At 60.6% G+C, this 56,808-nt stretch carries 51 protein-coding genes (2 of these 51 running past the window's edge); 25 read left to right on the top strand and 26 right to left on the bottom strand.

Annotated features, from left to right (window positions below):
• The 3 genes from AC1DXO_RS16980 to AC1DXO_RS16970 form a co-directional block, all read right to left on the bottom strand.
• Positions 1-1,261: the 5' portion of a Ppx/GppA phosphatase family protein gene (locus AC1DXO_RS16980; protein ID WP_476979351.1), read on the bottom strand. Its footprint begins 221 nt before the window's first position; 1,261 of the gene's 1,482 nt are visible here — the first part of the coding sequence; its start codon is at positions 1,259-1,261; its stop codon lies off the left edge, out of view.
• 76 nt (positions 1,262-1,337) lie between these two features.
• Positions 1,338-3,617 carry an RNA degradosome polyphosphate kinase gene (locus tag AC1DXO_RS16975; protein ID WP_476979466.1) on the bottom strand — a complete coding sequence of 760 codons (2,280 nt, stop codon included), beginning with the start codon at positions 3,615-3,617 and terminating at the stop codon, positions 1,338-1,340.
• A 103-nt stretch (positions 3,618-3,720) separates the two neighbouring features.
• Positions 3,721-4,389: a P-loop NTPase family protein gene (locus tag AC1DXO_RS16970; RefSeq protein WP_476979350.1), complete on the bottom strand. Its 669-nt coding sequence runs from the start codon at positions 4,387-4,389 to the stop codon at positions 3,721-3,723.
• A gap of 147 nt (positions 4,390-4,536) precedes the next feature.
• Here AC1DXO_RS16970 and aspS point away from each other — a divergent pair, with 147 nt between their 5' ends.
• Entirely contained in the window at positions 4,537-6,342 is a 1,806-nt protein-coding gene (gene aspS / locus AC1DXO_RS16965) for an aspartate--tRNA ligase (protein WP_476979465.1), read from the top strand.
• Positions 6,343-6,476: 134 nt separating this feature from the next.
• Here the strand turns inward: aspS and AC1DXO_RS16960 are convergent, their stop codons facing one another.
• Together AC1DXO_RS16960 and AC1DXO_RS16955 are read right to left on the bottom strand one after the other, a co-directional pair.
• Positions 6,477-6,974 (bottom strand): pentapeptide repeat-containing protein, encoded by a 498-nt coding sequence (locus AC1DXO_RS16960; RefSeq protein ID WP_476979349.1) that lies wholly within the window; start codon positions 6,972-6,974, stop codon positions 6,477-6,479.
• An 80-nt stretch (positions 6,975-7,054) separates the two neighbouring features.
• The gene (locus AC1DXO_RS16955; RefSeq protein WP_476979348.1) at positions 7,055-9,841 is read right to left on the bottom strand and encodes a TSCPD domain-containing protein; all 2,787 of its coding nucleotides are present in this window, start codon (positions 9,839-9,841) and stop codon (positions 7,055-7,057) included.
• Positions 9,842-10,073: 232 nt separating this feature from the next.
• Between AC1DXO_RS16955 and AC1DXO_RS16950 the strand changes: the two genes are divergently transcribed.
• On the top strand, positions 10,074-10,490 hold the full coding sequence (locus AC1DXO_RS16950) for an NADH:ubiquinone oxidoreductase subunit NDUFA12 (RefSeq protein WP_476979347.1): 417 nt from the start codon (positions 10,074-10,076) through the stop codon (positions 10,488-10,490).
• A 25-nt stretch (positions 10,491-10,515) separates the two neighbouring features.
• Complete coding sequence (locus AC1DXO_RS16945; RefSeq protein WP_476979346.1) at positions 10,516-11,274, top strand: DUF2155 domain-containing protein; 759 nt, start codon at positions 10,516-10,518, stop codon at positions 11,272-11,274.
• On the opposite strand, the gene aat is transcribed toward AC1DXO_RS16945, so the two are convergent.
• From aat to aroQ, 5 genes are all read right to left on the bottom strand, one after another.
• Positions 11,271-11,915, bottom strand: coding sequence for a leucyl/phenylalanyl-tRNA--protein transferase (aat, locus tag AC1DXO_RS16940; RefSeq protein WP_476979345.1), 645 nt, complete (start codon positions 11,913-11,915; stop codon positions 11,271-11,273). The genes AC1DXO_RS16945 and aat overlap by 4 nt on opposite strands.
• Positions 11,916-12,089: 174 nt before the next feature.
• Entirely contained in the window at positions 12,090-12,557 is a 468-nt protein-coding gene (locus tag AC1DXO_RS16935; RefSeq protein ID WP_476979344.1) for a hypothetical protein, read from the bottom strand.
• Positions 12,558-12,714: 157 nt separating this feature from the next.
• Complete coding sequence (accC, locus tag AC1DXO_RS16930; RefSeq protein WP_476979343.1) at positions 12,715-14,073, bottom strand: acetyl-CoA carboxylase biotin carboxylase subunit; 1,359 nt, start codon at positions 14,071-14,073, stop codon at positions 12,715-12,717.
• 6 nt (positions 14,074-14,079) lie between these two features.
• Entirely contained in the window at positions 14,080-14,571 is a 492-nt protein-coding gene (gene accB / locus AC1DXO_RS16925; RefSeq protein WP_476979342.1) for an acetyl-CoA carboxylase biotin carboxyl carrier protein, read from the bottom strand.
• Positions 14,572-14,608: 37 nt separating this feature from the next.
• A complete protein-coding gene (gene aroQ / locus AC1DXO_RS16920; protein ID WP_476979341.1) occupies positions 14,609-15,049 on the bottom strand; it encodes a type II 3-dehydroquinate dehydratase in 441 nt (146 codons plus the stop codon).
• Between the two features lie 111 nt (positions 15,050-15,160).
• Here aroQ and thiS point away from each other — a divergent pair, with 111 nt between their 5' ends.
• From thiS to AC1DXO_RS16905, 3 genes are all read left to right on the top strand, one after another.
• Entirely contained in the window at positions 15,161-15,361 is a 201-nt protein-coding gene (gene thiS, locus AC1DXO_RS16915) for a sulfur carrier protein ThiS (RefSeq protein WP_476979464.1), read from the top strand.
• Between the two features lie 134 nt (positions 15,362-15,495).
• Positions 15,496-16,299, top strand: a complete 804-nt coding sequence (locus AC1DXO_RS16910; protein ID WP_476979340.1) for a thiazole synthase — start codon at positions 15,496-15,498, stop codon at positions 16,297-16,299.
• A 34-nt stretch (positions 16,300-16,333) separates the two neighbouring features.
• A complete protein-coding gene (locus tag AC1DXO_RS16905; protein ID WP_476979339.1) occupies positions 16,334-17,611 on the top strand; it encodes a DUF1796 family putative cysteine peptidase in 1,278 nt (425 codons plus the stop codon).
• Here the strand turns inward: AC1DXO_RS16905 and AC1DXO_RS16900 are convergent.
• The 3 genes from AC1DXO_RS16900 to AC1DXO_RS16890 form a co-directional block, all read right to left on the bottom strand.
• The gene (locus AC1DXO_RS16900; protein WP_476979338.1) at positions 17,608-18,384 is read right to left on the bottom strand and encodes a DsbA family protein; all 777 of its coding nucleotides are present in this window, start codon (positions 18,382-18,384) and stop codon (positions 17,608-17,610) included. The genes AC1DXO_RS16905 and AC1DXO_RS16900 overlap by 4 nt on opposite strands.
• A 27-nt stretch (positions 18,385-18,411) precedes the next feature.
• Positions 18,412-19,824, bottom strand: coding sequence for a M48 family metalloprotease (locus AC1DXO_RS16895; protein ID WP_476979337.1), 1,413 nt, complete (start codon positions 19,822-19,824; stop codon positions 18,412-18,414).
• Positions 19,825-19,983: 159 nt separating this feature from the next.
• Entirely contained in the window at positions 19,984-22,728 is a 2,745-nt protein-coding gene (locus AC1DXO_RS16890; RefSeq protein ID WP_476979336.1) for an Rne/Rng family ribonuclease, read from the bottom strand.
• Between the two features lie 731 nt (positions 22,729-23,459).
• Here AC1DXO_RS16890 and AC1DXO_RS16885 point away from each other — a divergent pair.
• The 3 genes from AC1DXO_RS16885 (at position 23,460) to prfB (ending at position 28,661) form a co-directional block, all read left to right on the top strand.
• Positions 23,460-24,716, top strand: a complete 1,257-nt coding sequence (locus AC1DXO_RS16885; protein ID WP_476979335.1) for an N-acetylmuramoyl-L-alanine amidase family protein — start codon at positions 23,460-23,462, stop codon at positions 24,714-24,716.
• A 214-nt stretch (positions 24,717-24,930) separates the two neighbouring features.
• The gene (locus AC1DXO_RS16880; protein WP_476979463.1) at positions 24,931-27,303 is read left to right on the top strand and encodes a penicillin-binding protein 1A; all 2,373 of its coding nucleotides are present in this window, start codon (positions 24,931-24,933) and stop codon (positions 27,301-27,303) included.
• Positions 27,304-27,538: 235 nt separating this feature from the next.
• Positions 27,539-28,661 (top strand): peptide chain release factor 2 gene (prfB, locus tag AC1DXO_RS16875; protein WP_476979334.1). Its coding sequence is split into 2 segments (ribosomal slippage): positions 27,539-27,607 and positions 27,609-28,661, totalling 1,122 coding nucleotides; the frame shifts between segments, so codons are not numbered across the junction.
• Here the strand turns inward: prfB and AC1DXO_RS16870 are convergent.
• Positions 28,658-29,659 (bottom strand): YihY/virulence factor BrkB family protein, encoded by a 1,002-nt coding sequence (locus AC1DXO_RS16870; RefSeq protein WP_476979333.1) that lies wholly within the window; start codon positions 29,657-29,659, stop codon positions 28,658-28,660. The two genes, prfB and AC1DXO_RS16870, sit on opposite strands and share 4 nt — an antisense overlap.
• Positions 29,660-29,709: 50 nt before the next feature.
• Here AC1DXO_RS16870 and AC1DXO_RS16865 point away from each other — a divergent pair, with 50 nt between their 5' ends.
• Positions 29,710-29,844: a hypothetical protein gene (locus AC1DXO_RS16865; protein ID WP_476979332.1), complete on the top strand. Its 135-nt coding sequence runs from the start codon at positions 29,710-29,712 to the stop codon at positions 29,842-29,844.
• 91 nt (positions 29,845-29,935) lie between these two features.
• On the opposite strand, the gene AC1DXO_RS16860 is transcribed toward AC1DXO_RS16865, so the two are convergent.
• The 3 genes from AC1DXO_RS16860 to AC1DXO_RS16850 all read right to left on the bottom strand — a co-directional run bounded on the left by AC1DXO_RS16860 (position 29,936) and on the right by AC1DXO_RS16850 (position 32,352).
• Positions 29,936-30,478, bottom strand: coding sequence for a bactofilin family protein (locus AC1DXO_RS16860; RefSeq protein ID WP_476979331.1), 543 nt, complete (start codon positions 30,476-30,478; stop codon positions 29,936-29,938).
• On the bottom strand, positions 30,462-31,601 hold the full coding sequence (locus AC1DXO_RS16855; RefSeq protein ID WP_476979330.1) for a M23 family metallopeptidase: 1,140 nt from the start codon (positions 31,599-31,601) through the stop codon (positions 30,462-30,464). Before AC1DXO_RS16855 ends, AC1DXO_RS16860 begins: the two co-directional genes overlap by 17 nt.
• A gap of 259 nt (positions 31,602-31,860) precedes the next feature.
• The gene (locus AC1DXO_RS16850) at positions 31,861-32,352 is read right to left on the bottom strand and encodes a peroxiredoxin (protein WP_476979329.1); all 492 of its coding nucleotides are present in this window, start codon (positions 32,350-32,352) and stop codon (positions 31,861-31,863) included.
• Positions 32,353-32,495: 143 nt separating this feature from the next.
• Between AC1DXO_RS16850 and AC1DXO_RS16845 the strand changes: the two genes are divergently transcribed.
• The gene (locus AC1DXO_RS16845; protein ID WP_476979328.1) at positions 32,496-36,719 is read left to right on the top strand and encodes a hypothetical protein; all 4,224 of its coding nucleotides are present in this window, start codon (positions 32,496-32,498) and stop codon (positions 36,717-36,719) included.
• A 35-nt stretch (positions 36,720-36,754) separates the two neighbouring features.
• Here AC1DXO_RS16845 and AC1DXO_RS16840 read toward each other — a convergent pair whose 3' ends face one another.
• The 3 genes from AC1DXO_RS16840 to tyrS all read right to left on the bottom strand — a co-directional run bounded on the left by AC1DXO_RS16840 (position 36,755) and on the right by tyrS (position 38,780).
• The gene (locus AC1DXO_RS16840; protein ID WP_476979327.1) at positions 36,755-37,186 is read right to left on the bottom strand and encodes a hypothetical protein; all 432 of its coding nucleotides are present in this window, start codon (positions 37,184-37,186) and stop codon (positions 36,755-36,757) included.
• Positions 37,183-37,437: a hypothetical protein gene (locus tag AC1DXO_RS16835; protein WP_476979326.1), complete on the bottom strand. Its 255-nt coding sequence runs from the start codon at positions 37,435-37,437 to the stop codon at positions 37,183-37,185. Before AC1DXO_RS16835 ends, AC1DXO_RS16840 begins: the two co-directional genes overlap by 4 nt.
• Positions 37,438-37,508: 71 nt before the next feature.
• Positions 37,509-38,780: a tyrosine--tRNA ligase gene (gene tyrS / locus AC1DXO_RS16830; protein ID WP_476979325.1), complete on the bottom strand. Its 1,272-nt coding sequence runs from the start codon at positions 38,778-38,780 to the stop codon at positions 37,509-37,511.
• A gap of 107 nt (positions 38,781-38,887) precedes the next feature.
• Between tyrS and AC1DXO_RS16825 the strand changes: the two genes are divergently transcribed.
• The 4 genes from AC1DXO_RS16825 to AC1DXO_RS16810 all read left to right on the top strand — a co-directional run bounded on the left by AC1DXO_RS16825 (position 38,888) and on the right by AC1DXO_RS16810 (position 42,471).
• Entirely contained in the window at positions 38,888-39,391 is a 504-nt protein-coding gene (locus tag AC1DXO_RS16825) for an N-acetyltransferase family protein (protein WP_476979324.1), read from the top strand.
• Between the two features lie 30 nt (positions 39,392-39,421).
• Positions 39,422-40,555 (top strand): anhydro-N-acetylmuramic acid kinase, encoded by a 1,134-nt coding sequence (locus AC1DXO_RS16820; RefSeq protein WP_476979323.1) that lies wholly within the window; start codon positions 39,422-39,424, stop codon positions 40,553-40,555.
• A 9-nt stretch (positions 40,556-40,564) separates the two neighbouring features.
• A complete protein-coding gene (locus AC1DXO_RS16815) occupies positions 40,565-40,996 on the top strand; it encodes a hypothetical protein (protein ID WP_476979322.1) in 432 nt (143 codons plus the stop codon).
• A 98-nt stretch (positions 40,997-41,094) separates the two neighbouring features.
• Entirely contained in the window at positions 41,095-42,471 is a 1,377-nt protein-coding gene (locus AC1DXO_RS16810; RefSeq protein ID WP_476979321.1) for a serine hydrolase domain-containing protein, read from the top strand.
• Here the strand turns inward: AC1DXO_RS16810 and AC1DXO_RS16805 are convergent.
• Together AC1DXO_RS16805 and AC1DXO_RS16800 are read right to left on the bottom strand one after the other, a co-directional pair.
• Positions 42,468-42,875 (bottom strand): GFA family protein, encoded by a 408-nt coding sequence (locus AC1DXO_RS16805; RefSeq protein ID WP_476979320.1) that lies wholly within the window; start codon positions 42,873-42,875, stop codon positions 42,468-42,470. The genes AC1DXO_RS16810 and AC1DXO_RS16805 overlap by 4 nt on opposite strands.
• Before the next feature lie 68 nt (positions 42,876-42,943).
• Positions 42,944-43,594 carry an alpha/beta hydrolase gene (locus tag AC1DXO_RS16800; RefSeq protein WP_476979319.1) on the bottom strand — a complete coding sequence of 217 codons (651 nt, stop codon included), beginning with the start codon at positions 43,592-43,594 and terminating at the stop codon, positions 42,944-42,946.
• Positions 43,595-43,762: 168 nt separating this feature from the next.
• On the opposite strand from AC1DXO_RS16800, the gene AC1DXO_RS16795 reads away from it, so the two are divergent.
• The 10 genes from AC1DXO_RS16795 to AC1DXO_RS16750 are packed head-to-tail and all read left to right on the top strand — an operon-like array spanning position 43,763 to position 51,454.
• The gene (locus AC1DXO_RS16795; protein WP_476979318.1) at positions 43,763-44,326 is read left to right on the top strand and encodes an Rrf2 family transcriptional regulator; all 564 of its coding nucleotides are present in this window, start codon (positions 43,763-43,765) and stop codon (positions 44,324-44,326) included.
• Entirely contained in the window at positions 44,323-45,423 is a 1,101-nt protein-coding gene (locus AC1DXO_RS16790) for a cysteine desulfurase family protein (RefSeq protein ID WP_476979317.1), read from the top strand. The genes AC1DXO_RS16795 and AC1DXO_RS16790 overlap by 4 nt, the downstream gene beginning before the upstream one ends.
• Positions 45,423-46,889 (top strand): Fe-S cluster assembly protein SufB, encoded by a 1,467-nt coding sequence (gene sufB / locus AC1DXO_RS16785; protein WP_476979316.1) that lies wholly within the window; start codon positions 45,423-45,425, stop codon positions 46,887-46,889. The genes AC1DXO_RS16790 and sufB overlap by 1 nt, the downstream gene beginning before the upstream one ends.
• On the top strand, positions 46,886-47,158 hold the full coding sequence (locus tag AC1DXO_RS16780) for a hypothetical protein (RefSeq protein ID WP_476979315.1): 273 nt from the start codon (positions 46,886-46,888) through the stop codon (positions 47,156-47,158). Before sufB ends, AC1DXO_RS16780 begins: the two co-directional genes overlap by 4 nt.
• A complete protein-coding gene (gene sufC, locus AC1DXO_RS16775; protein ID WP_476979314.1) occupies positions 47,151-47,900 on the top strand; it encodes a Fe-S cluster assembly ATPase SufC in 750 nt (249 codons plus the stop codon). Before AC1DXO_RS16780 ends, sufC begins: the two co-directional genes overlap by 8 nt.
• Positions 47,897-48,943, top strand: a complete 1,047-nt coding sequence (locus AC1DXO_RS16770) for a SufD family Fe-S cluster assembly protein (RefSeq protein ID WP_476979313.1) — start codon at positions 47,897-47,899, stop codon at positions 48,941-48,943. The genes sufC and AC1DXO_RS16770 overlap by 4 nt, the downstream gene beginning before the upstream one ends.
• Complete coding sequence (locus AC1DXO_RS16765) at positions 48,933-50,147, top strand: aminotransferase class V-fold PLP-dependent enzyme (RefSeq protein WP_476979312.1); 1,215 nt, start codon at positions 48,933-48,935, stop codon at positions 50,145-50,147. Before AC1DXO_RS16770 ends, AC1DXO_RS16765 begins: the two co-directional genes overlap by 11 nt.
• 51 nt (positions 50,148-50,198) lie before the next feature.
• Positions 50,199-50,561: an SUF system Fe-S cluster assembly protein gene (locus tag AC1DXO_RS16760; protein WP_476979462.1), complete on the top strand. Its 363-nt coding sequence runs from the start codon at positions 50,199-50,201 to the stop codon at positions 50,559-50,561.
• 2 nt (positions 50,562-50,563) lie between these two features.
• Positions 50,564-50,971: a HesB/IscA family protein gene (locus AC1DXO_RS16755; protein ID WP_476979311.1), complete on the top strand. Its 408-nt coding sequence runs from the start codon at positions 50,564-50,566 to the stop codon at positions 50,969-50,971.
• Positions 50,972-51,022: 51 nt separating this feature from the next.
• Complete coding sequence (locus AC1DXO_RS16750; protein WP_476979310.1) at positions 51,023-51,454, top strand: RidA family protein; 432 nt, start codon at positions 51,023-51,025, stop codon at positions 51,452-51,454.
• 14 nt (positions 51,455-51,468) lie between these two features.
• Here AC1DXO_RS16750 and AC1DXO_RS16745 read toward each other — a convergent pair whose 3' ends face one another.
• The 4 genes from AC1DXO_RS16745 to parE all read right to left on the bottom strand — a co-directional run.
• Positions 51,469-52,212 (bottom strand): lysophospholipid acyltransferase family protein, encoded by a 744-nt coding sequence (locus tag AC1DXO_RS16745; RefSeq protein ID WP_476979309.1) that lies wholly within the window; start codon positions 52,210-52,212, stop codon positions 51,469-51,471.
• A gap of 75 nt (positions 52,213-52,287) precedes the next feature.
• Complete coding sequence (locus AC1DXO_RS16740; RefSeq protein ID WP_476979308.1) at positions 52,288-53,343, bottom strand: GGDEF domain-containing protein; 1,056 nt, start codon at positions 53,341-53,343, stop codon at positions 52,288-52,290.
• Between the two features lie 101 nt (positions 53,344-53,444).
• Entirely contained in the window at positions 53,445-54,914 is a 1,470-nt protein-coding gene (locus tag AC1DXO_RS16735) for a DEAD/DEAH box helicase (RefSeq protein WP_476979307.1), read from the bottom strand.
• Between the two features lie 176 nt (positions 54,915-55,090).
• Positions 55,091-56,808, bottom strand: partial view of a DNA topoisomerase IV subunit B gene (gene parE, locus AC1DXO_RS16730; protein ID WP_476979306.1) — the 3' portion only. 367 nt of this gene lie beyond the right edge of the window; 1,718 of the gene's 2,085 nt are visible here — the last part of the coding sequence; its start codon lies beyond the right edge, outside the window; it ends in the stop codon at positions 55,091-55,093.

The raw sequence follows: 56,808 nt of genomic DNA, 5'->3' as shown, positions 1-56,808 counted from the left end.
TCAGTCCATCCTGTCCCAGGATACGGTCGATGAGGATGGGTTCCTTCAGATAGGCTTCGCCGGCATAGCGGGTAAACAGGGCGCAGGCCAGGAAAACGCGCTCGGCGTGGCTCTGGCCGGGGATAGGGGCACGCAGGACCTGATCACATACGAGGTCGGCTCGGTGATCCGGGTGAAGTGTGGCGCCGATATCGGCCAGTTTCGCCGCCGCCCGGATCAGGCGTGGATCGGGCCGTTCGATCAGGACATTGTCCGTCGTCTGGTAAAAGTCGCGCACCCACTGTGACAAAGCCGGGCCGATGTCGGTTGAGATGCCCAAACGTGCCCCCAGGGCGCCGCAGCCTTCGAGCAGCGGGTCGCGCGTCTTCAGTTCAGTGTCGAGACTGTCGAACAGCAGACCCTCGCGCAGGCCATTGGCCGAGAAGCAGATGGTGTCGAATTCGAAGGTCTCGATCAGGCATTGCAGGACCAGGGCGGCATAGGACAGGTTTTCCATACGCCGCTTTGTGACGCCGCGGATCTTTTCCAGCGAGCCTGTGGACTGGCTGGCGATCAGGCGGGCGATGTTGAGCGCCTCGCGGGCGGGTAGTTCGAATTGCTGAACGATTTGAAGCGGATAATTGGCTTTCTGCATCCAGATGACGGCCAGGTTGCGCCAGGCGCCGCCGACAGCATGAAAGGTCTTCAGGTGAAAGCGCTCGCGGTAGGGCATCAAGATATCAACAATGCGCTTGCGCGTATGTTCGAGCAGGATCGGGGCCGGCGCGCCGAGCGCAAAGGGGCCGAGTGGCAATGTGATGCCCTTGAAGGCGTCCTCGCCGTTCAGGTCGATCAGTTCGAGGCTGGAGCCGCCAAGGTCACCGACGACACCGGTAGCGTCAGCATGCCCACACAGCACGCCCAGAGCGGAAAAATGGGCCTCTTCGCCTCCGGTAAGAACGCGAACGTAAAACCCGGTCTGGTCGTGGATGGTCTCGGCAAAGGCCGCACCATCCTCCGCTTCGCGAATCGCGGCAGTGGCGACGGTGTGAATATGCTTGAGTTGATAGGAGTCGATAATCGCGCGAAACCGGCGCAGGGCAATCAGGGTTTCACGACAGCCGTCGGCATTGAGGCGACCGGTTCGGCCGAGGTCGCGACCAAGGCCGGCAAGCACCTTTTCGTTATAGACCGGCCAGATTGACCGGCCCTCGATGCGGTAGGTGACAAGACGGACGGAGTTGGACCCGATATCGATGACGGCCGTGTTGTAATTCGCCAAGATACGGTCTCCCGCGCGCGGTACTCATGGCTCGCGTATGGCGGTTTCGAAGCGAGGGCGCAATAGGAAAGTTCGCCTATTTACGAGCGCCGATGTGGTCGAAAGCCTGTGGCATGTCCTTGACGCCTCGACCGCGGCCGGACAGCGACGGGTAGGTCATGAAATAATCATGGACTGAGAAGGGCGCGTCGAGTTGGCTGACGTCGAGACGGGTATAGACGCCGTCACGGTTCAGTTGCCAGGTCTGGGCTTCGTCGTTCAGATTGGCCACCATGATCTGGTCAAGTACCTGACGATGGACCGTCGGGTTCTCAATCGGGATCAGGGTCTCGACGCGACGGTCAAGATTGCGATTCATCCAGTCGGCTGAAGAGATGAAGACGCGTGCCTGATCCGATGGCATGGGCTTGCCGTTAGCGAAACAGACGATGCGACTGTGTTCGAGAAAGCGACCGACGATCGACTTGACCCGAATATTGTCTGAGACGCCGGGCACGCCTGGGCGCAGGCAGCAGATACCACGGATGACCAGGTCGATCTGCACGCCGGCCTGGCTGGCGATGTACAGCTTCTTGATGATGACCGGGTCGACCAGGGCATTGAGCTTGGCCCAGATCTGCGCCGGCTTGCCGGCGCGCGCGTTGGAAATTTCCTGATCTATCAAATGGATCAGGCCTGGTTTTAACGTAACAGGTGAGAAGTAGAGTTTCTCCATCACGTCGGGACGGGCATAGCCGGTGATGAAGTTGAAGACGCGCATGGCGTCGCGGCCAAGCTCCGGATTGGTCGTGAACAGGGAGAGGTCGGTATAGACCTTGGCCGTAATCGGGTGGTAGTTGCCGGTTCCGAAGTGGCAATAGGTGCGCAGGGCTTCGCCTTCGCGGCGAACGACGACCGACAGCTTGGCGTGGGTCTTGTATTCGACGAAACCGTAGACAACGTGGACGCCGGCGCGTTCCATGGCGCGCGCCCAGCGCAGATTGGCCTCTTCATCGAACCGCGCCTTGATTTCTACCAGGGCGGTGACGTTCTTGCCCTGCTCGGCGGCTTCGATCAGGGCGGCGACAATCGGGGAGTCTTTCGATGTCCGGTACAGGGTCTGTTTGATGGCTATGACGTTCGGATCACGGGCTGCCTGACGCAGGAACTGGACCACGGCGTCAAAGGATTCGAACGGGTGGTGGACCAGGATGTCCTTTTCGCGGATGGCGGTGAACATGTCGCCGCCATTGTCGCGCACGCGTTCCGGAAAGCGCGGTTCGAACGGCTTGAACTTCAGCTCGTTTCGGTCCCTCGGGATCAGTTGCGACAGTTCGGCCATGCCGAGGATGCCGTTGATCAGGACGACGTCTTCGCTTTTGGCGTGAAGTTGCTCGATCAGGAAGGCGCGCAGGTCGTCGGGCATGGTCGAGTCGACCTCGACACGGACCACGCTGCCCAGGCGGCGCTGCTTGATCAGGGCCTCGAACTCGCGAACCAGGTCTTCGGCCTCTTCCTCGAGTTCAATGTCGGAATCGCGCAGGATGCGGAACAGGCCCTGGGATACCAGGTCGAAGCCGGGGAAGAGCTGGGGCAGGCAAACCGAGACAAAGGTCTCCAGGCTGGCAAACTTGCGCGCTACGGGGCCGGCAGGCGCGTCGCCGGGTTTGCGCGCCGGCGGCGTATCGATCTGCCAGAAGCGCTTGACCCCGGTCGGTACCGGCACCAGGGCGTACATGGTCTTGTTGTCCTTGCGGCGCAGCAGCTTGAGGACAATCGAGAAGCCGAGGTTCGGAATGAACGGGAAGGGATGGGCCGGGTCGATGGCCAGAGGAGTCAGGATGGGAAAAAGCTGGCTTTCAAATTGCTTTTCCAGCCAGGTACGGTCGGCGCGGTTCAACTCCTTGCCGCCGCACAGGATCAGTCCGTTGGCCTGAAGTTCGGCGCGCAGTTGCAACCATACGGCCTGCTGCTTGACCATCAATTGGCTGGCCAAAAGGTTGACCGAAGCGAGTTGTTCGGCGGGCGTATGGCCGTCTTCGGACAGAACCCGAACGGCTTCGCGCACCTGACCCTGCAGGCCGGCGACGCGAACCATATAGAATTCGTCGAGGTTATTGGCCGAGATCGACAGGAAGCGCAGGCGTTCCAGCAGGGGATGGCGAGGATTTTCGGCTTCTTCGATGACACGCTGGTTGAAGGCCAGCCAGGACAATTCGCGATTGATATAGAGGGCGCCGCCCAGGGGCTTATCGTGATCGAATTCGACGGCCGGTGCGACTTCGCGAACGGGTACCGCCGCCAGTACCGGCGCAGCCGCGACTGTGATCATCGGGCTGTCGGATACAGGCACGGCGGGCACTCCGTCATCGGTCATCAGGCCGTCATCGGTCATCAGGTGCGACTCACTTCTCGTTTCTCGGTTCTTTTTAAGTCATGATCCTACGACTAAAGATTTATTTTCATACCCCTATTGCGCGTCAGGACGCATCGGGATCGTCAAACAAGGTTTCAGTCTGTTCCAGGAAATCGCGGATCAGCGCTTTATTGAACGCGCGACCGTTGGCGTAATATTCCAGTTCTGTGACAATTTTTTGTGCTGCCGGGACAGAGCGCTCGATGCGGCGGGCGAGATAATCGAGCGTATCGTCGGTGGGGCTTATGGCGCGTTGGGCGAACAGCTTACGCAGGACGCCGGTGAGCAGGGCATCGTCGGGTTCGGGAAGCAACAGCAGGCGCATGGCGCGCAGGCGCGAGGTCAGGTCGGGCACTGCCGTCTGCCAGGTAATCGGCTGGGTTTTCGTTGTCAGAACAAGATATTGTCCCGCTTTCTGGACGTGGTTGCTGAGGTGGAAGAGGGCTTCTTCATCAGCCTGATCGGCGTCGTCGACGACGTAACTGCCATTCAGATCGGCGAGGTCGAGTTCATCGGTGGCCGTCAGAAAGCGTGCGCCGGTCGCGTCAGCGAAGATATGGGCGAGGTGAGTCTTGCCCGTACCAGTGGCGCCGAACAGAATCACGTGGGGACTGATCCAGGCCTGCGGGTGCGTCAGGATGTCGAGCACGGCCTGCAGTTCGGGGTTCACGACCAGCGAGTCGTGGCTGAAGCGGTCCGGAGTTTCAAGGTCGAGGGGAATTTGGCGCGACATGGTGTGAGTTTAGGAACTGCGGCGGTGAAATACAATGTCGGGCACCAATTGCCGGTGGATGGATTCGTGTATGGTCTGGGCAAAAACGCTTGACAATACAGGCGTGTCATGTGCCCTTCGCGCCCTGAATTTGACGCTGATACGGGCTTGTTTGCCATGCATATTTACCGCTCCCATACCTGTGGCGCCCTGCGCCAGACCGACGCCGGAAGCCAGGTTCGCCTGTCCGGATGGCTCCACCGCAAGCGCGACTTTGGCGGCCTGCTGTTCATCGACCTGCGCGACCACTATGGCATGACGCAACTGGTGTTCGACCCGGCGTCGCCCGGTTTTGCCAAGGTTGAGCGTCTGCGCGCCGAAAGCGTGATCTGCGTCGACGGCAAGGTTGTGGTCCGTGACGCGGAGACGATCAATCCGAACCTGGCGACGGGTGAGGTCGAGGTCCAGGTCGGCGAGGTCGAGGTGCTGAGCGAGGCGGCGGAATTGCCGTTGCCGGTATTTGGCGAGCCGGACTATCCTGAGGAAATCCGGTTGAAGAACCGCTTCCTCGACCTGCGCCGTGAAACGCTCCACAAGAACATCGTCCTGCGGTCGCAGGTGATCCAGTCTATCCGCAACCGAATGGTTGCTCAGGGCTTTCTGGAATATCAAACACCGATCCTGACGGCGTCGTCGCCGGAGGGCGCGCGTGACTTTCTCGTGCCGTCGCGTATGCATCCGGGCAAGTTCTATGCCCTGCCGCAGGCGCCGCAGCAGTTCAAGCAGTTGCTGATGGTGTCGGGTTTCGACCGTTATTTCCAGATCGCGCCGTGTTTCCGCGACGAGGATCTGCGCGCCGATCGTTCGCTCGAATTCTACCAGCTCGACGTCGAGATGAGCTTTGTGACGCAGGAAGACGTGTTCGCGGCGATAGAGCCGGTGATGCACGGGCTGTTCACCGAGTTCGGCGAAGGCAAGCGCGTGTCGAGCTATCCGTTCCAGCGCATTCCATACAAGGAGTCGATCCAGAAATACGGTTCGGACAAGCCGGACCTGCGCAACCCGATCGAGATGCAGGACGTGTCGGTCCATTTCGCCGGCTCGGGCTTCAAGGTCTTTGCCTCCATCCTGGAGGCCGAGGGGACGGCGGTATGGGCTATTCCGGCCAAGACCGGCGGCTCGCGCGCCTTTTGCGACAAGATGAATTCGTGGGCGCAGGGCGAAGGTCAAAAGGGTCTGGGCTATATCTTCTGGCGCACGCCGGAAGGCGCCTCGGAAGGTCTGGAAGCGGCCGGCCCGATCGCCAAGAATATTGGTGAGGAGCGCACGGAAGCGCTGCGGGCGCAACTGGGCCTGGGCAATGGCGATGCGGTCTTCTTTGCCGCCGGCAAGGTCGACGAGTTCGTCAAGTTTGCCGGCTTGGCGCGGACCAAGGTCGGGACCGATCTGGGCCTGGTCGATGAAGATCAGTTCCGTTTCTGCTGGATTGTCGATTTCCCGATGTTCGAGTGGAACGACGAAGAGAAGAAGATCGACTTTTCGCACAATCCGTTCTCTATGCCGCAGGGTGAGATGGATGCCTTGCTCAACAAGGATCCGCGCGAGATCCTGGCCTATCAGTATGATATCGTGTGTAACGGCTATGAGCTGTGTTCAGGAGCGATCCGGAACCACAAGCAGGAGATCATGCTGAAGGCGTTCGAGCTTGCCGGCTATGGCCAGGACGTGGTCGAGAGCCAGTTCGGCGGTATGCTGAATGCGTTCAAGTATGGCGCGCCGCCGCACGGCGGCCTGGCGCCGGGGATCGACCGGATTGTGATGCTACTGGCTGGTCAGGTAGCCATTCGGGAGGTGATTGCCTTCCCGCTGAACCAGCAAGGCCAGGACGTGATGATGAGCGCGCCGTCGGATGCGCTGGATAAGCAGTTGAAAGAATTGCATATCCGGACGAGTTTGCCGATCAAGGTGAACTGACCGGTTTGGGGTTTGGGGTCTTCGACCCCAAGGCCTTTCCTTCTCCAAGAAAAAAGGTCTCGCCTTTTGGGCGGGACCTTTTTTCTTGGAAAGTAGAGAAGAGCTGGGGCCGCAGGCCCCAGACCCCAAAACCATCAGTGCAGCGTGCACACCGGTATCCGCAGACCCGCCGGCAGTTCCGTCGCTTCGTCGCCGCAGGTTTCATCCAACTGGCGCTGCGTCAGGCCCACAGCCGACGACATTTCCGCACCCGAAAAGTTCACGCCCGTCAAAACCGCGCCGCGGAAATTGGCGTGCTCCAGATAGGCGCCGACGAAATTGGCATTGGTCAGATTGGCGCCAGCGAAGCTCACCCGGCCGAACAGCGCCGCCGAGGCATTGATGTCGCGCATATCGGCGCCCGAAAAATTCGTGCCGTTGAAGATACCAAGACCCAGGTCCGACTGGCGCAAACGCGCTCCGGCGAAGTTCTTGTTCTTCAGTTCACGGTTGTTGAAGTCCGCCTGGAACAGATTGCATTTAGGGCAGCTGGCGCCGTTTTGCGCCGCACCGACCTGGGAGGCGTTCTGCGCCGAGACGGAGCCGGCGGACAACGCGGCAATCGCCAGCAGAGTCAGGGTAATACGTTTCATAAGGGAACACCTTCGCTGATTGTCACCGTTGCCCAGCAAGGCCCGGGCCACGGCGGACGGCGCAATTTTCCCGCGCGGCCTTAGCTATCCTCTACATCATTTTGTGCAACGGATGCGTTAACGACCTCGCGTTTGCGGGCAAATGGCACCACAACCAGATTGTCCGTCGCCGTGCCGCGCGTGAAGCCCTTGGAGATGAGCTGAGACGCCGGAACCGCATCGTTCGGGGCATCTTCCGGCGCGCGCGGACGGTCGCCCGTTCCCAGGCCATCGGCGTTCAGCGCTTCCGGATCAGCATTGCTCAGGTCGTTGCGGTCGAGATAGGAAATGGCCAGTTCGCGGAAGATATAGTCGAGAATCGATGTCGCGGACCGCACGCGATCATTGCCGGTCACCGGACCGGCCGGCTCGAAGCGGGTAAAGACAAAGGCGTCGACAAACTCATCGAGCGGCACGCCATATTGCAGTCCGATCGAGATGGCGATGGCGAAATTGTTCATCAACGAGCGGAAGGCAGCGCCTTCCTTGTGCATGTCGATAAATATCTCACCCAGGGAACCGTCTTCGTATTCGCCGGTATGGATATAGACCTTGTGACCGCCGACCCCGGCTTTCTGGATATAGCCCTTGCGGCGATCCGGCAGTTTCTCACGCGCCCGATCGCGTTCGATGATCTTTTCGACCACACGCGTTGCGGTTTCTTTCGGCGCGGGCTCTGCCACGATGCGTTTGGGTATTTCATCGACCACGGGAATATCGAGCGCGTAATCGGGCGGGGCGTCAGCGCGCGTGACTGTGACCGAACGCAGGTCGAGATTGGCCACCATGGCGAACAGTTTCATCACCTCGGTCGGCGTCTGATCCCAGGCGACGATCAGCGGCGCCGTCGAGGGCGAGTCGACAAAAGCTTCGACCTTCTGGCGCAGGGCCAGTTGCGCCTTCAGGCCCGGCGGCGCGAGAAGGCGCCAGGCGGTTTCGTTCAAGGCTTTCAGCGAGTCGAGATCGCGATGACCGAAGATATGGGCCTCGGCAACAGACTGTTCGGCGGGCGTAAAGCCCATGACATCCAGCAGGTTAAGCGAGGGAGCTGACAGATCGCTTTCGTCGACGCCCCAGATGTCGCGGATATAGTCGGCGTCCAGGTAGCGGGTTGAAAAGACCTCGGCCAGGCTGCCCGCCGTTATCAGGGCTTCCTGCAGACGGTTGATTTCGAAATCGCTCAAACCCTTGGATTTCAAAGTGGTGGCATTGATATGCGGGGCGTCGTAAAGACTGCGATGACCGAGCAGGTGCCCTCGCACCTCATCCCAATCCGCCGAAAGGGCACGTAACCCCTTGATAACCGGCGCTTTCAATGTCGCGACGAAGATGCCGTCATCACTTTCAATCCAGGCGCGGACATCGCGTATCGCCTGATCCCCCAGGCCTGTGCCGAGGCGGAGGGCCAGGTCGTCGTCGGCAAACAGTGCGGTCGACTGGATATTGCGCAGACCCGTCGTCTTGGCCAGCTTCAGGGCCGACTGGATCAGTTCCAGGCTGCGCCCCTTCAGTTCACCATATTCCCTTAAGGAGGTGGGCCCTTTCAGGGCCGTGATGCCATAGAGTTTGCCGCTGAGGCGGTCGACAGCCTGGGCCTTATCGGCCTTGAAGCCGTCGTGGGCCGACAGTTTCTGCGCCAGAATGGCCGAGGCGTGAACAGCCGCGGCCTCGAGCAAGGCAAACAGGTGGCCGGCATAGTCACCCGCCGTGCTGTCCGATAATGACAGGCCCAGACCCATCATGGCGTCGGCCAATCCGGCCAGGGTCAAACCAATCGGGCGCTCCGTGGTGCGACGCAGGGCGTCGCCATGACTGGATGAATAGCCGACGGAGGCTTCGATATCGAGCGCGCTGGCCCACAGGGTGACCGTATCGATCAGCGCCTCGATATGCAGGGTACCATCTTCAGCAAAGAAACGCGCAATGTTGATGGCGGCACGCGGTGCCAGATTTTGCGCCTCGACAGCCTCGGCATCAAAGGGCTCGAACACCATGTTCAGGCCCGGCGCTTCGAGCATGGCCTCGGCCAGCAACACAGCGGATGGATCGCCGGCGCCGATAACCTCGCGCTGGGCGATGACGGCGCGCAGGCGGACGGGTGACGCGGGAACCGGCGTGGCTGTCCAACTGGACGGCGTCGAGGTCTGGCTCAACTGGATCTGACGCGCGATCAGCGCATCGCTGGCACCGAGCGTGCGAGCGCGGGCCGCTGCGCGCGCCAGGGCCGGGTTATGTTTCAAGCTGGCTGCGTGCTGACCCTCGCTGCGTGCAATGGCGTCGCCAATGTCTTCGAGCGCCGAAGCCAAACGGGTCTGGGCCATATCGCGCAGGCGTGCAGCGCGGGCGTCGACCAGCAGACGGCCCAGGGTTTGACGTCCGGCGTGGTCGTCGAGATAGAGCAGGGGCTCGTCCGTTACCTGGGGCAGGATGTCACCGGCCGTGGGGTGGATGCGGTGGCCGTGCGGTTGGAATGTTTGTGGCGCGGCCAGACCGGACAACAGGGTGGCTTCCAGCGCTTCGGCAAAATCGGCGGCTTCCGCCGGGCTGGCGAGATGGCCAAGACGCAGGCCCCACTGCGATAAGCGGTGGGCGTAGTCGGCAGTCGCGCCACCAAAGGCGTCGCTATCGGCGTCGCCCTGACGCATCCAGGTGCCGGAGGGCAAATCGCTATTGAGCGAATCAGCCCAGTCGAGCCAGGCTTCCACCTGAGCCGATGGCATGTCGCGCGGGCAAATGACCTCGATAAAGGTGCCGCACCGTTCGACAACGCGCGATTCGAGATCGCTGGGCGTGATCAGGTGGCGCAGGGCAGGAGACAAAAAGGCCATTGCTTGAGTCCAAAGTCGGCGAATTCTCGCGCCAGCTTATCGCGCAAGGCACGAGACATCAATAAATGTGGTAGAAAATACGACAACCATCCACAATATGTTGATGTGCCTGCGGTTATGGGTCGCCCTGAGATTTTTGCCGGCGTGGCTTTACCGCACCGCAAAGGGTCACTATAGTTGGCGCTGGCCATCCCTCAGCGGGGGCGTGCCTTTTGCCTCGAGGAAGATGTTCGTGTTCAAAGCCTTTTTTAACTGGCTCAGCCCTGGGATCCTTTGGTGGAACGGTGCGACGCTGGGTACCTTGTTTACCATCGGCAAACGTGGCCGTTTCATCGCGGCAGACGAGTTCGGCAACAAGTACTATGAGGACCGGACGGCGAAGAATAGCTATGACCCTGGCCGCAAGCGCCGTTGGGTGATCTACAAGGGCTATGCCGACGCCTCGAAAATCCCACCCGACTGGCATGGCTGGATGCACTACACCTATGATGAACCGCCTTCCGTGACACCGCTGCCGCGCAAGGCGTGGGAAAAGTCGCACCTGCCGAATCTCAGCGGCACGCCCTATGCCAGGTTCCCGGCAGGTTCGATGAACTCCGACGTCGAGCGTCAGAAGACGACCGGCGACTATGAAGCGTGGAAACCGTAGGACGAGCAAACCGTAAGGGTTGGTGATGGCACGGCGCATACATCTGAAAGTATCGTGGGCGGTTCTGGGTGCGGCCATGCTGTGCGCGGTTGTGTCCGCGTCGGCCCAGGTGCCGCCGTCACGCGACAGGGGCGGCGGCAAGGATGTGCCGCGTTATGTCGACAGTGCCGATTACGATCCGCAGCCCTATTATGTCGATGGCGTCGAATACAAACCCTATGTTCCGGACAAGAAGAAGGCCAAGCCGGCCGCCACGACCGCAGGCACTGCGCCGCAGCCCGTGACGCCGGCGCAGCCTGCGCCGGCACCTGAACTGCATCCCTATGTGCCGCCATCCAGCGTTGTCGCCAAGGCGGATCCCGTGCCAAAACCGGCTGCCCCGTCCGGCGCCGCGGCGTCTTCGGCGGCCAGCGCGACGGCCTATGTCCAGAAGAAGCGCCCGCGTTATGGCGCGGCTATTATCGAAGCGCTCGACAAGGTGACGGCGGAAAGCGTGCGTTTCGAAGCACCGATCGGTCAACCGGTGCGATACAAGGGCCTGATCTATCTGGTGAAGGCTTGCGAAACGACGGCGGATGACGAACCTCAGTCCGATGTTATCGCCTATATGCAGGTCCGGACATCGCCTGTAGCGGCGACCAATATGGCGCTGGGCAGCAAGTCCAAGGAAGTCTTTCACGGCTGGACCTTTGCCTCGACACCCAGCGTGAACCCGATGCAGCATCCGGTCTACGATGCCTGGGTCATCGGATGCCGCAAGCCGATGAGCGGTACGGCCAGCTAAGCCGTTAACAGGCGCATGATCTCGCGCCCGGACGTGGCGGACGGCAGGTCGTAGAAATCCGCTTTCAGATCGACCGCGGCCTGCAGTTGCAACAAATAATCCGCCTTGGGCGTTTCGATGACACCGAACTGACGCAGGTGGTCGGTCTGGAACTGGCAATCGAGCAGTCGAAAGCCGCCGGCCTTCAGGCGCGCCACCAGATGAACCAGGGCAATCTTGCTGGCGTTGGTAGCACGCGACACCATGCTTTCGCCAAAGAAGGCGCCACCGATGGCGACACCGTACAGGCCGCCGACCAAGGCGCCGTCGCGCCATACCTCGACACTGTGCGCCAGGCCGCGGGCGAACAAGGCCTGGTACAGGTCCTGGATGGAATGGCTGATCCAGGTCGAGGTGCGGTTGACGGCCTCTTCGGCGCACAGTTCGATAACCTGGGTAAAGGCTGTGTCGATGCGCACGGTGTAGTCATCCCGGCGCACCGTGCGCGCCAGACGGGCGGGGATGTGAAAACCGTCTAGGGGTAGGACGCCGCGTACAGGAGGATCGACCAGAAACAGGTATTCGTCGTCGCGCGCGTCCGACATGGGGAAGATGCCGGAGCGGTAACAATGGATCAGGTCGTCGAGGGTGAAGTGCGGCAAGGCAAGGGGAATCCGGCGAGTGGCGCATTCAATAGCGGGCGCCCGTCAGAATGCAATGAGGTTCGTGCGGTTGTCACCGTTCTTCGACCGGCGAGTCGGTGTAACAATTTGCATAATGCAACGTAATTATCGCTATTAATTTGCAAGTATTATTTTTTGTATTTCTTCAAATGGTTATAGGGATTTGCAAATGAAATTATCCATTATACGTTTGGCCTGCGCAGGGATGTTGGCGGCCCGATTATCCCAGTCGCTCGCGAAGCCCCAATGCCACGTCAAATCGCAGGATGAACCTATGGGCGGCATGGGCTGATCGCCGCCAAGCCAGGTGGTGTAGAGGACTTTTTCAGTCGAGAAGATATCACGAACGACAATTTTTCGGTAGGTGTGCAAATAGCCTGAACCCGGTGGCGCATTTCCGTAAGCCACTACGAGGACGCCTGGGAGGGGGCAGGGTTCGGGTAAGGACGCAACGTCGGAAATGAAGCCATCAGGGACTGAGGAGAGGTAGGTGTCGTCCGCCTCACAGCCCGAGTCCGCGCTGAGTTTTTCCGGTTCGACGAGCGCCGCCCCAGGCGTCGTTTGGGCTACCACGGGGGCGCTGAGCGTGGCAAAGGTCATGGCTAAGACGCGGATTTTCATGTGACGTTTCCCTTAGGCGTAATTTGGCCTGAGGTCAGGGGCGAAAATGAGGCTGGTTTTACGGATAAGCCCCGGACTCGGGTGAGTCCGGGGCTTATAGCGTTTCAGGCAATCCCTTCGACCTTGCGGCGTCGCCGTCGCGTTACGGGTGCAGGGGCTAAGCCCCTGCCTGGGCCTTGATCCAGTTTTCCAGCCAGTGGATATTGTAGTCGCCCGTCTGGATGTCCTTCTCGTTCAGCAGATCGAGGAACAGCGGGATAGTCGTGTCGATGCCAGAGACCACCGTTTCCTGGAGGGCGCGCTTGAGGCGGGCCAGGGCTTCGGGACGGTCGCGGCCATGGACGATCAGCTTGCCGACCAGGCTGTCGTAATAGGGCGGGATGGCATAGCCGTTATAGATGGCCGAATCCATGCGCACTCCCAGGCCGCCGGGGGCATGGAAATCGGTCACCGTGCCCGGCGACGGTACAAAGGTGCGGGCGTTTTCCGCGTTGATCCGGACCTCAATGGCGTGGCCCTTCAGGTCGATATCGTCCTGGGTGAAGGACAGCGGGTAACCTTCCGCAATGCGGATCTGTTCGCGGACCAGGTCGATGTCGGTGACATATTCGGTGACCGGGTGCTCGACCTGGAGACGGGTGTTCATTTCGATGAAGAAGAATTCGCCGTCTTCGTAGAGGAATTCGATCGTGCCGACGCCGAGATAGCCGATGGCTTTGATGGCGTTGACGACGACCATGCCGATCTTGTCGCGGGCAGCGCGGTCGATCACGGGTGAGGGCGCTTCTTCCAGCACCTTCTGGTGGCGGCGCTGCAGCGAGCAGTCGCGTTCACCGAGGTGGCAAACATTGCCATGGCTGTCGGCGATAACCTGGATTTCGATGTGGCGCGGGCGCTGGAGATAGCGCTCCATATAGACGGAGCCATCGCCGAAAGCGGCTGCCGCTTCGGACTGGGCCGACATGACGGCCTCGGCAAGCGACTCGCGGTCCTTGGCGACCTTCATGCCGCGTCCGCCACCGCCGGCCGCGGCCTTGATGATCAGGGGGAAGCCGATGGCTTCGGCTGCCTCCATGGCCTCCTCGACGGTTGCCACGCCGCCGTCCGAGCCCGGGACAACCGGTATGCCGGAATCGCGGGCCGCCTGCTTGGCCGTGATCTTGTCGCCCATCATGCGGATATGCTCCGCCTTGGGGCCGATAAAGGTCAGGCCGTGGGCGCTGACGATATCGGCGAACTTGGCGTTTTCCGACAAGAAGCCGTAACCCGGATGGATGGCCTGGGCGCCGGTGATTTCGGCGGCGGCGATGATCGACGGGATGTTGAGATAGGACTTGGACGCCTGAGGCGGCCCGATACAGACCGACTCATCAGCCAGATGGACGTGCATGGCGTTGCGGTCAGCTTCGGAATGGACAGCCACGGTGGCGATTCCCATTTCCTTGGCAGCGCGGATGACACGCAGGGCGATCTCGCCGCGATTGGCGATCAGGATCTTGTCGAATGTCTTGACCATCGAGGCTTACTCGAACACGACGAGCGGCGCGCCGAATTCGACCGGCTGGGCGTCGTTGACGAGGATCTGCGCTACCACGCCTTCGCGCGGCGACGGAATCGGATTCATGGTCTTCATGGCTTCGATGATCAGCAGGGTCTGACCCGCCTTGATCTTGTCGCCGACCTTTATGAAGACGGGGGCGCCGGGCTGGGCCGACAAATAGACCGTGCCGACCATGGGCGACTTGATGGCGTCCTTGAGCACCGGTACGGCTTCAGCCGCTGGGGGGGCAGGCAAGGCTGCCGCGGTCGGCGCCGGGGCAGCCGGCGCAGGCCCCGCGGCCGGGGCGACGGCGTAGTTCATCACCGGCGCTGCGGTCAATTGGCGCGCAACGCGAATCTTGAGATCGCCCTGTTCGACTTCGATCTCCGTCAGCTCGGTTTCCTTCAGGATGTCGGCGAGCTTGCGGACCAGCTTGGGGTCGATCGGGTCAACGGGAGGTTTTGCGGTCGTCATTGAGATACCTTGATGGGAGCCCTGTTTTGTCTGGGACTCAGGGCTTGAGCATGGCGAGAACGGCCTGGAGGGCCAGTTCATAGCCAACGGGACCAAATCCTGCAATAATCCCTTTTGCCACCAGCGACACATAAGAGTGATGGCGGAAGGGTTCGCGGGTCTGGGGGTTGGAAAGGTGGCATTCGATCACCGGAATGGCCAGGGCCTTCAAGGCGTCGAGTAGCGCCACCGAGGTGTGGCCGTATCCGGCTGGATTGATGACGAGGGCGCAAGCCTGCTCGCGTGCTTCATGAATCCAGTCGATCAACTCGCCTTCATGATTGCTCTGACGGAAGACAAGGGAAATCGCGGTATCGGCCAGAAGGGCACGGCAGCGCGATTCGATGTCGGCCAGGGTGTCGTATCCATAAATTTCCGGCTCACGTACCCCAAGGAGGTTGAGGTTGGGGCCGTTGAGGACATATATGGCTTTGGACATGAATCCTGCGGACGGTGTTTTACGAAGCGCGTCTTGTATCGCGTCGCAAGGTGCGGAACAAGCATAAGCCGCCCTGATCTGCCGCATTTGCACAAAAATGGCTTAAAAATGGTGAAAATTCTGTTGAACGGCGAGGTGCGAGAGGTTAACGCGGGCACCCTGACCGCCCTGATCGAGGAAATCGGACTGGACGGGCGCAAGGTCGCGGTCGAACGCAATCTCGAAATCGTGCCGCGTTCGCTGTACCTGGCGACGGATTTGTGCGACGGCGACCGGCTGGAAATTGTACATTTTGTTGGAGGCGGTTCTTGAAACTCGCAAAAAAGTTTGGCGCAGGCGCCAATACATTTTTTGCGGACAATATCGTCAAATCAAGGCTCGGGCTCGCCGCCTGCAGGACGGCCCTTCGCTCGCTTGTTATTATGAAATGATTTAAGGAAGACAACATGGCGGACACGGCTGTAACAAACGCTGAAGCAACGTCGGAAACTTGGACGGTCGCGGGGCGCACCTTCACGTCGCGACTGATCGTCGGCACCGGCAAGTACAAGGACTACGCCCAGAATGCCGCCGCCGCCGAAGCCTCGGGCGCTGAGATCGTCACGGTCGCCGTGCGCCGGGTCAATATCAGCGATCCGAAGCAACCCATGCTGATGGATTTCGTCAGGCCGGACCGCTTCACCTATCTGCCCAATACCGCCGGCTGCTACACGGGTGAAGACGCCGTGCGGACCTTGCGCCTGGCACGTGAGGCCGGCGGCTGGGACCTGGTCAAGCTGGAAGTCCTGTCCGACCCAAAGACCCTCTATCCCGACATGGAAGAAACGCTTCGGTCGTTGAAGCTTCTGGTCAAGGAGGGCTTCCAGGTCATGGTCTATTGCTCGGACGATCCGGTCTATGCCCGCAAGCTGGAAGAAGCCGGTGCGGTCGCCATCATGCCACTGGCAGCGCCCATCGGTTCGGGCCTGGGCGTGCAAAACCCGGTGACGCTGCGGATCATCATCGAGAACGCCAAGGTGCCCGTCCTGGTCGATGCCGGCGTCGGGACGGCCTCGGATGCTGCGGTCGCCATGGAACTGGGTTGCGACGCGGTGCTTATGAACACTGCCATTGCCGAAGCCAGGGACCCGATCCGCATGGCGCGCGCCATGAAATACGCCGTCATGGCTGGGCGAGACGCGTATCTGGCCGGGCGCATGCAGCGCAAGCTGTACGCCAATCCGTCGTCACCGCTGGCCGGACTTATCTAGCTTAGGCGGGCAAGGCGGGAGGCCACGACCGGACATGAACCAGACGGAGCGCAGACGCCTTATCAGCCTTGGCAGGCGTTGCGACATTGCCTTCCAGCTTCGCATGCATTCGGGCGACAATACCGCGCATGTCTTCGACTGGCTGTCGGTGCCGATCCCGGGCGTGATACGGATCATCGATCGCGATTTTGACGTATTCGCGCCGCAGGACCTGGTCTATTGCGGTCATTCCCTGCCGGGCTATGTGATGGACCGGCCGACAGGAACGCGGTTTCATCATCAGTTTCCCTTCAGGGACGGCCGCGTCGACAGCGATTTCCTGCGCGCCTACGATCCGTTTAGGGCCAAGTTCCGCCATTTGGCGCAGCGGTTTCGTGACTATCTGGCGACCGGTCCCGTGACCCTGGTCCGCAGCGACCTCAGCGAGGCCGAGGCCCTGCAGCTGGAAGACGTTGTTGTCGCGCGTTTTCCACAGGCCGATGTACGATTTCTGTACCTGGTGGCCGAAGGCGACCTGTTTCAGACGGGGCTTGGGCGGGCGCGGCGCCTGGCGGCGCATCGTTCTGTCGGCGATCCCCTGGCCTCGGCGGAGTTGTTCAGGGACGAAGGGCTGATCGAGGCGCCGTTCCGGCTGTCGACCCTCGACATATTTGGGCGGCTTGAGGAAGGCTACAATCTGTCGGTCGATAACCGCCTGACCGTCGCGGAGTTGGAGGCAGCACAGGCGATCAATCCGGGCAATCCGGGTTTTGCCTACGAACTGGCGCGCCTGCACCGCAACGAAGGACGTCTCGATGCCGCCCTGGCCAGCATCGTCAAGGCGTGCCAGGCCGCGCCCGGCAATGTCGTTATCGCAGCTGAGGATCTGCGCATTCGCTGGGCGCTGAAGCAGTTCGACGGCCGAGTCTATATTATGGGACTGGCCGCTCTGGTCGTAGAGGACGATCCCGCCGACATTGCGCGTGTGGCGGCCAACGGCTTGGTGGAACTGGGCGAATACGAAGAGGCGGCGCGATGCTATGCCGCCCATGTAAGACGGCACCCCGACGATGCGGCCGCCCTGTTGGCGAGGTCGCGCTGTCTGGCGAGGCTGCGACGATGGGACGAAGCCGTAGCGGACGCGCGAACGGCGTGGACTCTGACGCCCACGCCTGACCTCGCTTATAATCTTGCCGAATTGTATGAGCAGATGGGTGATATCGCCCGTGCTGTCGAAACCTATGAGGCCGTCGAGTCCTCCGCCGACGCGGCCGTCAACGGCAGGGCGCTCGAAAGGCTGGCCGTTCTGCGCTCGGCCGTCGGACCAAACTAAGCGCCCTTGCGCGCCTGTTCCACGGCGGCCTTGAGATCGTCCATGCGGGCGCCATTGATCGGCGTACCGCCGATAACGAAGGTCGGTGTCCCAGTCACATTGATATCTTCGCCCAGGGTCAGGACACGGTCGATATGCTGCTGAACCTCTTTTGACGCCGCCTTGGCCTTCAGCGCTTGCGGATCGAGCCCAAGGCCCGTCAGCACCTTTGTCAGTTCCTCTTCGCTGGCGATATGAGACGTCATCAAGGCGTAGTGGACGGCTTCGTATTTTCCGTCTGCCGCGGCTGCCAGGGCATAGGCCGCCAGCGGGCGGGAGTTGTTGCTGATGACCGGATATTCCTTGACGATGATGGCGACATCAGGATTTTCGCCGAGAAAGGCCTTGATCTGCGGTGTTGCCGCGCGGCAATAACCGCAATTGTAGTCGAGGAATTCGACAACCTTGATTTTCCCGTTGGGATTTCCGAGGATCGGGTCGGACTTGTCGTTGAACAACGAGTCTTGACGTGAGATCAGCGCCTCCCGGGTCTTGGCCAGTTCGGCCTGTTCCTGCTGGGCCTGCAGCTTGGCGCTGGCCGCCTGCAACATGGCCGGCTGAGCCATCAGGCCATTACGCACCTGCCAGGCTTGAACCTGCGGCACGACATAGGGCGCAGCGGCCAGCACAACGGCAAACACCGCCAGGCCTGTCGTGATATTGGCCTGGGAGAAGATCTCACCGAAAATATTGCCGCGGGCGGATTCCGGCGAGGGCGTTTCAGGTTCGGACACGTGGGGACTTTCGGTTAGGATAACGGGTTAGTGACGGCGGCGCTTGGTTTCGCCTTCGACGGGGTCGATCCCCATTTCCGACGACGTCGCCATGACGATATCGCGGGCGCGGCGATATTCCGGCGAGGCCGCATCGAGATATTTCTGCGACCAGACCGCCGAGGTGCGCGCGCTTTGATAGTCACCGTCATAGAACTGCGCTTCCGCCGTGGCAAGCCTGGCATTGCCGGGCTCCTTCAGGGAGTCGTAGGCCTGGGCCAGTTGCATCCAGGCGAAGCTGTTGTCTTCCTCGTACTTGATCGACTCGTTGAGGTGGACGATGGCCGCATGCAGGCTGTCCGCGTCGCCCATAGCGATCAAGGTCTGGCCCAGGTTCAGTTGCAGCAGCGGCGCGTCGGGCATCAGGGCGACCGATTTTTCGTGCGCGGGCTTGGCGAGACCGGGCCGGCCGGTTTCGAAATAGATCTGGCCTTTCAACTCCCACAGATAGGGGTTGTCGGGCTGTTCGGTCAGCAGACCGTCGAGCTGGGCCAGGGCTGCGTCCCAACTGCCCATCTTGTAGGTGGCGATGACGCGGGCATAACGCGCTGGAAACGAGGTGTCGCTGGCCGGATATTGGTTGAACGTCTTGATCGGATCATTGAGGAACCCCGCCAGCTTGGCCTTGATGACCTCGAATTCGCCGACGACCTCGGGCGTATCGACGACGGCGTAGTGCGGCTGACGGGCGGCCATGCCTTGCAGGGATTGAATCCGTTCACGCGACAGGGGGTGGGTGCGGAAGAATTCATAACGTTCCGCATTAGAAAAAACCTCGGAGTTACGGAATTTATAGAAAAAATCGACCAGGCCCTTGCCCGACATGCCAGCCTTTTCCATGGCCTTGATGCCGGCGGCGTCGGCGGCGGCTTCCTCGGTCTGCATGTAGCGCAGGGCGCCCATCTGACCGAAGGTCGTCGATGACGCCATAAGCCCGGCGCCCGCGTCGCCGGCTCCGGCCAGGGCCGCGATGATGCCGAGGCCCAGCGAGACCGCCATCGGCACGCGGGCAGCGCGCTCGATTTCGTCGGTCCGCATCATGTGGCCGCCGGAAAGGTGGCCGCTTTCGTGGGCTATGACGCCGAAAAGCTGGTTCGGCGTATCGGCCTCCATGATCAGGCCGGTGTTGAGACCAATCCGCAACCGAAAGGTTGCAAAGGCATTGAGATCATCGCTGGCGATCAGCAGGAACTGAACCTTGTCCGGATCGAGGCCGGCCGCTGTCAGGACCGGCTTGGTGTTCTTCTTCAGGAACATTTCGACTTCAGTGTCGCGGATAACGCTTTGCGAGTCTTGCGCCTGGGCAACCGAGGCCGCCGACAGCAAGCTGAGTGTCGCGACTACGGGCGCCACGGCGCGCATCATGCCGGACAGGGAAAAGCGAGGTAGCTGGATGTGCATCCGTATGGGCCCTGAGTGATCGGATACTGAAGGATCAGATACTTAGATAGGAAGCAAGCGTGACGAATCTAAGGCGCGCAACTGAAACTGTCGTTTATGCGGTTTGAAGACCCGTCGCAAAAAAAGCCTCCCGGCGTGACCACCGGGAGGCTTGTGGGCTTAACGACGCCACCAGCCGCGCTTGGGCTTTTCGGGTGGAGCGCTGATTTCGTTGGGATCGGGCTCGGCCGGCGCAGCCGCTACCGTCTCCAGAACCTTGGTGGGCTCTGGGGCGGTTTCTGGAGCCGGCTCCGCAGCAGGCGCGGACTCTTCCGCAACCGGCGTCAGGGGCTCAAGCGCCGTTTCCTGCGCATCCGCTACCGGAGCAGCCTTCTTGCGCGAACGGGTCTTCTTGACCGGTGCTACGACTTCGGGCTCGGCTTCAGCTTCAGCAATAAGGCTGATGGAAGGCGCCGATTCCGGTTCCAGGTCAGGCGCCACACCACTGTCGACGTCGGTCGAGGTCGGCATGGGCGCGGTCGTCAGCGATTCCGAATGGTCCGGCGTGACCGGATCGGCCTCGTCGACACCGCCCTTGCGGCGGCGCGGCGGCCGTTGACGCTTGGGCGCCGGCTGGTTGCGCAGGTCTTCGGGCACCAGCGATGTCGGCGCCGTGCTTTCCGCACCCAAGGCCGAAACCACGGAGTCGGGCAGGGCTGCGATCGGGGCTGTCGCCGCGGCGGTCAAGGCGACGTCGCGGTTGCGGTCACCGTGTTCGAAACGCTTTTGCTGTTCATCGAACGGATCGATCCACACATAGGGTGCTTCCAGCGACGGTGTGCGGGCGCGGACCCAGCTATAGGCTTCACGCGGACGGTTCTCGAAGCCGGCGCGGCGACCACCGCGACGGCCACGGCGGCGGCGGTTCTTGCCACCACCACGTGCGTCGCCGTCATCACCCTCTTCGTCGTCGCCCTGAGCGTCGTCTTCACCTTCGGCGACCTCAACCGGCGCTGCTGCGGCGGCTCGGTCGTCGCCTTCGAAGCGCTGACCATCACGGCCGCCTTCCTTGCCGCCACGGCGGCGGCGGCGGCGCTTGTTGCGGCCATTACGGTCGTCGCGGCTTTCGCGATCGCCGCCACGGCTTTCGGTCTTTTCGCCAGCGTCTTCCTCGTCGCCGTCTTCGCGTTCGGTAACAACGTCTTCGTCCTCTTCACCGGCCGCTTCGTCCTCGGCGATTTCCTCTGGCGTCGGATCGAAGGCAATCGGTTCCGGACGCACGGGCGGGATGAAGTCGACTTCATCGGCGTGGACGGTGCGAACGATCTGGACTTCGGTATGGCCCATATCGTTGTCGATCTCGACATTGACCTTCAGGCCCCATTCCATGCGCAGCTTGGCGAGGTGGACCTGTTTTTCGTTGAGGATATAGAGGGCGACGACCATCGGCAGCTTGACCGTGATGGCGCCTGCGCCGTTCTGCATGGCTTCCATGTCGATCAGGCGCATGGCCGAAAGTGCGGCAGAGTCGATAGACCTGATACGGCCGGTGCCTTCGCAGTGCGGGCAGGAAACCGTCGTGCCTTCCAGGAAGCCGGTACGACGGCGTTGGCGGCTGATTTCCATCAGGCCGAAGCCCGAAATCTTACCCATCTGGATGCGGGCGCGGTCTTCGGCCAGGGAGTCTTTCAGCTTCTTTTCGACCGAGCGATTGTTCTTGGCCTCATCCATGTCGATGAAGTCGATAACCACCAGGCCGGCCAGGTCGCGCAGTCTCATTTGGCGGGCAGCTTCTTCCGCCGCTTCCATATTGGTCTTGAGGGCGGTCGCCTCGATATTGCGTTCCTTGGTCGACTTGCCGGAGTTGACGTCGATGGCGACCAGGGCCTCGGTCTGGTTGATAACCAGATAGCCGCCCGATTTCAGCGGCACGACCGGAGAATAGATTTTGGAGATCAGGTCTTCGACGCCATAGCGGGCGAACAGAGGCGCATTGGCCTTGTAAAGCTGGATCTTCTTGGCCTGGGACGGCATGATCATGCGCATGAAGTCCTTGGCGGACTTGTAGCCTTCATCGCCTTCGACCAAGACGCCGTCGAAGTCCTTGTCGAACAGGTCGCGGATGGCGCGCTTGACCAGGTCTTCTTCTTCATAGATCAGCGCCGGCGCATTGGAGCGCAGGGTGGTTTCGCGAATATTTTCCCAGACGCGCAACAGGTAGTCGTAGTCGCGCTTGATTTCCTGCTTGGTGCGCTTGGCGCCGGCCGTGCGGATGATCAGGCCCATGCCGTGCGGCACATCGAGCGACTGCGCCATGGCCTTCAGGCGCTTGCGGTCGGGCGCATTGGTGATCTTGCGCGAAATGCCGCCACCGCGCGCTGTATTGGGCATCAGGACGCAATAGCGGCCGGCCAGCGACATGTAGGTGGTGAGCGCCGCGCCCTTGTTTCCACGCTCTTCCTTGACGACCTGGACGAGCAGGATCTGGCGGCGCTTGATGACTTCCTGGATCTTGTAGCGGCGGATCAGGTGCTGACGCAGGCGGCGCTCTTCGTCGGGCAGGTCGTCGCCGTCGTCCTCATGGTCGTCATCGTCTTCGTCATCAGCGTGGCTGCTGCCGTGGTTATTGGCCTGGGCTTGGGCGGCCAGTTCAGCCATCAGCTTTTCGCGATCGGCGATCGGGATCTGATAGTAGTCGGGATGGATTTCGTTGAAAGCGAGGAAGCCGTGGCGGTTGCCGCCGTATTCGACGAAGGCAGCCTGCAGGCTGGGCTCTACGCGCGTAACCTTGGCGAGATATATATTGCCGCGAAGCTGTTTCCTGGCGTGGCTTTCGAAATCAAATTCTTCAACTCGTGAATTGTTGAGCACGACGACACGGGTCTCTTCCGTGTGGGTCGCGTCGATTAACATTGTCTTGGGCATTAAGGCTGTCTCCGGAGCGCTCGAACACAGGTGGCCGCTTCGGGCGGTGCCCGGCGACAGAGGTGTGGCGCTGATAGGTGGGATGAGGGCGCGCGACCGTCGCGGCGTAACGGACGCCATCGATGTCTGAATTTCCTGTGCGGAGGCTCAAGGCGCGGCCCATGGGATTCGGTGTCTACTCGGTTTGCGCACACAACAATGTACGCGGCTGGTCTTGGCGTGGTCCCGGGCCCGGGTGAAACGTGCGTCTTCACGGCCGGTCAGAAACCGGTAACCTGAAGACGAGATAAGAACTCGACCCCGTCGTCACAAGGTTCGCATTTGAGCGAGTCCTGCGCCCAAGCACTTCCCGATAAAGTGGACGCCACTTTTCGGATAGAAGTGCGACAAGGTAAAAAGCCGGGGCATTTAAACGATCAGCTTGATCTGAAAGGCTCCGGCCACGCGGACTCGAAAAGAGGCGATACCAATTTGTCACATGTCGCCAAATTGTGTTTCGCGTCAAGTGTTTTTAATTGTGGGCCCGTGCCAGACCCGCAACCGTGACGGGCGCCTGGTCGGTTGTGCTTTTTTACCGGGACGACAATATTTTCTTAACCTGTTGGAAACCACATAGATTAAAAAGGGGGAAACCGTACCCCTTAATCGTATGTCCATGCGTGTCTGCCATAGTGATCCACACAAAAGGTCTTGCGATAAAGACATAGAACATGTGGTGTGTGGAGTAGTGAATGTTCCGACGGTATAATGCCTTCGTCGGCGCGGTCCGGTTGTGGCGCGTAATTGCCGCTGTCGGTCTGGGCGCAGCTGCCAGCTCAGTATTGGGCGTAGCGGTCTCTCCGGCCATGGCCGCGACAACCGCAAGTCGCGCTGTCAAGGGCGATGTGGTCAGGGTCAGATTAGGTGGAGACGCCACCCAGACCCGTATCGTCATCGAACTCAATCGCGCCGTCGATGGCAAGGTTGTAACGCGCGACAGCGACGTTGCCCAGCAGGTCATTGCTCTGCCGGACGTCAATCTGGCGTCGAACCTGTCGGGTCAGGGCCAGGGTCTGGTCGCCGACTGGAAGGTCGAGAACATTGCCGGCAGCGTCCGCCTGAAAATCAATTTCAAGGGGAAGGGCAAGATCTATCGTCGCTTCCTGCTGCCGCCCGCCGATGGCATCAGCGTCTACCGCTACGTCGTAGACGTGGTGCCGGGTAATGCCGACACCTCCGTCGACAAGCCGGCGCCGGTGCCCGTCATCGCCACGCCGGTCGCGTCCGGGCGCACCCAACTGGCCTCCGACGATAGCCATGGCAAGAAGATCATCATCATCGATGCCGGACATGGCGGCAAGGACCCCGGTGCGCTGGGCGAAAGCAGCTATGAAAAGGACGTCAATCTGGCCGCGGCCCGCGCCCTGCGAGACGCCCTCGAAAAAACCGGCCGCTACAAGGTCATCATGACCCGCGACACCGACACCTTCGTCGACCTGCCGGCGCGCGTCCGTATCGCCCGCACCGCTGATGCCGACCTGTTCATCTCGCTGCATTCCGACGCCGGCGGCAGCGGGACAACCAGCGGCGCTTCCATCTATACCCTGTCGGATTCGGGCACGGAACGCGCCGCGAAAAAGGCTCTGGTCAAGGGCGACTGGTCCCTGGCCGATCCACCGGCGGACGCAATCGTCAACCGTATCCTGATCGACCTGACGCAGCGCGCCACCAAGAACCGTTCCGCTACCTTCGCCCAGCTGGTCATGGATCACATCAGCGCTTCGACGCCGTTGTTGAAGACCAATCTGCGCCAGGCCGGTCTGTTCGTCCTGCTGGCGCCCGACGTTCCGGCCGTTCTGCTGGAGATGGGGTTCGTCAACAATGACAGCGATGAGGCCATGCTGAACGATTCGCGTCACCGCGAGATCATGATGGGACAGGTCGCCCGGGCCATCGATCAGTATTTCACCAACGAGGTGCGCTATGCCTCCTTTGCCGGCCTGCCGTAGGATACAGTCGTAACACATTGATTTGCATGGGACCTTGCCGGATATGGCAAGGTCCTTTTGCTATTTGGTGATAACGGACGAAATTTCTGCGAATAGCTTTGCCTATTCCCCGGGGTTTGGTAAACGTGTGGGGATATGCCCGCGTCCGAACTGAAGCGGGAGATCGGTCGAGTCCGGAGGTTGTTTGCTTAAGTCGTCTGAGCGTTGGTTCCAAATGGCGGGCGTCGCCCTGATGACGGTCGTCGCCATTGCGGGCTTCGCTGTGGCCATCTATGCGGCCTGGTTGTTTCGTGACATGCCCGACGGGTCTGAACTGGCGGATTTCCGGCCGGTCAATTCGGCGCGCGTCTTCGCCTGGGACGGCACATTGATCGGTGAATACGGCCAGGAACGCCGTATCAACGTCCCCTATGACCGCATTCCTCCGCGTCTGGCCCAGGCCTTCCTGGCCGCCGAAGACCGCAGCTTCTTCCAGCATTCCGGCGTCGACGTCGCGGGCGTCAGCCGCGCGATGATCAAGAACGTCTATAACTTTGTCACCGGCCGACGGTTTGAAGGTGGTTCCACCATCACCCAGCAGGTGGCCAAGAATCTGTTGCTGAACAACGAACGGACGATCGGGCGCAAGCTCAAGGAAGTGATCATGGCACGGCGCCTGGAGGCGTCGCTATCCAAACAACAGATCCTTGAGCTGTATCTCAATGACATCTATCTCGGCTACCGTTCCTATGGGATCGGTGCGGCTGCGTTCAACTATTTCGGCAAATCGGTCGATCAATTGACCCTGGCCGAGATGGCGTTTCTGGGCGCCCTGCCCAAGGGGCCGGAAAACTATCGCCCGTCGACCCACAAGGACGCGGCCATAGCGCGGCGCAACTGGGTGCTGGGCGAAATGGCCAAGGCCGGTTGGGTGACCAAGGACGAAGCCGCGGCGGCGATGAAGGAAGACCTGGTCATCCAGTCCAAACCGCAACGCGCCCTGTATCACGACGCAGACTACTTCGTCGGCGAGGTTGAACTGCGCGCCAAGCTGCTCTTCCCCGACGATGCCAACGCCATTTATACCAAGGGCTACTATATCAAGACGACCCTGGACCCGCGTTTGCAGACCATGGCCCGCCAGGCCCTGATGGACGGTCTTGAACTCTATGACCGGCGCCATGGCTGGCGCGGCGGCTGGGAACACGCCAGCCCGACCTCGAACTGGCAGACCTTGGCGGAGGATCACGATCCGCCGTCCGAACGTCCGAACTGGATTCAGGCTATTATCACAACGGCGGGCAAGGGCGCGGTCGCGATCGAGACGATCAAGGGCGCCAAGGGTAATCTCGTCGGATCGGATGTCGCTTGGGCCAATGGCGGCCGCGGGCTGAAGGTCGGCGATCTGATCTTCGTCGAACTGGTCGAAGGTGGCGGCTATCGCTTGCGTCAGGTGCCGAATGTCAACGGCGCCCTGGTCGCCATGGACCCCTATACCGGTCGCACACTCGCCATGGTCGGCGGCTATTCATATTCGGTGTCCAAGTTCAACCGCGCCACCCAGGCCGAGCGCCAGCCCGGTTCGTCGATCAAGCCATTCGTCTATGCTGTAGCGCTGGAACGTGACTTCACGCCGGCGTCGATTGTCGACGATGCGCCGATCTCCATGATGGGCGGCGACGGCAAGATGTGGTCGCCGGAAAATTACGAGCACGATTTCTTGGGGCCGCAACCCTTGCGCCGCGGTATCGAACTGTCGCGTAACCTGATGACCGTGCGCCTGGCGCAAAAGGTCGGGATAAAGCCGATTACGCAGAAGATCGTCGATTTCGGTGTGACTGACTCCATGCCGGCGGAAATGTCGATGGTTCTGGGGGCAGGGGAAGTGACGCCGTTCCGCCTGACCGGCGCCTATTCGATCTTCGTCAACGGCGGGCGCAAGGTTCGGCCGCACCTGATCGACCAGGTGCTCGATCGCGACGGCAAGGTGGTTTACAAGGCCGATGATCGCGCCTGCGTTACCTGTAACGATCCGTTCAACGGCACGGAAAGCCCACGCCTGCTGCCGGCTGGCCAGCCGGTTCTGGATCCGATTGCATCCTACCAGATCAACAGCTTCCTGCAGGGCGTCGTCCAGCGCGGGACCGCGCGCGCCGCCAGTTCGCTCGATATTCCGATGGGCGGCAAGACGGGTACGACCAATGACTACCGCTCGGCCTGGTTCGTCGGCTTTACCGCCGACATGGTGGTGGGTGTATTCGTTGGCTTCGACGATAACCACAGCCTTGGCGAACACGAAACCGGCGCTGTCGCGGCATTGCCGATCTGGATGGACTTCATGAAGTCCGCCAATGCCGGCAAGCCCAAAAAGCCGTTCCCCAAGCCACGCGATGCGGTCTTTGTGTCGGTTCGCGGCATTGAGGAAGCCTTCCGTCCGGGCACCGAGCCCAAATATGACGCGACGGCACCGCAGGAGGACGGCCCCAAGCCCTATCTCGATACGTGGCAAGACACGGATATCGATGAAAGCGCGCCGGTCACATCCCCCGTCGAGCAAGCACCTCAACCCAAGAAGAAGACTTTGGAAGACGCCACCGCCCTCTACTAGGCGAAGCCACCGGGATGGCCTGCAAAGTGTCATCCCCCATCAATGCGCCTTCGCATTGTTTTCACAATGCTGGGGATACGATGCCCACGTACCGAAGTACGCTCCGCTTCGTTTCTCGCGAGCTAACACTTTTCGGCTCATCCGGGCGGCTTAGCTCGACGGTGCAAGAAAGAAGGGTTGCGTGGCGGCGCGGCTAGAGATAAACCCGCACCTCTTTTAGATTTGGAATATCACCATGCGTTTGGATATCGAGACCTCTGCGTCCGAGATCGAGCAGTCCATAGGTCTGCTCAGGAGGCGTCTTTGACTGGGATGTCGCACTTCGCCGTCTCGATGAACTGAACGCCCGCGTCGAAGATCCGACGCTGTGGGACAAGCCGGAACAGGCCCAGGCCGTGACGCGTGAACGCTCCAAGCTGGCGGCGTCCGTCGAGGCCGTCCGTTCGCTCGAAAAGGTCCTGAAAGACGCCATCGAATTCGCCGAACTGGGCGATATGGAAGGCGATGAGACCCTGATCGAGGAGTCGCGCGCCATGCTGAAGGGCCTGAAAGCCCAGGCCGGCCGCGCCGAACTGGAAGCCCTGCTGTCCGGTGAAGCTGATGGCAATGACGCCTATGTCGAGATCAATTCCGGGGCCGGCGGCACCGAATCCTGCGACTGGGCCGGTATCCTGCTGCGCATGTATACGCGCTGGGCCACGGCCCACGGCATGACTGTCGAGATCGAGGAAGAAACGCCCGGCGAACAGGCGGGCATCAAGTCCGCAACGCTGTTGATCAAGGGCGAAAACGCCTATGGCTGGCTGAAAACCGAGGCTGGGGTTCACCGCCTGGTCCGTATTTCGCCGTTCGATTCCAACGCTCGCCGGCACACGTCGTTTGCCTCTGTCTGGGTTTTCCCCGTCGTCGACGACACCATCGTCATCGACATCAATCCGGCCGACGTGCGCACCGATACCTATCGCGCTTCGGGCGCCGGCGGACAGCACATCAACAAGACCGACTCCGCTGTGCGCCTGACGCACATCCCGACCGGTATCGCCGTCGCCTGCCAGGCCGGCCGGTCGCAGCACGCCAACCGTGACGAAGCGTGGAAGATGCTGCGAGCGCGTCTGTACGAGCAGGAACTGCAGAAACGTGAAGCCGCGCAACAGGCGCTGGAAGACCAGAAGACCGATATCGGCTGGGGCCACCAGATACGCTCGTACGTCCTGCAGCCATATCAGATGGTCAAGGACCTGCGCACCAATGTCGAGACTTCGGACAGCCAGGGTGTGCTGGACGGTGATCTGGATGAGTTCATGGGCGCATCGCTGGCGCAGCGCGTCGGCGTCACGCGTGACGCAGCGGACGCTTAAAGTTCGGGTTTCCCAACCTGGGCGCCGTCGGCAGTCTTGGCCATATTGACGACCTCAGCGGCCTTGGCCATGTCGGTGGCCGATCCGGCGTTGATTGGCGCCTTGCGGCGGCCCTTTTTCAGGATAATCTGCGATCCCATGTATCGCGTGTAAACCTGAGTGAATTCAGCGCCCAGGAAGAATATCTGCGTGGAATAGTAGATCCAGACCAGGACGACGATCAGCGATCCGGCGGCGCCGTAGGTCGAGCTGAAGGCGCTCTGGCCTAAATAGAGGCCGATCAAAAGCTTGCCGAAGGTGAAGAGCAGGGCGGTGATGGCGGCGCCGATCCACACATCACTCCATTTGATATGAACGTCCGGCAAGACCTTGTAAATCATGGCGAAAAGCAAGGTTATGACGGTGAATGAAATCAGTTCATTGATGAGATGAAGGACGAAGGTGATCGGGATCAGGCCGCCGAAAAAGGTGCTGATCGCCGAAAGGGCCGCCGAAATGACGAGGGCCATGAGCAGCAAGAAACCGACCCCCAGGATAATCACGAACGACAGCAGACGCTTCTTGATAAACCACGTCCAATGGCCGCTTTCGCGTTCTTCCACATTCCAGATCACATTCAACGCGTCCTGAAGCTGGGCGAAAAAGCTGGTTGCCGAGACGATCAGGGTCACCAGGCCGATCAGGGTGGCGACATAGTTGGCCTTTGGGTTGCTGGAATTGGCGAGGATGGTTTGGATGGCGGCGGCGCCTGCGTCGCCTATGAGGCCGCGAATTTCAGCGAAAATGTAGTGGCTTACAGCATCGCGACCAAAGGCCAGGCCGGCCATGGCGATAACGATCAGCAACAGCGGGCCGATCGACAACATGCTGTAGAAGGCCAGGGCGGCGCCCAGGCGCGGCACCTTGTCATCGTTCCATTCGCGTATGGTTTCGCGGAAAATGAACCAAAAGGCCGCCAGGGTAAGCGGCGGTCGCGTCTTGGGCTTGGGAACCGACATGAGGTGATCGCCGTGAAAAAGGCAGGTTAAGGCGGGTTTAGGGCGATTTTATGAGCGAGTTCGTCAGATTTCCAAGCACGATGACGATACTCGTCGTGCTTGGCAAGGGCGACTGCCCGCCGCCGCTTTATGCGGCGAGCCACGCGGCGTTTGAGCTGAAAAAACTAATACCAACCTGCACCTAATCTGTCAGCATCTGTGCAGGTTGGTATTTATGAAAAAAGCCGGAGGAGAGCAAGTCTCTTCCGGCTTTCGCAGACTATGTTCGCAACGTGATTACTTGAGGTCGCCCAGGGCGCTCATGTCATAGGTGCCCAGGCTGGGCGTGCCGTAGTCGGTCGTCGCGGCAGGCGCGCTGACGGAAGGCGAGGTGCTGGCCGGCACGTCGCCCGCGCGGCGCGATTGCAGGCAGCGGCCCTGGAAATAGGCCCCGACGTCGATCGCAAGGGCTTCATGGGTGATGTCGCCTTCGACATAGGCCGTGGCCTGAAGCTTGACCTGCTTGCCACTGATGGCGCCGACGATGCGACCGCGGACCTCGATGGTTTCAGCCTCGACCTTGCCTTCGATGCTGCCGGATTCACCGACGGTCAGGTGCGCGACCTTGACGTCGCCGCGAACTGTGCCTTCGAGAAGCAGATCACCCGAACCGGTGATATTGCCATCGATGACCAGGCCGGAACCGAAGCTGGACATTTTGCCGGAGGGCGCACTGGCCGGCCGGGCGCGGGCCAGATTGACCTGCGGCGTTTCGATGGGCGGCGGGGTCACGGGGCGCGACGGCGCGGGTTGAGCGGGTTTGCTAGTTTTGTTGAACATAATCTCCTGCCTTCAAAAAGCGTGCGGGGTTTTGAGCACGACCGCTCTGCCAGACTTCGTAGTGAAGATGGACACCGGTCGAACGTCCTGTGGAGCCCATGGAAGCGATACGCTGGTCGACCGCGACGCGCTGCCCGACATGGACGGCGAAGGAGGCCAGGTGAGCGTAACGCGTCTTGAAGCCGTTACCGTGGTCGATTTCAACGCAATTGCCGTAGCCAGTGCGGACGCCGACATAGGAAACGATTCCCGGGGCGGTGGAATAGATGGGGGTCAGATAGGCGCCGGCAAAATCCTGGCCGCTGTGAAAACGCGGCGCATGATTAAATGGATCGAGGCGAACACCGTAGCCAGAGGTTTCGCGGGTGCCGACGGTCGGGCGGCCGAACGGCATATGTATCGAGCTGTCCTGGAGGCCACGCATGTCCGACAGGTCATTGGCGGCGTTGGAGATGCGGCGAGCGAAGTCTTCATCGACATTCAGCACAGCCGCCAGGGTCTTGGCGTCATTACCGGCGAGCGGTCCACCCTGGCCGGTGCCAGCGAAGGCCGCGGGATTGAGGCCGGCGATGCGGAAGGCCAGGCGGAGGCGTTCGGCGCGGGTCTTGGCGAAGGTTTCGGCCTGGCTGACCATGCGTTCCTGTTCGGCGCGGACCGAATAGATGCGTTCCATGGGGGGCAGGCTGTCATCGATCGGGGCCGGGCTGAGGGCCAGGGCGGCGCCGGGTACGCCTTTGAAATCCTTCAGAAGGCTGACCAGGCCGGCATGGCGGTTTTCAACGGCCTTGGCCAGTTCGTCGAGTGAACCGGAATTGGCGGTCGCTTGTTGGGTTGCCATGTCGAGCCGGGCCTGACGATCGGCAATCCAGCGTTCCGACTGCGCCTTAAGCATACGCATCTGGTTTTCGGAGCCGGCACCGTGCGCCGCGGCGAAAAAAATCGTGATGCCGGTCGCAATGGCCAGCCATGTCATCAAAGCCGAGGCCAGGAATATGAACAGGAACTGCTTGCCCGAGGTCAGGACATAGCCCTTGGTTTCGCCGCCCGTGCGTATGTAAAATTGGCGTTCCGGAAGGATTGACTCCATCCAGTCGCCCAAGCTTTCAGAGCTGTTCTTACGCATCACCGCCACACCTAAACCGTTTATTAATTATGCCTTTGTGATTCGGACAGCGCAAGTTTTATATCGTGTCAACAGGCAGACTGACGCCAGGAGATTCAAAAGGACGAGATAAAACATAGGGTTCTGATATGATGTCACGGTTCATGTCCCATTATGAATGTCTTACCGCCGTGACCTTCAAGATTGATGCCGTTTCGCCCGTGGGGGGAAGCCGGCACACCTAGATAGTGGTGTGCGCCCCGGACGCAACGTCTGTAGCTCAAACCTGTAAAGATTTGACCACGGCCAGTACATCGGCGACGTGGTTCTTCACGCGTATCGCACGCCAGACATGGCGGACCATGACCAGAGGATCGACGACAAAAGTCGAACGATCTGTCCCGATATAGGCACGGCCATACAGAGTCTTTTCAATCCACGATCCAAAGGCGTCGATGACCTGCGTCGACTCGTCTGAAAGAAGGGGCATCTTCAAACCATATTTCACAATGAATTTATCGTGCGATTTCAAGCTGTCCTTCGAAACGCCTAACAGCGTGACGCCCATTCGGGTGAATTCCGGCAGGGCGGCGGAGAAATCGCAGGCCTCCTGAGTACAGGTCGGGGTGTTGTCGGTGGGGTAGAAAAACAGCACAGTCCAGTGTCCGCGCAGGCTGGCCGCGCTCACCACTGTGCCATCGCTGGACGGCAGTTCGAAATCAGGTACCGGATAGGGGGTGAAAGAAGTTTCCGGTTGAGACGATTTCGCCATGACATAGCCTCGCTTAAGTGTCTAAAGAGACATTTGGTTTACTAGAAGAGTCGCGCCCGTTCCAGTTTGTCTTTGGCCATGTTGTCTTTGGCCTGCTTCGGGACGGCGCGTCCAGACGAAACAAAACCTCCCCGGACACAGACTTGCTGCCAGACCGTGTAAAGAAGCTGTTCGACATAATCCGAAAGCGCCTGCGGCTGTTTGTCTTCGGCTGGCTGCTGCTGATGGTGGCTGTCCTGTCCTGGCGGTTGGCGGCCGGGCCTATACGGATCGACGGCATCAAGCCGATCATCGTGTCCCGCCTGGAAAGTACCTTGCCCGGGACTCATGCCAGTATCCGCCATCTCGACCTTGTCTGGTTCGGTGACGCGCGCGCGGTCGGCTTTCGCTTTGAGGAGCTGATGATCCGCGACAGCAGGAACCGTATCATCGCGAGCGCTGGCCGTATGGAAACCGCCCTGGCGGCCGACAGTCTCGTCCTGATGCATTTCGCGCCGGCACGCTTGACGGCGCAGGACTTCTATATGGTCGCTTCAGTATCGAAGGAAGGGCGTTATGACCTGGGCTTCGAAGCGCACGGCACCCCAGGCAAGGGCGAGGAGGGCCTCGATCGCTTTCTCTACGACCTGACAGGGCGCGAGAAGCTGGGACAGCCGGTCAGCTTCACGCGCCAGATCAGCCTGAAAGACGGGGAATTGCGCCTGATCCAGGAGGGCGGTGCGCTCGACTGGACGGCCCGTGTCGCCACAATCGATTTTTCCAAGCTGCACAACAAGCTGGAAAGTCATATAGATCTGACGATTGCAGGGTCTTCCTCACAGGCAGGTTCGAATGTCGCCAGCTTGAAGGTACAGGCCAATGGCGTTGTCGGTTTGAAGCAGGCGGCGATTTCGGCCAATCTGCATGGTCTTGTGCCGGCCGACATTTTTCCGTCCGTTGGCATCACGCGAAAAATCGCCGTGATCGATGCGCCGGTCGATGGCCTGGCGCGGATAGATTACAGCATCGACAAGGGGTTCCAGGGCGCCTGGCTGGATATAGACGCCGGCGCCGGTCATGTCACCTTCGGGGGCACGCAGCAGGATTTTGACGGTGCGCGGATAAAGGCGACCTATCGTTCGGCCGATCACACGGCACAGTTCGAAACCTTTCAACTACGCTCCAACCTGCTCGATACCGACCTGTCGGGCAAGGTGACCATTACGCCGCAGGACCGGGCGAAAAAACGCGACCTGCGCATCGCTTTCGACTTTTCAGGACCGCGGCTTACCGGACGTCTGGCCGACGATTTCGCGCGACAGACCCTGACCAATGCCCATTTCAAGGGCGCCTATACGCCCCAGCAGCGCCGGCTCGACATCGAGACCGGCACCGGACTGCTCAATGGCGCACCTTTCGATAGCCAGGGCGCCGTATTCAGCGACGAAAAGGGCCAGCTGGGGACGGACCTGACGGCGCATATCCGCGGCCGCTTTTCAAAGGATGAGGTCTTCGCCTTCTGGCCCGAAGACCTGTCACCCATCCTGCGCGGCGACCTGATCAGGCGGATCAAGGGTGGCGATTTCGCCAATGCCGATTTCGTCATGAAGGCGCCGGTCGGGCATTTCGAGCCTTTCCAGATGAAGGACGAAGACCTGCGCCTCGATTTCGATTTCAGCCATATGAGCCTTGGGATCGAAAAACGCATGCATGACGCCGGCAACCTGGCAGGCCACGGTATCCTGAAGGGCAACAGCTTCGCCATGGACGTGACCGGCGGGCAGTTGGACGATGTCGTGCTGACAAAGGGGGCGCTGATGGTGCCCAGTTTCCAGGACCACAGTACATCGACCCATATCTGGCTGGAAAGCACGAGCACCGCAGTTGCTGTCATCGAGGCTGTGGATCCATTGACGGGCGGGGAACTGGGGACGCACGGCTTGAACGCCGATCGCCTGGCCGGCGACGCCCAGGTCCATGTCGATATTACGTTTCCAACTTTCAAGCCCATCAACAACAGCACCTTCGGCGTTACCTTCAAGGGCCAGATCGTGCAGGCGGGACTGAAGCAGGCGGCGCTAGGCTGGGATCTGAGCGAAGGCAGCCTGACCATCACCGGTGATCTGCTGGCCGATCGTCTGGTTGTCACGGGGCCGGCACGGCTCGGGCCCTACACAGGCGATGTAAGCTACCGTACGCAGTTTATGCCGAAGACCCAACTGGTCGATTTCAAAGGCAGTTTCAACGCCGCGCAGTTCGGCGGTTCTCCGCGCGTGCCGGTGGCGATCACCGGCCAGTTCACCATGGCCGACGGCAAGGGTGAGGGGACGGTCGATTCCGATATCTTCCGCGGCAATGTCACATGGTCGGGTGACCCGGCCGTCGATCAGGGACGCCCGACCCAGGTAGTTATCGAGGGCGTGACGCTGGGGCTGGGCATGGAGGCCCAGGGCCTGCCGATCTTCGAGCGCTTGAAACGCGAATTGCCGACGCGGATATCCCTGCTGCGGTCGGGGGAAATATGGGCCGGCGAGGTGGATGCCGAGTCGCTGTCGGGGGATCTGGCCTATATCCAGGGCCAGCGGCCTCGTATGGTCTACAAGTCTATTATCACGCCCGATGAAGCCAGCGAACTGGGCTTTGGCGGATTGCCGGTGTTCAACCAACCGCGTCACCTGACGGTCAATGTCGCCCTGGACAGCGAGTCCAAGGAGGCTCTGGTCAAGCTCGACGATCTCAATGCCGTACTGGGTTGGTCCGAGGTTGCCGGCAGTGATGAGTTGCTGCGCCGTATGAAGATGACCGTGCGCCCGGAGGACTGGGTGACTCTGGGCCTGCCCGTGGCCTTTTTCAAACCCGTCGGTCCGACGGAGGTCACCGCCCTGTGGCAGCAGGCTTCCGGGCACCTGCTCGGCAAGGTGAGTTTATTGGGTCAAGTTGTTGATTTTGATATGCCTTCCCGGGAATCGGTTGCGGCGAACGCTGATGACCCCTATGGCTTGCGTATCCACGGTCATGTAACCGATCAGGTTCTGGCGGCTCTGGGCTACAACCATGATCCGGTCGAGATTGCCGGCGATGTGGCGTTTGCGTTCAGCCTTTATGACGCGCCAGGCCATCCCGCCGGCGTGGTCAATATCGATGCCGGCCAGGCGGCGCTGGGTGTCAAGGCAACAGATTGGCATAAACCGGTCGGCGAGGTGGCGCAGTTCGCGGTGTCGCTGGACAATCCGGCACCAGACGGCGCGGACCGGGCGGGGGTAAACCTGTCGCGGATCTATGGCACCGGGGACCGCATCCGGATTGACGGGCGGGCGGCTTTTGACGCTGATAGCGCGCTAGAATTTGCCGATTTTTCAGATATTTATCTGAGAGACTTCATGGATGTGTCATACAAATATTACGCCATCAAGGACGGGGATAGCGATGTGGTGGCGATTTCCGGCAAGCAACTGGACCTGCGGCCGTGGTTGAAGGGTTCCGATGACGTACCAGCGGCCAAACCTGCTGCGGGCGACAGGGCCGCGACCCCGGACGTAACCAAGGCGGGGGCGACGCGTACGGCAAATGCGCGACCTGTGCACCTGGTTGTTGATCTCGAGCAATTGCGCTTGTCGGCTGACGGCGCCTTTACGCGTCTGGCGCTCGATGTGAATTGGGACGGCCGTAATGGTATCGACGGCCAGGGTTCGGCCATGACGGCCGACGCCAAGCCCCTGGCTGTGACCTTCAAATCGCAGGGCGGATACAGCCTGTTCAGTCTCACTACGAACGATCTGGGCAGTGTCGTGCGCACGGCTTCGGGCCAGCGTAATCTGTGGGGCGGCGAGGCGGTGATCGAAGGCGCCTATATGGACGGCCAGGTCGACGCGTCACTGAAGGGCGAGCATATTCGCGTCAAGCAGATCCCCGTCCTGGCGCAACTGCTAACCGTGGCGTCGCTGGAAGGCGCCGCGGACACGCTAACAGGCGAAGGGATCGCCTTCAGCGATTTCGAGTTCCCCGTCCGCTATCGCGACCACCGACTTTTTATCAATGACGGCTGGGCGAAGGGCGGCGCGCTGGGGATTAGCGTGCGGGGAACAACCGATTTCGACGCCAAGACTGTAGATTTCAGCGGCACCTTGATTCCGGCCTACCGCGTCAACGCGATGTTCGGTGACCTGGGGTCGAACGGCCTGGGGCTGCTGGGGCTGAAATATGGCCTGAAGGGCGGCTACAAGGCGCCGGTCGTCGCGGTCGATCCCCTGTCTTTGATCATGCCGGGATTTATCAAGGTTTGGGAACGCGATCAGGGCAAGCCTCCGATCGAAGCGCTGAACCTGCCGTCGGTCAAGGACAGGCTGGCGCAGATCCGCGAAGAGAATGAGGCCAGGCTGAAGAATTAGGGCGTAACAATGCTGGCATAGATGCGTTAGACGGTTTAATCTCGGCGTTGAATGCGAACAGATTTTCTGGCTTGCCGTGCCACAATGCCCTGGCGCAACGCTTCATACAGTGGTTGCGGCAGCATGCCATAGTCGTATTTGGCAGTCCCCGGTATTTGCCTAAGGTCATAGCCCGGCCAGATGAAGCTGTTGAGTTCCTCCAGCCTGAGCCAGTGGCGGTCCCTGTCGAGACCAAGGGCTCGGCAGGTTGCCGTCGGCATCTCGATCGAATCTGCCGAATTGTCAGGTGGCGCGTGCGTAATCGGCGCCACAATGACGGTAATATCGCCGTTTGCCTGTCGAGACGTCGCGACCACTATAGCGCAAGGTCGATCTTTTGCTGCCTCGTCGGCGCCACTATCTTGTTCGTGGCTCCACAAAAAGCCGTAACGAATAACGAGGCCCGGCTTCGGGGCAGGAAACGTCACAGGGGGGCGACGCCGTATTCGGCCGCCTGAATATCGGCGAGGACGTCGTCACTCAGTTCGCCAACCTTGAGAACTTGACGTTCGCGAGCCTTGAGTCTTTCGTAATGCGCAAGCTCTTCGGCAGAGAGATAGCCCCCAATCACACGGTCATGGCTGGTAACGACAATGATCTTAGCGCGGATAGCCTCATCCTGATAGCGAGCGAAGTTACGTGCGAAAGTCGTCGCGGCGACGGTGGCTGACTGAGTCATGGTATACTCCTTGAATGTGTAAATTACACAATTTACACATTCTGTCAAGGTGGCCTACCGAGGCGTTGCCATCAGACCGGCTTGACCAACAGGATTTTCTTCTTGCCCTGCGAGACCTTGATGACGCCATCGGCCGTCAGGTCGGCGGCGGTGACCAACTGGTTGCCGTCCGTAATGGCGACATCGTTGACCCGCAAGCCGCCGCCCTGGGCCAGGCGGCGGGCTTCGCCGTTCGACGCCGTCAGGCCGATCTTCGTCGCCAGAGCCGCCAGCATGATGCCATCGTCGATCAACTGCCGTTCGACCTCGACGGTGGGCATGTCGGCCGACATGACGCCCTGTTCAAAGGCCTTCTGGGCGGTGTCACGGGCGGTCGCGGCGGCATCGTGGCCGTGCAGCAGGCGGGTGGCTTCATCGGCCAGGACCTTCTTGGCGTCGTTGATTTCGGCTCCACCCAGCGCTTCCAGGCGGGCGATTTCGTCGAGCGGCAGTTCGGTGAACAGGCGCAGGAAGCGGCCGACGTCCTTGTCTTCCGCGTTGCGCCAGTATTGCCAGTAGTCGTAGGGGCTGAGCAGGTCGGCATTTAGCCATACAGCGCCCGATGCCGTCTTGCCCATCTTGGCGCCCGACGATGTTGTCAGAAGCGGCGTGGTCAAGCCGAATGCCGTCGTGCCGTCACGGCCTTCACCCATACGGCGGGTCAGTTCGACGCCGTTGATGATATTGCCCCACTGGTCCGAGCCGCCCATCTGCAGGATGCAGTTCTGGCGCAGGTTCAATTCGCGGAAATCGACAGCCTGCATCAGCATGTAGTTGAATTCGAGGAAGGTCAGGGGCTGTTCGCGTTCCAGCCGCAGCTTGACCGAATCGAAGGTCATCATGCGGTTGATGGTGAAGTGGGTGCCGAACAGGCGCAGGAATTCGATATAGCCGTAGCCCGAAAGCCAATCGTCATTATTGACCATGATGGCGTCGTTACCGGTGTCACCGAAGGTGAGAAATTTGGTGAATACCTGTTTGATGCCGTTCAGGTTTTCGGCAATCTTGGCGTCGTCGAGCAACTGCCGCTGGGTATCCTTGCCCGAGGGATCGCCGACCTTGGTCGTGCCGCCGCCCATCAGGACGATCGGCTTATGACCTGTCTTCTGCAACCAGCGCAGCATCATGATCTGAACCAGCGAACCAGCGTGCAATGACGACGCCGTGGCATCGAAACCGATATAGGCCGTGATCATCCCCGAATTGGCCAGGGCGTCGAGCGCTTCGGCGTCGGTGCACTGGTGGATAAAGCCACGCTGTTGCAGCGTGTTCAGGAAATCGGATTTGAAGCTGGACTCGGTCATGGCTATGGTCGTTATCTTGGGCGTTGTCTGGGGGCAGATGCGCGTCGCGGTCGTCTGTGGCCCGAACCATGGCCCGCCGTCAAGAAATTCGTTGTAAAGAAAGCGCGATGGAGCTCAGGAGAATTTCGGTGGAAGCGGCGGAAGACCTGGCCGCGCTGTCGGTCGAGACCTTTCGACTGGCCTATGGCGATCTGCACAGCCCTGAAAATATCGCGGCCTATTGCGCGGCCGTCTATACGTCGGCGAAGATGCGCGCCTTGCTGAGCGATCCGTTGATTCATTGCGAAATGGCATGGCTGGGCGGCGCGCCAGCGGGCTATGTCATGGTGTCGCATCATAAGGCGCCGACGGCGTTGGCCGAGCTCTCATCAGAGCTGAAGCGCCTCTATATCCTGCCGGACGGCTATGGCACCGGGTTGGGGCAAGCCCTGTATGCGCGCGCCGTTGCGGTCGCTCAGGGGCGCCTTTGGTTGAGCGTTGCTGATATTAACCTGCGGGCGCGGCGGTTTTACGACAAGCTCGGCTTCGCGGCCGTTGGCGCCGGACCGGTCTTTAGGGTCGGGACGGATCGGGTAACGTCAACGCTTATGGCGCAAACGTCGGGAGTCTGATTTAATGGCCGGGACGCGGAGGACAGAGATATGAAGGTTTTGGGATTTATGACCGGTACGTCGCTGGACGGGATCGACCAGGCGATTATCGATACCGACGGCGAAGCGCAACTGGACCTGGGGCCCTGGTCTGAAACGCCTATGCCAGCGCAGGTTCGCTCTGTCCTGGAGCAGGCCGTCAAGGCGGCTTTGGCATGGCCGCGCGGTGCTGCCGAGCCAGCGATCTTTACTGAGGCGCGCCGTGTACTGGTCGACTATCATCTTCAGTCAGCAGATCAATTTTTGCAGTCTAACGGTTTGATATTCAAGGATATTGACCTGATGGGCGTCCATGGCCAGACGGTCCTGCATGAACGGCCCCAACATGGACTTAGGGGACGGACAGTGCAGTTGTTCGATGGTCAGGCCTTTGCCGATGCGACCGGCGTGACCGTGGTCAGCGATTTCCGCCAGGCAGATGTGGCGGCGGGGGGCGAGGGCGCGCCCTTGGCCCCCGTCTATCACCGTGCTCTTGTGCAGAAGGCCGGGCTGGAATTGCCGGTCGTGGTGGTCAACCTGGGCGGCGTCGCCAATATTACCCTGATCGACGAAGATACGAAACTGATGGCGCTGGACACCGGCCCGGCCAATGGCCTGATGGATCAGTGGATGCGCCGGCACGATCGTGGCGATTACGACCATGAGGGCCAGATCGCAGCGTCCGGCCGGGTCGATGAGGACGTCGTGGCGGCCTATATGGGCCATCCCTATTTCGCGGCATCCGCGCCCAAGTCGCTGGATCGGTATGATTTTACGCTCGAGCGGGTGCAAGGCCTGGATCTGGCGGACGGCATGGCAACTTTGAGCGCCTTTACCCTGCGCAGCCTTCTGGCGGGCATCGAGGCGGTCGGGGCACGGCCGAAAACGGTTGTTCTGGCCGGCGGCGGGAGGCATAATCGGCATCTGGTCAGCCAGATCGCCGCGGCCCTGGCGCCGGCGCAGGTCATTCCGGCGGAGACGCTTGGCTGGCGCGGCGGCGCGCTTGAGGCCGAAGCTTTTGCCTATATGGCGGCCCGGACCTTGCGCGGACTGCCGATCTCCTTCCCGGGCACGACGGCGGTGCCGGAGCCGATGACCGGCGGCGTGATCAGTTCGCCGCGCGGACATGCGCAATCCGTCGCTTGAGGAGTTGACATGAAGCGTCTGGTTTTATTGTCGATTCTGGCCTTGGCGGCCTGTTCGCCCAAGACCGATAAGGTTGAGCCGTCATCAAGCGCGGAGGTTGCCTCTTCGGTTACGCCGCCGCCCGCGCCAGCGTCCGCTAACCCTGTGGTTCAAACGGAGATTCCGGCGGCCTTTGTCGGTACCTGGGACGCCACCCCGGAGGCTTGCAAGGACACCAGCGTGATGAAGCTGACCGTGACAGCCAAGGCGCTCGATTTCTGGGAAAGCACGGCCTACGCGACCAAGGTCACGGTGACATCGACCACCGATATAACGGTCGATGCCGACAGCTCGGGCGAAGGCGAAGAATGGAAGGACACTCTGCACATGGTGCTGAGCGACGACGGCAAGACCCTGACCATCAATGACGGCAAGACCGGCGTGCGGGTGCGCTGTTCTTAAGAGCCGAACCTGAAAGATTTGTAATCCGTCCGGACGTTGGCGAAGGCGGGCCCGCATGATAGTTCCATAGGCAACCAGTATTTTCGTGAGGTTGGCAGATGGCGGGTAGGGTTATTTTCGGTTTTGCGGCGGCGCTTGCCTTGATGACGGCACCGGGGTTCGGCTGGGCCCAGAGCGCCGGTGATATCGATACGGCCATCCAGGCGGCGATGTCGGCCAGCCAGACACCGTCGGCTTCGGTCGCCGTGGTCAAGGATGGCAAGGTCATCTACGCCCGCGCCTTTGGTGACGCCGTAGTGTCGCCCGAAGTGGCAGCCACGCCGGCGACGCGTTACCAAATCGCCTCCGTATCCAAGGAATTTACCGCCGCGGCCGTTCTGTTGTTGCAGGAGGACGGCAAGCTGTCGCTGGACGACACGGTGGCCAAGTGGTTCCCCGACCTGACCTCGGCCGACAAGATCACGGTGCGGCAGTTGTTGAGCCACACATCTGGCTATTCCGACTACTGGCCGCAGGACTACGTCATGACGATGGTGACCCTGCCCACGACTCCGCAAGCCGTCATGGACACCTATGCCAAGGCGCCGTTGGATTACCAGCCGGGCGACGACTGGCAATATTCGAACACCGGCTATGTCGTGGCCGGGCAGATCGTGGAGAAGGCGTCGGGACAGCCGTTGTTCCAGTTTTTGCAGGAACGGATTTTGAAGCCGGTTGGCATCAACGACGCCTTCGATATTACCGACGGCAATCTGACGGCGCCCGACGCGACGGGCTACCAGCGTCAGGGGCTGGGACCCAATCGGCCGGCGCCGCTGGCCGGACGTGGCTGGACCTATGCGGCATGGCCCCTGGCGCTTACAGCGGAAGATGTCGCCAAGTGGGACGCCAGCATCCTGAAGCGGTCGCTGCTGAAGCCTTCCAGCTATGACACGCAGGTGCAGACGATCAAGCTGAACAACGGCAAGGACAGCGGCTATGCCATGGGATTGTTCGTGCGCAAGGACAACGGCCATACCCTCTACCAGCACGGCGGCGAGGGTGCGGGCTTCCTGTCGGACAATCGCATCTATCCCGATGACAACCTGGCCATCGTGGTCTTGACCAATACCATGTCGGGCTCGGCACATACGGACATTGGCGACCGGATTTCGTTCATGTACCTGCCTTTGCAAGGACCGGACGCCCTGGTGTTGAACCTGTTCGAAGGCCTGCAGGCTGGCAAGGTCGATCGCGCGGGCTTTACCGCGAACTTCAACGCCTACCTGACACAGACAGCCCTGGACGATTTTCAGGCGAACCTCGGTGCACTGGGCAAGCCTGTGACCTTCAAGCTGGTCGGCAGCAATCTTCGTGGCGGCATGGAGCAGCGGAGCTACCGCGTGCGCACGCAAGGCGGTAAGCTGGTCAGTGTCAATGTCTATCTGACGAAGGACGGCAAGGTCGAGCAGTTCCTGGTTTCGCTACCGGTTTAAAGGTAACGGGTCTCACTGGGTTCGTGCCACCAGTCATTGTCGCGGCCATTGAAATATTTGACCGGCGCCTCGACCAGTTCGGCTTCGCTGATGTCGTCGAGCGCCGCGATCTTGACCGAGACATAGTCGCCGCCGATTTCGGGCACATGGCCGTGGCCGTGAGTCGCGACACCGCAGGTCTTGCAGAAGCAGTGATAGCCACTTTTCGTCCCGAACTGGTAGCCACCGAGATTATCTTCTCCCGAAAGCAGCTTGAAATCCGCCGGCGAGGCCAGGCCGATGGCCCAACTGCGCTGCTTCCAACAGATGGAGCAGTTGCATTTACCCGTGCCCTGGCTGAGGTCGATTTCGGCCTGGAACGTGACGGTTTTGCAGTGGCAACTGCCGTGATAGGTCTTTTTCATGTGGCGCCTCGCAGGATGAGTGTGAGACGAGACTATCGCACCAACTGTCAAAACTTGGCAGTGGGCGGCTAGCCCGCTGTGGCCGACAGGCGGCGGTCGAGATAGGTGCCGACGTGCGTCTTGACGTCGTCTAGGTGGTCGACCCAGAAATGGTTGGCGTCGGGTACGACTTCGTGGTCGATGGTGATGCCCTTTTGCGTGCGCAGCTTGGCAACGACGCGATCGACCTCGGCCGTCGGCACGATGCTGTCATTGCCGCCGTGCAGGAACATACCGGACGCAGGGCAGGGGGCCAGGAAGCTGAAATCATAGGCATTGGTCGGCGGTGAAACCGAGATAAAGCCGTCGGTTTCGGGACGGCGCATCAGCAACTGCATGCCGATATAGGCGCCGAAGTCGTAGCCGGCGACCCAGAACTGCGAGGCGGTCGGATTCTTGGCCTGCAGCCAGTCGAGCGCGGTGGCGGCATCGGCCAGTTCGCCGATCCCGGAATCGAATTCGCCCTGGGACTTGCGGACGCCGCGGAAATTGAAACGCAGGACCGAGAAGCCGCGCGTCATGAACAGGTGGAACAGTTGCACCGTGACCGGATGGTCCATATGACCGCCGGCCTTGGGGTGCGGATGCAGAATCAAGGCGATGGGCGCGTTTTCGGTTTTGCCGGCGCTGTAGCGGGCTTCGATACGACCAGCGGCGCCCGCCAGGATGACTTCAGGCATTCATTCACCTTATGAATCAAAAAATTCCGCAGTGCACACCATAATTCTTGACTGTTTTAGTAGGAATTACTAAACTTCAATCCAGCCTCAGGTGCGACCGATCGCGCCTATTAGCACAAAGAATTGTCTTTGCGCAGGTTTTTGCAACAATTCCGCAAGGTGCTTTCCATGCGCTTATCCACCAAGGGACGTTACGCGGTTATGGCCATGACCGATCTGGCCTTGAACGGTCAGGTGGCGACGTCTTCCGGCGCGTCGGGCAACCGGCCGATCTCGCTGTCGGAGATTTCCGAACGCCAGCAGATATCGCTGAGCTATCTCGAACAGCTGTTCGCGCGCCTGCGCAAGGCTGGTCTGGTCAAGAGCGCGCGCGGGCCGGGCGGCGGTTATTCACTGGCGCGCGGAGCGGACCGGTTGTTTGTTTCCGAAATCGTGCTGGCGGTCGATGAGCCGATCAAGGCGACGCGTTGTGAACTGACGTCGAACAAGCTGGGCGCTAACAAGCGCCTGGGCAAGGATGAGGCCGCGCGCGAAATTGGCTGCATGCCAGGTGGCCAGCGCTGCCTGACGCATAATCTGTGGGAAGATTTGGGTAGTGCTATTCATGACTATCTCAGCCAGGTGTCGTTGGAAGACGTGATCCGCAAGCGGACGCGCAAGAAGGTGCAGATCACGGCGCCGGATGTGCGCGCTGATTCGGGACGGCATGTCCTGGTGGAGGCGCAGGCTTGACGCTTTATCTCGACCACGCTGCGACCTCGCCATTGCGCCCCCAGGCGCGCGATGCGTTTCTGCGTGCGTCGGAGCTGGGCGGCAATGCGTCGTCGGTCCACAGCGTCGGACGCAAGGCCAAGGTGGCGCTGGAAGACGCGCGAGCGGCGATATTGGGCGCAGTTGGCGGGATTGGTGGCGGCCTGGTCTTTACGTCGGGCGGAACCGAGGCCAATGCCCTGGCGCTGCATCAGGCGGTTGGTTTCGACCGTGTGGTGATGTCCGCAGGCGAACACGACAGCCTTTACGGTGCTGTCCTGGGCGCGACGATCGCGCCGCTGACGCGCCTGGGCCAGATCGATATCGCCGCGCTGGAAGGCTTGCTGGCACAGGACGGGCGAGCCTTTGTTTGCGTCATGCTGGCCAATAACGAAACCGGCGTGATCAACGACGTGGCGCGTGCGGCGGAAGTTGTCCGTGCGCACGGTGGCTGGCTGCACGTCGACGCGGTTCAGGCGCTGGGCAAGATAGAGATAGATTTTGCCGCACTGGGCGCTGATTCGATGAGTCTGAGCGCACACAAGATCGGTGGCGGGCAGGGCGTCGGCGCCCTCATCTATGATCGCGATCGAGTCTTGAAGGCGCGGACAATCGGCGGCGGCCAGGAACTGGGTTTGCGCGCCGGTACGGAGAACTGTCCGGGGATCGCGGCCTTTGCAGCTGCGGTTACGGCCTGTCAGCCGGCGGACGCGACGGTGTTACGGGCCCAGGCTGAGGTCGAGTTGGGGTTGAAGGCCCTGGGCGTTGAGATAATCGGTGCGGAAGCGCCGCGCGTGCCGGGTGTCCTGTGCCTGGCCCAGCCGCACTGGACGTCGTCCCTGCAGTTGATTCACATGGACTTGGCGGGTATCTGCGTCAGCTCCGGTTCGGCCTGTTCGTCGGGCAAGGTCAAGGCCAGCCGGATCGTCACTGCGATGGGACGGCCCGAACTGGCCGAAAAGGTATTGCGGGTGTCGGCCGGGTGGACCACAACACCCGACTATTGGCAGCGTTTTTATGACGTTTGGTCAAAAGGTTATGAAGTGTATTTGAAGCGTCACGCGAAGGAAATGGCGTAATGGCCGCGGTCAAGGAAACCATCGACACGGTCGCCAAGCTCGAAACCTATGAGCACGGCTTTGTCACCGATATCGAGATGGACTTCGCCCCCAAGGGGTTGAATGCCGACATCGTGCGCTTCATCTCGGCCAAGAAGAACGAGCCGGAATGGATGCTGGAACTGCGTCTGGCGGCTTTTGAACGTTGGCTGAGCATGGAAGAGCCCGACTGGGCCAAGGTCCATTACAAGCGCGTCGATTACCAGGACCTGTACTATTACGCCGCGCCGAAGAAGAAGGAAGGGCCGAAGTCGCTCGACGAGATCGACCCGGAAATCCTGGCGACTTATGCCAAGCTGGGTATCCCGTTGCGCGAGCAGGAGGTTCTGGCCGGCGTCGTCGGCGCGCCGAAATACGCCGTCGATGCGGTGTTCGATTCGGTTTCGGTGATCACGACCTTCAAGGACGAGTTGAAAAAATTCGGCGTCATTTTTTGTTCTATTTCAGAAGCCTTACGGGAACATCCTGAACTGGTGCGTCAGTATCTGGGATCGGTCGTGCCGGTGTCGGACAACTATTTCGCGGCCTTGAATGCGGCGGTGTTCTCCGACGGTTCATTCGTCTATGTGCCGCCGGGCGTGCGTTGCCCGATGGAGCTGTCGACCTATTTCCGCATCAATGCCGAAAATACCGGCCAGTTCGAGCGGACGCTGATCATCGCCGACGCCGGCGCCTATGTCTCCTATCTTGAAGGCTGCACGGCGCCGCAACGCGACGAAAACCAACTGCATGCCGCCGTGGTCGAACTGGTTGCGCTCGACGACGCCGAGATCAAATATTCGACCGTGCAGAACTGGTATCCGGGCGATGCCGAGGGCAAGGGCGGGATCTACAACTTCGTTACCAAACGCGCCGACTGCCGCGGCGCGCGCTCGAAGGTGTCGTGGACCCAGGTCGAGACCGGATCGGCTGTAACCTGGAAATATCCGTCGTGCATCCTGCGCGGCGACGGCAGCGTCGGTGAATTCTATTCGATCGCCGTGACCAATGGCGCCCAACAGGCCGATACCGGCACCAAGATGATCCACCTGGGCAAGAACACGCGGTCGCGTATCATTTCCAAGGGCGTGTCGGCGGGGCGGTCGTCCAACACCTATCGCGGCCTGGTCTCGGCCCATGCCAAGGCGAGTGGCGCGCGGAATTTCACCCAATGCGACAGCCTGCTGATCGGCAAGAGCTGCGCCGCCCACACCGTGCCCTATGTCGAAAGCGATACTGCCCAGGCGCAGTTCGAGCACGAAGCCACGACGACGCGGCTATCGGAAGACCAACTCTTCTACGCCATGCAGCGCGGGTTATCGCAAGAAGAGGCCGTGGCGCTGCTGGTCAATGGCTTTGTCCGTGACGTGTTGCAGGAACTGCCAATGGAGTTTGCCGTCGAGGCGCAAAAGCTGGTGGCGATCAGCCTTGAAGGCAGTGTCGGATGACACTGGACCCTGAGCAAGCGCAATACGTGAAAGATCTGGCATTTCAGGCGGCTTATGGAGCTTGGGCCAACGACCCTGAAATCCGTAATTCCAGTGTGGCCTATCTTGAGCACGGTATGCCGGCGAAAGAGGAAAGCTTGTTGGTCCGGAAACTTGTCACACTGGCTGCACTGGACGCTGACCATGCATGGGAAGCGCCGGTCCTGACTGGAAAACCTGCGGCTTTTGCCTGTGCAATCTTGGAACAATTGAATAAAGACAATGCTTAATATAGAAAATTTGACCGTTTCCGTCGACAAAAAGACCATCCTGAAAGGCTTATCGCTGAGCGTGCCCGCGGGTGAAGTCCATGCCGTCATGGGGCCCAACGGCGCCGGCAAGTCGACCCTGGGCTATGCCCTGGCCGGGCGGCCGAACTATACGGTGAGCGGCGGGACCGCGACCTTCAACGGTGAGGATCTGCTGGACAAGGCCGTCCATGAACGCGCTGCCGCCGGATTATATTTGTCATTCCAGTACCCGCTCGAAATTCCCGGCGTTCCGGCCTTAACATTTTTACGCACGGCATTGAATTCGCAGAAAAAACTACGTAGCGAAGCCGAGGTGACGGCGCCGGAGTTCCTGAAAAAGGTACGCGAGATCGCCAAGCGTCTACGCATCGATATGGACATGCTGAAACGCCCTTTGAACGTCGGTTTTTCCGGCGGTGAGAAGAAGCGCATGGAGGTCCTGCAGATGGCCATGCTGGAACCGAAGTTCCTGATTCTCGACGAAACCGATTCCGGCCTCGATATCGATGCCCTGAAGGTGGTATCGGACGGCGTCAATGCCTTGCGCGCGCCCGATCGTGGCATGCTGGTCATTACGCACTATCAGCGCCTACTCGATCATATCAAACCCGATGCCGTCCACGTCCTGGTCGCCGGCCGGATCGTCCGTTCAGGCGGACCGGAGCTGGCGCTGGAACTGGAAGCCAATGGCTATGACGCCTATGTCGGAGAAGCGGCGTGAACGCATTTCAACCGCTCGATCTGTTCGATTCTTCGTCCTATCCGACGCGCCGGGTCGAGGATTGGAAATACAGTGACCTGAGCCGTGCCTTGCGGGAAATTCCCCAGAAACAGGCTATAGTCAATATTGATTTACCATCGCGTTTTTCGGCTGAGGGATTCACCGTATTTCGTGTCGAAAATGGCGATTATAGCGGTCTGGATAATGCTATTTCCCGTGCAAACGGCAAGCTGTGGCTGCAACATATGTCGGCGGGTGCGGAGGCGGTAACTGTCGGTCATCAGGGGCGCGGCGAGCTAAAGGTTTCAGATAATCAAAGCCTTACCATCTTCGAAACCTATGAAGGCGAGGGCGCCTACGCTGCCAGCACCGAACTGTGGATAAGCGTTGGACAAAACAGTGAATTAACGCGAATTGTCGTGTTGAATGAAGCGGTTAATGCGGTTGTCGTGCGCCGATCCATCATTGAGAATAAACCGGGTTCCAGAGTCCATCAGGCGACTTTTTCAACCGGTGCCCGGTTTTCGCGCTTCGAGACGCATCTTAACCATGCCGGACACGGCGCGCAGGTCACTTTGGACGGCGCCTACCTGCTGAAAGACAAGGCGCATTTCGACCTGACGACGCGCGTCGAGCACGGCGAAATTGACGGCGTCACGACCCAGACCATTCGCGGCCTGGTCCGCGACCAGGCGACCGCCGTCTTCCAGGGGCGAATCCTGGTCAGGCGCGGGGCTGACGGCACCGACGCCCGAATGCGCCATCAGGCGCTGATTCTCAATGACGGCGCCCATATCCGCGCCAAGCCGGAACTCGAGATCTATGCCGATGATGTGCAGTGCGCGCACGGCAATACGATCGGCGCGCTGGATGAAGAGGCCCTATTCTTCTGCCAGACGCGCGGGATGGACGAGGCGACGGCGCGTGGCCTGTTGACCCATGCCTTTGTCGTGCCCGTGGCGGATGCGATTCCAGATGACGTATTGCGCGCAACTGTGTTGAATTTCCTCGAAGAAAGTTCGGAGTCTTTCCATGCCGTTTGACATCGAACAGGTCCGCGCCGACTTTCCTATCCTGTCGCGAGAGATCAATGGCAAACCGTTGGTCTATCTCGACAGCGGCGCCAGCGCCCAAAAGCCCAATGCGGTGATCGACGCCATGTCGACCGCCATGCGTCATTCCTATGCCAATGTGCACCGCGGGCTGCATCGGTTGGCCAATGAGACGACCGATGCCTATGAAGCCGGACGCGAGACTGTGGCGCGGTTTATCGGCGCCGGCGTCAACGAGATCGTCTTTACCAAGTCGGCGACGGAGGCGGTCAATCTGGTCGCCAATAGCTGGGGTGATCGGCTGGTTGAAGGCGACGAAATCCTGACCACCGAGATGGAGCATCACGCCAACATCGTGCCGTGGTACATGTTGGCGCAACGCCGGGGCGCGGTGCTGCGCTATGTGCCGATCCTCGATGATGGCAGTCTGGATATGGCGGCGTTCGACGCCATGCTGACCGATAAGGTCCGGATCGTGGCCGTCACCCATATGTCGAATGTCCTGGGCACGATCAATCCGGTCGCCGACATCGTTGCCAAGGCCCACGCGGTGGGCGCCAAGGTTGTGGTCGACGGCGCCCAGGGCGTGGTTCACCTGCCGGTCGACGTAAAGGCGCTGGACGCTGATTTTTATGTCTTCTCGGCGCATAAGCTGTACGGCCCAACAGGTCTGGGCGTACTTTATGCCAAGGCCGAGTTGCTGGAAGCCATGCCGCCGTGGCAGGGCGGCGGCGAGATGATCGCGCGGGTGACCAAGGACAAGATTACCTGGAACGACCCACCGCATCGCTTCGAGGCGGGGACGCCGGCTATTCTGGAAGTGATCGGGCTGAAGGCGGCCATCGACTGGCTGTCGCAATACGATCGTGAAGATGTCCTGGCCCACGAGCACGCGCTGTATCAACGGGCGCATGACCAACTGAAGAGCATCAACAGCTTGCGGATCTATGGCGAGGCGCCAGGCAAGGGTTCGATCCTGACCTTCTCGCTGGGCCAGGCCCATGCCCACGACGTGGCGCAGATCCTTGACCGCTACAATGTCGCTGTTCGCGCCGGCACCCACTGCGCCGAACCGTTGATGACGCGACTGGGCGTGACCTCTACCGTTCGCGCTTCCATAGCCCTATATAATACTGAAGCCGAGATCGATGTCCTGGCCGAGGCGGTACAGAAGGCGCAGAGCTTTTTTGCCTAATATGACCTTTACATGAGTAATGAGATGAACGACCTCGCCAATTCCCAGGACATGTTCCGTCTCGACGAGATGGGCGCCGGGCAGCCGCAAGCCCTTGAGCAGGCGGAACTGGATCGGTTGACCGAAGAGCTGATCACGGCCTTCAAGACGGTATTCGATCCGGAAATTCCGGTCGATATCTACGAACTGGGGCTGATTTACCGCGTCGATGTGTCGGATGACCGCGATGTCGTGGTCGATATGACCCTGACGGCGCCGGGCTGCCCTGTGGCGGGTGAGATGCCCGGTTGGGTGCGCGACGCCGTGTTGGGCGTCAAGGGCGTCAATGCCTGTGATGTTAACCTGGTCTTCGATCCACCCTGGGATTCTTCGAAGATGAGCGATGAAGCCAAATTACAGTTGAATATGTTTTGATCATGGACATCCAACCCACCATCACCCCGCGTGTCCGCCGGCCGCGTCCGGCCGTTGTCAGCCTGACCGACGCCGCCGCGAATCAGGTCAAGGCCATCATGGCCCGTGCCGACAAGCCCTGCGTGGGCCTACGTGTCGGCGTCAAGCAGGGTGGTTGCGCCGGTCAGGAATATGTCCTGTCCTATGCCGAGGCAATCGGGCCGCTGGATGAGGTGGTGATGGACAAGGGTGTCACCGTGCTGATCGAACCCAAGGCCATATTGTACCTGGTCGGGACTGAGATCGATTACGAGACCACCAAGCTGGCGTCGAAGTTCGTGTTCAAGAATCCGAATGAGACCGATGCCTGTGGGTGCGGCGAGAGCGTCACGATCAAGCCGGTGACCGAGGATGCGGCCGAAGGAAATTGAGCCGAAGCAAGACACGAGACTATTGATATAAGTTGCTGAAAAGGATGGCGTATGCGTAAAGGACGGTTCGTTATCGTTGCCGCAATACTGGCCATGGCTGCCGGTGTCAGCTCGGCGCAGGAGATCAAGCGCGAATATCCTTATCCGTGGAACAAGCCGATCGGCTATGCCGAGGTCGTCCAGCATGGCAACACGCTCTATGTCTCTGGCATGACCGCCGATGGCGCGACCATGGCCGAACAGGTCACAGCCGTCTATGCCGCGATTGATGCACTTCTGAAGGCGCGGGGCCTCGACAGTACGGCCGTCATCAAGGAAAACGTCTATACCCGCGATATCGACGCCTTCAAGGCGGCGGGCGAAATCCGCAAGACCTTTTATAAGAACGATATCTATCCGGCGGCGACCTGGGTGCAGATCGACCGGCTATATAATCCCGAACAACTGGTCGAGGTTGAACTGGAAGTCGCGGTTAAGCCATAAGGCCGCGATATATTCTATTCCGTTACCAGCAAGGACGGCGTGAAGGGCTGTCCGGTGGCTTCGGCGATCAGCTGTTGCGAGCGCGTTTCGACACGCTCGCGCAGCAGTGTCAGGAATTCGTCGCGAGGCAGGCCGGGCATGATGGGCTCGAGGAATTCGAGCACGGCCGTGCCAGGGGTCTTTTTGTAATGCTGTTCCTGCCACAACAGGCCGAGATTGGTGGCGACCGGAACGACCGGCATGTTGAAATTATTCATCATGTGCCAGACGCCCGAACGGTAGCGGCGATAGGTGCCGGGTGCGTTGAGGTGGCCTTCGGGATAGATCAGGATACTGCGCCCGTCTTTCGCGGCGTCGGCGGAACGTGATGCCAGGTTCTTGCGTGCTTCGTGGCCGCCGCAGTTGTTGACGACGATAGCGCCCAGCTTGCTCAGCAGCGTGCCCATTAGCGGGAATTTCTCGAGATGGTCGCCAGTGACGAAGGCCAGGTCCTTGAACTGCGAATAGATGGAATAGCCGTCGCCCCAGCTGTGGTGCTTGCAGGCATAGATGACCGGCTGATCCAGCAGGTGCTCGCGGCCGCGGACTTCGAGCTTTATGCCGGCGAAGAGGCGCATGGCCTGGACCATGCGTCGGGTATAGCGCTGGATGACCCAGTTGACCGGCTTGCGGCCGGGAAAAACCGTCAGGAACAGCGCCGTCAGCCCGTAGGTGATCGACAGGAACCAGTAGGCAATGGCGAAAAGAAAGCTGTTCATGGTCCCTCGGGGATGCAACAAGGCCACTTGAACATTGTTCAAGTGGCCTTGTCAAGCGAATGCACGCTGAGACTGTTACGCGGCGTTGGAGGCTTTGTCAGAGTCGGCCACGGTGACGCGGTTACGGCCGTTGTTCTTTGACAGGTATAGGGCCTTGTCTGCGCGGTCGAGCAGGTCGAAGGAGTCTTCGCCGCTCAGGCGCTGGGCGATACCGGCCGATATGGTGACCGTACCAAGGTCTTCGTTGGTCGAGCGGCGCTTCAGGACGCGTGAGGCAATTTCGGTACGGGCTTCGTTAAGCAGGCGTTCGACGGCCAGGCTGGTTTCGCCGGGGAAGAGCAGGCCGAATTCCTCACCGCCATAGCGCGCCGCCATACGCGGCGCGCGGCCGATACGGGCCAGGACGGAGGCGACGTAACGCAGCACCTGGTCGCCCGTCTGGTGCCCCCAGGTATCGTTGAAGCGTTTGAAGTGATCGATATCGATGACTGCCAGGGTCAGGGTCTTGCTGATATCCGTGTTGTCGCAATGGGCGTCGAGCGCCTCATCGAACGATTTACGGTTGGCCAGGTTGGTCAGGGCGTCGGTCATGGCCTCCATGCGCACCTGATCGAGGTGCTTGCGCAGGCGGGTGACTTCGCGGGATGATTCGGACAGGCGGCCTTCCAGGACACTGTGCTGGCTGAGCACACGGGTCGTGGCGGCGGTAAGGCTTTCGACCAGGCCCTTCAGGGCGGAGGCGTCGACGGCGCTCATGCTCTTGCGCGCGCCTTCCAGGGTCTCGCCGTAGGATTTCTGCGCCTTTTGGGCCTCGACAATCACCTCGGTGATCGAGGCCAGTTCGCGGGTCAGCTTGACACCGGCGTCGCGGACTTCGTCATTGAGCTTCAGGCGTGCGATGAACTTGCCGGCCAGGCTTTCGGAGACGTCTTCGGTAATGGTTTCACCGGCCTTGAGCAGGCGATGGATTTCCTGAGCCAGGGCGCCTTCGGGATCACCGGCGACATAGAGCCAGAGTTCGTAGTTGAGCGGTGTAGGCCATACCCCGTGTTCCTGCATCAGTCGCAGCGCTTCACCCGCCAAGGCGTAGGCGGATGGGCTTCTGACGCTGATTTCTATATCTTTGCTCATCAATCCCTCTGGCATCCCACTGTGGGGGTGTCACTTATGGCTGTGACAGGGATGACTTTAGAGTAATTGTTCTGACAGGCGGTTAACGCCGTTAGATTTTTTCAAGCGTCGGACTTGGGAGCGTTACCACGCATCATGAAGGCTGGCATATGCTCGCCGAATGGGCTGTCGACCTTGGGGCGGCTCATTGTTTTTTCTAGCTTTTTGTCTTTCCGTACCGGTTTTTCGGCAGGCGCCTCAACCGTCGCGGGGACAGGCGTGGGCGCTTCTTTTTTGGGTTGAGGCGATTCTTTTCTGGGCCGTGGCGCCGGTTTTTCCACCGGTTTCATGTCGGCCATCGATTCATGGTTCGGCTTGGGCTTGTGATCACGATCACTACGCCCGCGCGGCTTGGCTGATTCGCGGCGCGGACGGGCGGGCGAATCACTAAGCGCGCTGTAGTCGATGTCGAGCTCGAGGACGGCCGGCTCTTTTTTGATCAGCTTGACGACCTTGTCGTAGTTTTTCTCGTCACCCGGCGACAGCAGAAGGTAGGTTTCGCCCAAACGTCCGGCGCGGCCGGTACGGCCGATGCGGTGGACATAGTCGTCGGCGTGGATGGGGGCGTCGAAATTGAAGACGTGGCCGACGGCGGGAATGTCGAGGCCGCGTGCGGCGACGTCGGACGCGACCAGAAGGGTCAGATCGCCCTTGCGGAAGGATTCGAGCGTGCGCATGCGCAGGCTTTGGTCGAGGTCGCCGTGGATCGGCGCGGCATTAAAGCCGTGGGTGCTCAGCGACTTGGCGACGATGTCGACGTCGGTCTTGCGGTTGCAGAAGACGATGCCGTTCTTGATGTCGAGTGTGTTCAGCAGGGCGCGCAGGGCGATTCGCTTGGCGCGGACGTCCTTATGCGGAACGCGCAGGACGAACTGGCTGATATTTTCGCTGGTGGAGGCTGGGCGCGAGACTTCGATACGCAACGGATTGCGCAGGAACTGCTCGGTCAGGCGGGTGATTTCCGGCGGCATGGTGGCGGAAAAGAACAGGGTCTGGCGCGTCGGCGGCGTCAATTTGAAGATACGTTCGATATCGGGGATGAAACCCATGTCGAGCATGCGGTCGGCTTCGTCGACGACCATGATCTGGACGCCGTTGAGCATGACCTTTGAGCGTTCGAACAGGTCGAGCAGGCGGCCTGGCGTGGCGATCAGGACGTCGACACCTTTATCCAGCTTTGCGACCTGGTCGGCCATCGAGACGCCGCCGATCAGCAGGGCCCAGTTGAGCTTATGGAACTTGGCGTACTTCTCGAAGGCTTCGGAGACCTGGTCGGCCAGTTCGCGGGTGGGTTCCAGGACGATGGCGCGCGGCATGCGGGCACGCGAGCGGCCGGCGGCCAGGCGCTCGATCATCGGCAGGGTGAAGGCTGCGGTCTTGCCTGTGCCGGTCTGGGCGATGCCCAGGATGTCGAGGCCAGTCAGCGCGACGGGAATCGCCTGCTCCTGGATGGCGGTGGGCGTGTCGTAGCCGGTTTCGGCTATGGCCTTGAGGACGGCTTCGCCCAGGCCCAGATCGGAAAATTTGGTCATGGCGTTCCCTGTGCTACTTCGCGCCGCACAAGTAAAGAAAAAGATGTGGATTACGTGTCGGGGTTTGGGGCCTGTGGCCCCAAGACTTCTACTTTCTTTCTGCTTTTGGGCCTTAAGGCTCCAAAAGCAGAAAGAAATAAGAGCTGGGGCCGGAAGCCCCAGACCCCATCACGTGATCACACGTCGAGATCTTCTGCTGCAAACTCGGCGTGATCCTGAATAAACCGGAAGCGCAGTTCCGGCTTGCGGCCCATCAGGGTCTCGACCAGGTTCTCGATGTCTTCCTCATCGTGCGGCAAGGTGACCCGGGCCAGGGTCCGCGTCTTGGGATCCATGGTGGTTTCCTTGAGCTGGGCCGGCATCATTTCACCCAGGCCCTTGAACCGGCCGATTTCCGGTTTCTTGCCCTTGAAATGCTTGGCCAGTATCTCGGCGCGGTGGGCGTCGTCCTTGGCGTAATGCGTTTCCTTACCATGGCTGAGCCGGTACAGAGGCGGCATGGCCATGTAGAGGTTGCCATTGCGAATCATGGCCGGCATGGTGCGATAGAAGTAGGTGATCAGCAGGCTGGCAATGTGGGCGCCATCGACGTCGGCGTCGGTCATGATGATGATCTTCTCATAACGAAGATCCTCTTCTTTGAACCGCGCGCCGGGCTGGACACCGAGTGCCAGGCCCAGATCCGACAGTTCGGTATTGGCGCGCGCCTTGTCGCCCGTTGCCGAAGCCACGTTTAGGATCTTGCCACGCAGCGGCAATATGGCCTGGGTATTGCGGTTACGGCCCTGCTTGGCGGAGCCGCCGGCCGAATCACCTTCGACGATGAACAGTTCGGTCCCGATGGCGTCCTGACGGGCGCAGTCGGCCAGCTTGCCTGGCAGACGCAACTTGCGGGTTGCCGAAGCGCGCGCGACTTCCTTGTCCTTGCGGCGCTTGAGGCGGTCTTCCGCCTTTTCGATGATGAACAGCAGCAGCTTTTCGGCCTGCTTCGGCGATCCAGTCAGCCAGTGGTCAAAGGGGTCGGCCAGGGCGCGCTCGACCAGGCGGGCAGCGTCGCTGGAGGACAGGCGGTCCTTGGTCTGGCCCTGGAATTCCGGATTGCGGATGAAAACCGAGATGACGATGCCGGCATTGGCGGCGACGTCTTCGGCGGTAATCAAACCGCCGCGCTTTTCGCCGGTCATGTCGGCATAGGCCTTCAGCGAACGGGTGAGGGCGGCGCGCAGGCCGGCCTCGTGCGTGCCGCCGTCAGGGGTCGGGATGGTGTTACAGTAGGACTGGACGAAGCTGTCATGATCGTCGAAGCCCGCCGCCGACCAGACAACGGCCCACTCGACCGCGCCGGCGTCATCCTTGCGTTCGACGCGGCCGGAGAAGATTTCCGACAGGGCTTCGGTGCCCTGGATACGCTCGGCCACATAGTCGGCCAGGCCGTTCGGGAAAAAGAACTTGTCTTCCGGCGGCGTCTGGTCGTGGATCTGCGACGGGGCGCATTTCCAGTTGATCTGGACGCCGCGGAACAGATAGGCCTTGGCCTTGGCCATGCGATAGAGGCGGGCGGGCTTGAAATTGATATTCGGGCCGAAAATCTCGATGTCGGGCAGGAAGCGTATCCGGGTGCCACGCTTCTTCGAAGGCTGGACCTGCTCGATCGACGCCAGGCTGTAGCCGCGGGCAAAGTTCTGCTGCCACTCAAAGCCGTCACGCCACACCGTGACCTCCATACGCTCCGACAGCGCATTGACGACCGAAGCCCCGACACCGTGCAGGCCGCCCGATGTCGCATAGGCCTTGCCCGAAAACTTCCCGCCCGTATGCAGGACGGTCATGATGACTTCCAGGGCCGACTTGTCAGGATGCTTGGGGTGCGGATCGACCGGAATGCCCCGGCCAT

The organism is Asticcacaulis sp. P2_C5 (assembly GCF_056404555.1).
This window is presented reverse-complemented; position numbering and strand designations above follow the sequence as displayed.

What these genes read in the sequence shown, in the direction of transcription:
- AC1DXO_RS16975 (WP_476979466.1), bottom strand. Translation starts at nt 3,617, where the DNA reads ATGACCGATGACGGAGTGCCCGCCGTGCCTGTATCCGACAGCCCGATG.
- AC1DXO_RS16970 (WP_476979350.1), bottom strand. Translation starts at nt 4,389, where the DNA reads ATGTCGCGCCAAATTCCCCTCGACCTTGAAACTCCGGACCGCTTCAGC.
- AC1DXO_RS16960 (WP_476979349.1), bottom strand. Translation starts at nt 6,974, where the DNA reads ATGAAACGTATTACCCTGACTCTGCTGGCGATTGCCGCGTTGTCCGCC.
- AC1DXO_RS16955 (WP_476979348.1), bottom strand. Translation starts at nt 9,841, where the DNA reads ATGGCCTTTTTGTCTCCTGCCCTGCGCCACCTGATCACGCCCAGCGAT.
- AC1DXO_RS16945 (WP_476979346.1), top strand. Translation starts at nt 10,516, where the DNA reads ATGGCACGGCGCATACATCTGAAAGTATCGTGGGCGGTTCTGGGTGCG.
- AC1DXO_RS16935 (WP_476979344.1), bottom strand. Translation starts at nt 12,557, where the DNA reads ATGAAAATCCGCGTCTTAGCCATGACCTTTGCCACGCTCAGCGCCCCC.
- accC (WP_476979343.1), bottom strand. Translation starts at nt 14,073, where the DNA reads ATGGTCAAGACATTCGACAAGATCCTGATCGCCAATCGCGGCGAGATC.
- accB (WP_476979342.1), bottom strand. Translation starts at nt 14,571, where the DNA reads ATGACGACCGCAAAACCTCCCGTTGACCCGATCGACCCCAAGCTGGTC.
- aroQ (WP_476979341.1), bottom strand. Translation starts at nt 15,049, where the DNA reads ATGTCCAAAGCCATATATGTCCTCAACGGCCCCAACCTCAACCTCCTT.
- AC1DXO_RS16910 (WP_476979340.1), top strand. Translation starts at nt 15,496, where the DNA reads ATGGCGGACACGGCTGTAACAAACGCTGAAGCAACGTCGGAAACTTGG.
- AC1DXO_RS16905 (WP_476979339.1), top strand. Translation starts at nt 16,334, where the DNA reads ATGAACCAGACGGAGCGCAGACGCCTTATCAGCCTTGGCAGGCGTTGC.
- AC1DXO_RS16895 (WP_476979337.1), bottom strand. Translation starts at nt 19,824, where the DNA reads ATGCACATCCAGCTACCTCGCTTTTCCCTGTCCGGCATGATGCGCGCC.
- AC1DXO_RS16890 (WP_476979336.1), bottom strand. Translation starts at nt 22,728, where the DNA reads ATGCCCAAGACAATGTTAATCGACGCGACCCACACGGAAGAGACCCGT.
- AC1DXO_RS16885 (WP_476979335.1), top strand. Translation starts at nt 23,460, where the DNA reads ATGTTCCGACGGTATAATGCCTTCGTCGGCGCGGTCCGGTTGTGGCGC.
- AC1DXO_RS16880 (WP_476979463.1), top strand. Translation starts at nt 24,931, where the DNA reads ATGGCGGGCGTCGCCCTGATGACGGTCGTCGCCATTGCGGGCTTCGCT.
- AC1DXO_RS16870 (WP_476979333.1), bottom strand. Translation starts at nt 29,659, where the DNA reads ATGTCGGTTCCCAAGCCCAAGACGCGACCGCCGCTTACCCTGGCGGCC.
- AC1DXO_RS16865 (WP_476979332.1), top strand. Translation starts at nt 29,710, where the DNA reads ATGAGCGAGTTCGTCAGATTTCCAAGCACGATGACGATACTCGTCGTG.
- AC1DXO_RS16860 (WP_476979331.1), bottom strand. Translation starts at nt 30,478, where the DNA reads ATGTTCAACAAAACTAGCAAACCCGCTCAACCCGCGCCGTCGCGCCCC.
- AC1DXO_RS16855 (WP_476979330.1), bottom strand. Translation starts at nt 31,601, where the DNA reads ATGCGTAAGAACAGCTCTGAAAGCTTGGGCGACTGGATGGAGTCAATC.
- AC1DXO_RS16850 (WP_476979329.1), bottom strand. Translation starts at nt 32,352, where the DNA reads ATGGCGAAATCGTCTCAACCGGAAACTTCTTTCACCCCCTATCCGGTA.
- AC1DXO_RS16835 (WP_476979326.1), bottom strand. Translation starts at nt 37,437, where the DNA reads ATGACTCAGTCAGCCACCGTCGCCGCGACGACTTTCGCACGTAACTTC.
- tyrS (WP_476979325.1), bottom strand. Translation starts at nt 38,780, where the DNA reads ATGACCGAGTCCAGCTTCAAATCCGATTTCCTGAACACGCTGCAACAG.
- AC1DXO_RS16825 (WP_476979324.1), top strand. Translation starts at nt 38,888, where the DNA reads ATGGAGCTCAGGAGAATTTCGGTGGAAGCGGCGGAAGACCTGGCCGCG.
- AC1DXO_RS16820 (WP_476979323.1), top strand. Translation starts at nt 39,422, where the DNA reads ATGAAGGTTTTGGGATTTATGACCGGTACGTCGCTGGACGGGATCGAC.
- AC1DXO_RS16815 (WP_476979322.1), top strand. Translation starts at nt 40,565, where the DNA reads ATGAAGCGTCTGGTTTTATTGTCGATTCTGGCCTTGGCGGCCTGTTCG.
- AC1DXO_RS16810 (WP_476979321.1), top strand. Translation starts at nt 41,095, where the DNA reads ATGGCGGGTAGGGTTATTTTCGGTTTTGCGGCGGCGCTTGCCTTGATG.
- AC1DXO_RS16805 (WP_476979320.1), bottom strand. Translation starts at nt 42,875, where the DNA reads ATGAAAAAGACCTATCACGGCAGTTGCCACTGCAAAACCGTCACGTTC.
- AC1DXO_RS16800 (WP_476979319.1), bottom strand. Translation starts at nt 43,594, where the DNA reads ATGCCTGAAGTCATCCTGGCGGGCGCCGCTGGTCGTATCGAAGCCCGC.
- AC1DXO_RS16795 (WP_476979318.1), top strand. Translation starts at nt 43,763, where the DNA reads ATGCGCTTATCCACCAAGGGACGTTACGCGGTTATGGCCATGACCGAT.
- sufB (WP_476979316.1), top strand. Translation starts at nt 45,423, where the DNA reads ATGGCCGCGGTCAAGGAAACCATCGACACGGTCGCCAAGCTCGAAACC.
- AC1DXO_RS16780 (WP_476979315.1), top strand. Translation starts at nt 46,886, where the DNA reads ATGACACTGGACCCTGAGCAAGCGCAATACGTGAAAGATCTGGCATTT.
- sufC (WP_476979314.1), top strand. Translation starts at nt 47,151, where the DNA reads ATGCTTAATATAGAAAATTTGACCGTTTCCGTCGACAAAAAGACCATC.
- AC1DXO_RS16765 (WP_476979312.1), top strand. Translation starts at nt 48,933, where the DNA reads ATGCCGTTTGACATCGAACAGGTCCGCGCCGACTTTCCTATCCTGTCG.
- AC1DXO_RS16760 (WP_476979462.1), top strand. Translation starts at nt 50,199, where the DNA reads ATGTTCCGTCTCGACGAGATGGGCGCCGGGCAGCCGCAAGCCCTTGAG.
- AC1DXO_RS16755 (WP_476979311.1), top strand. Translation starts at nt 50,564, where the DNA reads ATGGACATCCAACCCACCATCACCCCGCGTGTCCGCCGGCCGCGTCCG.
- AC1DXO_RS16750 (WP_476979310.1), top strand. Translation starts at nt 51,023, where the DNA reads ATGCGTAAAGGACGGTTCGTTATCGTTGCCGCAATACTGGCCATGGCT.
- AC1DXO_RS16745 (WP_476979309.1), bottom strand. Translation starts at nt 52,212, where the DNA reads ATGAACAGCTTTCTTTTCGCCATTGCCTACTGGTTCCTGTCGATCACC.
- AC1DXO_RS16740 (WP_476979308.1), bottom strand. Translation starts at nt 53,343, where the DNA reads ATGAGCAAAGATATAGAAATCAGCGTCAGAAGCCCATCCGCCTACGCC.
- AC1DXO_RS16735 (WP_476979307.1), bottom strand. Translation starts at nt 54,914, where the DNA reads ATGACCAAATTTTCCGATCTGGGCCTGGGCGAAGCCGTCCTCAAGGCC.